Source organism: Vibrio sp. YQ_11 (assembly GCF_043103065.1).
GTDB lineage: Bacteria > Pseudomonadota > Gammaproteobacteria > Enterobacterales > Vibrionaceae > Vibrio > Vibrio parahaemolyticus.
Genome location: NZ_JBICJM010000013.1, coordinates 57,672 through 113,222 on the forward strand (window position 1 = coordinate 57,672; position 55,551 = coordinate 113,222).

The 55,551-nt window shown below is 44.8% G+C and carries 64 protein-coding genes (2 of these 64 running past the window's edge); 21 read left to right on the forward strand and 43 right to left on the reverse strand.

The genetic code is table 11. The features are described from left to right. On the reverse strand, positions 1 to 855 hold the 5' portion of the coding sequence (aroA, locus tag ACF8EG_RS10305; RefSeq protein ID WP_025524897.1) for a 3-phosphoshikimate 1-carboxyvinyltransferase. The gene continues 426 nt to the left of window position 1, outside the view; only the first 855 of its 1,281 coding nucleotides appear in the window; its start codon is at positions 853 to 855; its stop codon lies beyond the left edge, outside the window. Between the two features lie 161 nt (positions 856 to 1,016). Next, the gene (locus tag ACF8EG_RS10310) at positions 1,017 to 1,493 is read right to left on the reverse strand and encodes a glycine zipper 2TM domain-containing protein (protein WP_005495881.1); all 477 of its coding nucleotides are present in this window, start codon (positions 1,491 to 1,493) and stop codon (positions 1,017 to 1,019) included. A gap of 39 nt (positions 1,494 to 1,532) precedes the next feature. Between ACF8EG_RS10310 and aat the strand changes: the two genes are divergently transcribed. From aat to infA, 3 genes are all read left to right on the forward strand, one after another. Then, the gene (gene aat, locus ACF8EG_RS10315) at positions 1,533 to 2,243 is read left to right on the forward strand and encodes a leucyl/phenylalanyl-tRNA--protein transferase (protein WP_023585402.1); all 711 of its coding nucleotides are present in this window, start codon (positions 1,533 to 1,535) and stop codon (positions 2,241 to 2,243) included. Next, on the forward strand, positions 2,240 to 2,941 hold the full coding sequence (locus ACF8EG_RS10320; RefSeq protein ID WP_053805634.1) for an arginyltransferase: 702 nt from the start codon (positions 2,240 to 2,242) through the stop codon (positions 2,939 to 2,941). Before aat ends, ACF8EG_RS10320 begins: the two co-directional genes overlap by 4 nt. Before the next feature lie 81 nt (positions 2,942 to 3,022). Continuing rightward, positions 3,023 to 3,241 carry a translation initiation factor IF-1 gene (gene infA / locus ACF8EG_RS10325; RefSeq protein WP_001040192.1) on the forward strand — a complete coding sequence of 73 codons (219 nt, stop codon included), beginning with the start codon at positions 3,023 to 3,025 and terminating at the stop codon, positions 3,239 to 3,241. Positions 3,242 to 3,309: 68 nt separating this feature from the next. Here infA and ACF8EG_RS10330 read toward each other — a convergent pair whose 3' ends face one another. The 3 genes from ACF8EG_RS10330 to clpS form a co-directional block, all read right to left on the reverse strand. After that, positions 3,310 to 4,350 (reverse strand): serine hydrolase, encoded by a 1,041-nt coding sequence (locus ACF8EG_RS10330; protein WP_025794750.1) that lies wholly within the window; start codon positions 4,348 to 4,350, stop codon positions 3,310 to 3,312. Positions 4,351 to 4,483: 133 nt separating this feature from the next. Next, positions 4,484 to 6,754 carry an ATP-dependent Clp protease ATP-binding subunit ClpA gene (gene clpA, locus ACF8EG_RS10335; RefSeq protein ID WP_005495889.1) on the reverse strand — a complete coding sequence of 757 codons (2,271 nt, stop codon included), beginning with the start codon at positions 6,752 to 6,754 and terminating at the stop codon, positions 4,484 to 4,486. A gap of 47 nt (positions 6,755 to 6,801) precedes the next feature. Beyond that, on the reverse strand, positions 6,802 to 7,122 hold the full coding sequence (gene clpS / locus ACF8EG_RS10340; protein ID WP_005456259.1) for an ATP-dependent Clp protease adapter ClpS: 321 nt from the start codon (positions 7,120 to 7,122) through the stop codon (positions 6,802 to 6,804). A 699-nt stretch (positions 7,123 to 7,821) separates the two neighbouring features. Between clpS and cspD the strand changes: the two genes are divergently transcribed. Further along, positions 7,822 to 8,040: a cold shock domain-containing protein CspD gene (gene cspD / locus ACF8EG_RS10345; RefSeq protein ID WP_005456215.1), complete on the forward strand. Its 219-nt coding sequence runs from the start codon at positions 7,822 to 7,824 to the stop codon at positions 8,038 to 8,040. 130 nt (positions 8,041 to 8,170) lie between these two features. On the opposite strand, the gene ACF8EG_RS10350 is transcribed toward cspD, so the two are convergent. Next, positions 8,171 to 10,396 carry an NADP-dependent isocitrate dehydrogenase gene (locus tag ACF8EG_RS10350; RefSeq protein WP_020840329.1) on the reverse strand — a complete coding sequence of 742 codons (2,226 nt, stop codon included), beginning with the start codon at positions 10,394 to 10,396 and terminating at the stop codon, positions 8,171 to 8,173. Between the two features lie 311 nt (positions 10,397 to 10,707). Here ACF8EG_RS10350 and ACF8EG_RS10355 point away from each other — a divergent pair, with 311 nt between their 5' ends. Further along, the gene (locus ACF8EG_RS10355) at positions 10,708 to 11,406 is read left to right on the forward strand and encodes a pseudouridine synthase (RefSeq protein ID WP_020840328.1); all 699 of its coding nucleotides are present in this window, start codon (positions 10,708 to 10,710) and stop codon (positions 11,404 to 11,406) included. Positions 11,407 to 11,518: 112 nt separating this feature from the next. Here ACF8EG_RS10355 and ACF8EG_RS10360 read toward each other — a convergent pair whose 3' ends face one another. Continuing rightward, the gene (locus ACF8EG_RS10360) at positions 11,519 to 12,196 is read right to left on the reverse strand and encodes a DUF2057 family protein (RefSeq protein WP_025557381.1); all 678 of its coding nucleotides are present in this window, start codon (positions 12,194 to 12,196) and stop codon (positions 11,519 to 11,521) included. Between the two features lie 76 nt (positions 12,197 to 12,272). Continuing rightward, on the reverse strand, positions 12,273 to 13,298 hold the full coding sequence (locus ACF8EG_RS10365) for a porin (RefSeq protein WP_021449333.1): 1,026 nt from the start codon (positions 13,296 to 13,298) through the stop codon (positions 12,273 to 12,275). 514 nt (positions 13,299 to 13,812) lie between these two features. Between ACF8EG_RS10365 and dinG the strand changes: the two genes are divergently transcribed. The 4 genes from dinG to rsmS are packed head-to-tail and all read left to right on the forward strand — an operon-like array spanning position 13,813 to position 17,394. Next, the gene (gene dinG, locus ACF8EG_RS10370) at positions 13,813 to 15,888 is read left to right on the forward strand and encodes an ATP-dependent DNA helicase DinG (RefSeq protein ID WP_069505356.1); all 2,076 of its coding nucleotides are present in this window, start codon (positions 13,813 to 13,815) and stop codon (positions 15,886 to 15,888) included. A 14-nt stretch (positions 15,889 to 15,902) separates the two neighbouring features. Further along, positions 15,903 to 16,688, forward strand: a complete 786-nt coding sequence (locus ACF8EG_RS10375) for a TSUP family transporter (protein ID WP_025630840.1) — start codon at positions 15,903 to 15,905, stop codon at positions 16,686 to 16,688. Further along, positions 16,685 to 17,230: a primosomal replication protein gene (locus tag ACF8EG_RS10380; protein WP_005456195.1), complete on the forward strand. Its 546-nt coding sequence runs from the start codon at positions 16,685 to 16,687 to the stop codon at positions 17,228 to 17,230. The genes ACF8EG_RS10375 and ACF8EG_RS10380 overlap by 4 nt, the downstream gene beginning before the upstream one ends. Continuing rightward, positions 17,230 to 17,394, forward strand: coding sequence for a pleiotropic regulatory protein RsmS (gene rsmS / locus ACF8EG_RS10385; protein ID WP_005456217.1), 165 nt, complete (start codon positions 17,230 to 17,232; stop codon positions 17,392 to 17,394). The genes ACF8EG_RS10380 and rsmS overlap by 1 nt, the downstream gene beginning before the upstream one ends. Positions 17,395 to 18,324: 930 nt before the next feature. On the opposite strand, the gene ACF8EG_RS10390 is transcribed toward rsmS, so the two are convergent. From ACF8EG_RS10390 to ACF8EG_RS10500, 23 genes are all read right to left on the reverse strand, one after another. Then, complete coding sequence (locus ACF8EG_RS10390) at positions 18,325 to 18,522, reverse strand: hypothetical protein (protein WP_392419422.1); 198 nt, start codon at positions 18,520 to 18,522, stop codon at positions 18,325 to 18,327. A gap of 1 nt (position 18,523) precedes the next feature. Beyond that, on the reverse strand, positions 18,524 to 19,219 hold the full coding sequence (locus ACF8EG_RS10395) for a hypothetical protein (protein WP_392419424.1): 696 nt from the start codon (positions 19,217 to 19,219) through the stop codon (positions 18,524 to 18,526). Continuing rightward, a complete protein-coding gene (locus ACF8EG_RS10400; RefSeq protein ID WP_392419425.1) occupies positions 19,210 to 19,899 on the reverse strand; it encodes a hypothetical protein in 690 nt (229 codons plus the stop codon). Before ACF8EG_RS10400 ends, ACF8EG_RS10395 begins: the two co-directional genes overlap by 10 nt. A 9-nt stretch (positions 19,900 to 19,908) precedes the next feature. Further along, positions 19,909 to 20,445, reverse strand: a complete 537-nt coding sequence (locus tag ACF8EG_RS10405) for an adenine glycosylase (RefSeq protein ID WP_392419427.1) — start codon at positions 20,443 to 20,445, stop codon at positions 19,909 to 19,911. A 4-nt stretch (positions 20,446 to 20,449) separates the two neighbouring features. Next, on the reverse strand, positions 20,450 to 22,981 hold the full coding sequence (locus ACF8EG_RS10410; RefSeq protein ID WP_392419429.1) for a phage tail protein: 2,532 nt from the start codon (positions 22,979 to 22,981) through the stop codon (positions 20,450 to 20,452). 11 nt (positions 22,982 to 22,992) lie between these two features. Further along, a complete protein-coding gene (locus ACF8EG_RS10415) occupies positions 22,993 to 23,595 on the reverse strand; it encodes a phage tail protein (RefSeq protein WP_052719886.1) in 603 nt (200 codons plus the stop codon). Next, on the reverse strand, positions 23,582 to 24,769 hold the full coding sequence (locus ACF8EG_RS10420; RefSeq protein ID WP_392419431.1) for a baseplate J/gp47 family protein: 1,188 nt from the start codon (positions 24,767 to 24,769) through the stop codon (positions 23,582 to 23,584). The genes ACF8EG_RS10415 and ACF8EG_RS10420 overlap by 14 nt, the downstream gene beginning before the upstream one ends. Next, entirely contained in the window at positions 24,769 to 25,110 is a 342-nt protein-coding gene (locus ACF8EG_RS10425; protein ID WP_029559262.1) for a DUF2590 family protein, read from the reverse strand. Before ACF8EG_RS10425 ends, ACF8EG_RS10420 begins: the two co-directional genes overlap by 1 nt. Next, positions 25,110 to 26,993 carry a phage tail tape measure protein gene (locus ACF8EG_RS10430; RefSeq protein ID WP_392419432.1) on the reverse strand — a complete coding sequence of 628 codons (1,884 nt, stop codon included), beginning with the start codon at positions 26,991 to 26,993 and terminating at the stop codon, positions 25,110 to 25,112. Before ACF8EG_RS10430 ends, ACF8EG_RS10425 begins: the two co-directional genes overlap by 1 nt. Before the next feature lie 25 nt (positions 26,994 to 27,018). Next, positions 27,019 to 27,186 carry a DUF6890 family protein gene (locus ACF8EG_RS10435; RefSeq protein WP_392419434.1) on the reverse strand — a complete coding sequence of 56 codons (168 nt, stop codon included), beginning with the start codon at positions 27,184 to 27,186 and terminating at the stop codon, positions 27,019 to 27,021. 17 nt (positions 27,187 to 27,203) lie between these two features. Next, on the reverse strand, positions 27,204 to 27,467 hold the full coding sequence (locus ACF8EG_RS10440) for a putative phage tail assembly chaperone (RefSeq protein ID WP_029559264.1): 264 nt from the start codon (positions 27,465 to 27,467) through the stop codon (positions 27,204 to 27,206). Then, positions 27,464 to 27,751: a hypothetical protein gene (locus ACF8EG_RS10445; RefSeq protein WP_029559265.1), complete on the reverse strand. Its 288-nt coding sequence runs from the start codon at positions 27,749 to 27,751 to the stop codon at positions 27,464 to 27,466. The genes ACF8EG_RS10440 and ACF8EG_RS10445 overlap by 4 nt, the downstream gene beginning before the upstream one ends. 2 nt (positions 27,752 to 27,753) lie before the next feature. Then, the gene (locus ACF8EG_RS10450; protein WP_029559266.1) at positions 27,754 to 27,984 is read right to left on the reverse strand and encodes a hypothetical protein; all 231 of its coding nucleotides are present in this window, start codon (positions 27,982 to 27,984) and stop codon (positions 27,754 to 27,756) included. Next, on the reverse strand, positions 27,981 to 28,478 hold the full coding sequence (locus ACF8EG_RS10455; protein WP_064376252.1) for a hypothetical protein: 498 nt from the start codon (positions 28,476 to 28,478) through the stop codon (positions 27,981 to 27,983). The genes ACF8EG_RS10450 and ACF8EG_RS10455 overlap by 4 nt, the downstream gene beginning before the upstream one ends. After that, a complete protein-coding gene (locus ACF8EG_RS10460) occupies positions 28,475 to 28,693 on the reverse strand; it encodes a TraR/DksA C4-type zinc finger protein (RefSeq protein WP_064376253.1) in 219 nt (72 codons plus the stop codon). Before ACF8EG_RS10460 ends, ACF8EG_RS10455 begins: the two co-directional genes overlap by 4 nt. 12 nt (positions 28,694 to 28,705) lie before the next feature. Then, positions 28,706 to 29,161, reverse strand: coding sequence for a phage protein (locus ACF8EG_RS10465; protein ID WP_053349582.1), 456 nt, complete (start codon positions 29,159 to 29,161; stop codon positions 28,706 to 28,708). Between the two features lie 3 nt (positions 29,162 to 29,164). Next, a complete protein-coding gene (locus ACF8EG_RS10470) occupies positions 29,165 to 30,295 on the reverse strand; it encodes a DUF2586 domain-containing protein (protein WP_258508110.1) in 1,131 nt (376 codons plus the stop codon). A gap of 21 nt (positions 30,296 to 30,316) precedes the next feature. After that, positions 30,317 to 30,985, reverse strand: a complete 669-nt coding sequence (locus tag ACF8EG_RS10475; protein ID WP_140374168.1) for a hypothetical protein — start codon at positions 30,983 to 30,985, stop codon at positions 30,317 to 30,319. Continuing rightward, positions 30,975 to 31,460, reverse strand: a complete 486-nt coding sequence (locus ACF8EG_RS10480; RefSeq protein WP_140374169.1) for a phage tail protein — start codon at positions 31,458 to 31,460, stop codon at positions 30,975 to 30,977. Before ACF8EG_RS10480 ends, ACF8EG_RS10475 begins: the two co-directional genes overlap by 11 nt. Next, complete coding sequence (locus ACF8EG_RS10485) at positions 31,457 to 31,876, reverse strand: head completion/stabilization protein (protein ID WP_029822509.1); 420 nt, start codon at positions 31,874 to 31,876, stop codon at positions 31,457 to 31,459. The genes ACF8EG_RS10480 and ACF8EG_RS10485 overlap by 4 nt, the downstream gene beginning before the upstream one ends. A 132-nt stretch (positions 31,877 to 32,008) precedes the next feature. Further along, entirely contained in the window at positions 32,009 to 32,725 is a 717-nt protein-coding gene (locus ACF8EG_RS10490) for a terminase endonuclease subunit (protein WP_064376257.1), read from the reverse strand. 7 nt (positions 32,726 to 32,732) lie between these two features. After that, a complete protein-coding gene (locus ACF8EG_RS10495; RefSeq protein WP_371845235.1) occupies positions 32,733 to 33,749 on the reverse strand; it encodes a phage major capsid protein, P2 family in 1,017 nt (338 codons plus the stop codon). A gap of 38 nt (positions 33,750 to 33,787) precedes the next feature. After that, the gene (locus tag ACF8EG_RS10500) at positions 33,788 to 34,666 is read right to left on the reverse strand and encodes a GPO family capsid scaffolding protein (protein ID WP_392419437.1); all 879 of its coding nucleotides are present in this window, start codon (positions 34,664 to 34,666) and stop codon (positions 33,788 to 33,790) included. 174 nt (positions 34,667 to 34,840) lie between these two features. Here ACF8EG_RS10500 and ACF8EG_RS10505 point away from each other — a divergent pair, with 174 nt between their 5' ends. The 3 genes from ACF8EG_RS10505 (at position 34,841) to ACF8EG_RS10515 (ending at position 37,995) form a co-directional block, all read left to right on the forward strand. Beyond that, positions 34,841 to 36,637: a terminase large subunit domain-containing protein gene (locus tag ACF8EG_RS10505; RefSeq protein WP_318184639.1), complete on the forward strand. Its 1,797-nt coding sequence runs from the start codon at positions 34,841 to 34,843 to the stop codon at positions 36,635 to 36,637. Further along, positions 36,634 to 37,665 (forward strand): phage portal protein, encoded by a 1,032-nt coding sequence (locus ACF8EG_RS10510; protein ID WP_392419438.1) that lies wholly within the window; start codon positions 36,634 to 36,636, stop codon positions 37,663 to 37,665. The genes ACF8EG_RS10505 and ACF8EG_RS10510 overlap by 4 nt, the downstream gene beginning before the upstream one ends. 78 nt (positions 37,666 to 37,743) lie before the next feature. Continuing rightward, a complete protein-coding gene (locus ACF8EG_RS10515) occupies positions 37,744 to 37,995 on the forward strand; it encodes an ogr/Delta-like zinc finger family protein (RefSeq protein WP_079765352.1) in 252 nt (83 codons plus the stop codon). A gap of 1 nt (position 37,996) precedes the next feature. Here the strand turns inward: ACF8EG_RS10515 and ACF8EG_RS10520 are convergent, their stop codons facing one another. Next, on the reverse strand, positions 37,997 to 38,308 hold the full coding sequence (locus tag ACF8EG_RS10520) for a hypothetical protein (protein WP_392419439.1): 312 nt from the start codon (positions 38,306 to 38,308) through the stop codon (positions 37,997 to 37,999). A 661-nt stretch (positions 38,309 to 38,969) separates the two neighbouring features. Between ACF8EG_RS10520 and ACF8EG_RS10525 the strand changes: the two genes are divergently transcribed. Together ACF8EG_RS10525 and ACF8EG_RS10530 are read left to right on the forward strand one after the other, a co-directional pair. Continuing rightward, positions 38,970 to 39,224, forward strand: a complete 255-nt coding sequence (locus ACF8EG_RS10525) for a hypothetical protein (RefSeq protein ID WP_318114585.1) — start codon at positions 38,970 to 38,972, stop codon at positions 39,222 to 39,224. Then, entirely contained in the window at positions 39,202 to 39,750 is a 549-nt protein-coding gene (locus ACF8EG_RS10530; RefSeq protein WP_318114586.1) for a DUF2335 domain-containing protein, read from the forward strand. The genes ACF8EG_RS10525 and ACF8EG_RS10530 overlap by 23 nt, the downstream gene beginning before the upstream one ends. A gap of 67 nt (positions 39,751 to 39,817) precedes the next feature. Here the strand turns inward: ACF8EG_RS10530 and ACF8EG_RS10535 are convergent, their stop codons facing one another. Further along, positions 39,818 to 42,445, reverse strand: a complete 2,628-nt coding sequence (locus tag ACF8EG_RS10535) for a replication endonuclease (protein WP_392419441.1) — start codon at positions 42,443 to 42,445, stop codon at positions 39,818 to 39,820. 41 nt (positions 42,446 to 42,486) lie between these two features. Between ACF8EG_RS10535 and ACF8EG_RS10540 the strand changes: the two genes are divergently transcribed. Continuing rightward, on the forward strand, positions 42,487 to 42,867 hold the full coding sequence (locus ACF8EG_RS10540; protein ID WP_029559284.1) for a hypothetical protein: 381 nt from the start codon (positions 42,487 to 42,489) through the stop codon (positions 42,865 to 42,867). Between the two features lie 118 nt (positions 42,868 to 42,985). Here ACF8EG_RS10540 and ACF8EG_RS10545 read toward each other — a convergent pair whose 3' ends face one another. From ACF8EG_RS10545 to ACF8EG_RS10575, 7 genes are all read right to left on the reverse strand, one after another. Continuing rightward, positions 42,986 to 43,213 (reverse strand): hypothetical protein, encoded by a 228-nt coding sequence (locus ACF8EG_RS10545; protein ID WP_047508607.1) that lies wholly within the window; start codon positions 43,211 to 43,213, stop codon positions 42,986 to 42,988. A gap of 7 nt (positions 43,214 to 43,220) precedes the next feature. Further along, positions 43,221 to 43,586 carry a hypothetical protein gene (locus ACF8EG_RS10550; RefSeq protein WP_228777198.1) on the reverse strand — a complete coding sequence of 122 codons (366 nt, stop codon included), beginning with the start codon at positions 43,584 to 43,586 and terminating at the stop codon, positions 43,221 to 43,223. 1 nt (position 43,587) lies between these two features. Next, a complete protein-coding gene (locus tag ACF8EG_RS10555; RefSeq protein WP_029559286.1) occupies positions 43,588 to 43,989 on the reverse strand; it encodes a hypothetical protein in 402 nt (133 codons plus the stop codon). Then, a complete protein-coding gene (locus ACF8EG_RS10560) occupies positions 43,986 to 44,492 on the reverse strand; it encodes a hypothetical protein (protein WP_180944596.1) in 507 nt (168 codons plus the stop codon). Before ACF8EG_RS10560 ends, ACF8EG_RS10555 begins: the two co-directional genes overlap by 4 nt. Positions 44,493 to 44,559: 67 nt before the next feature. Beyond that, positions 44,560 to 44,895 carry a hypothetical protein gene (locus ACF8EG_RS10565; RefSeq protein ID WP_029559288.1) on the reverse strand — a complete coding sequence of 112 codons (336 nt, stop codon included), beginning with the start codon at positions 44,893 to 44,895 and terminating at the stop codon, positions 44,560 to 44,562. Between the two features lie 9 nt (positions 44,896 to 44,904). Then, positions 44,905 to 45,444 (reverse strand): phage regulatory CII family protein, encoded by a 540-nt coding sequence (locus tag ACF8EG_RS10570; protein WP_029559289.1) that lies wholly within the window; start codon positions 45,442 to 45,444, stop codon positions 44,905 to 44,907. A gap of 111 nt (positions 45,445 to 45,555) precedes the next feature. Next, on the reverse strand, positions 45,556 to 45,768 hold the full coding sequence (locus ACF8EG_RS10575; RefSeq protein WP_045588167.1) for a hypothetical protein: 213 nt from the start codon (positions 45,766 to 45,768) through the stop codon (positions 45,556 to 45,558). Positions 45,769 to 45,929: 161 nt separating this feature from the next. Here ACF8EG_RS10575 and ACF8EG_RS10580 point away from each other — a divergent pair, with 161 nt between their 5' ends. From ACF8EG_RS10580 to xthA, 6 genes are all read left to right on the forward strand, one after another. Next, positions 45,930 to 46,607: a phage repressor protein CI gene (locus tag ACF8EG_RS10580; protein ID WP_392419445.1), complete on the forward strand. Its 678-nt coding sequence runs from the start codon at positions 45,930 to 45,932 to the stop codon at positions 46,605 to 46,607. Between the two features lie 27 nt (positions 46,608 to 46,634). After that, positions 46,635 to 47,165 (forward strand): hypothetical protein, encoded by a 531-nt coding sequence (locus ACF8EG_RS10585; RefSeq protein ID WP_064376267.1) that lies wholly within the window; start codon positions 46,635 to 46,637, stop codon positions 47,163 to 47,165. 68 nt (positions 47,166 to 47,233) lie between these two features. After that, positions 47,234 to 47,737, forward strand: coding sequence for a PH domain-containing protein (locus ACF8EG_RS10590; RefSeq protein ID WP_060469884.1), 504 nt, complete (start codon positions 47,234 to 47,236; stop codon positions 47,735 to 47,737). Positions 47,738 to 47,782: 45 nt separating this feature from the next. Then, the gene (locus tag ACF8EG_RS10595; protein WP_060469885.1) at positions 47,783 to 49,369 is read left to right on the forward strand and encodes a DUF4041 domain-containing protein; all 1,587 of its coding nucleotides are present in this window, start codon (positions 47,783 to 47,785) and stop codon (positions 49,367 to 49,369) included. Positions 49,370 to 49,387: 18 nt separating this feature from the next. Beyond that, positions 49,388 to 50,410 (forward strand): tyrosine-type recombinase/integrase, encoded by a 1,023-nt coding sequence (locus tag ACF8EG_RS10600; RefSeq protein ID WP_060469886.1) that lies wholly within the window; start codon positions 49,388 to 49,390, stop codon positions 50,408 to 50,410. A gap of 133 nt (positions 50,411 to 50,543) precedes the next feature. Further along, positions 50,544 to 51,350 (forward strand): exodeoxyribonuclease III, encoded by an 807-nt coding sequence (xthA, locus tag ACF8EG_RS10605; protein ID WP_069505354.1) that lies wholly within the window; start codon positions 50,544 to 50,546, stop codon positions 51,348 to 51,350. 97 nt (positions 51,351 to 51,447) lie between these two features. Here the strand turns inward: xthA and ACF8EG_RS10610 are convergent, their stop codons facing one another. From ACF8EG_RS10610 to ACF8EG_RS10620, 3 genes are all read right to left on the reverse strand, one after another. Further along, the gene (locus tag ACF8EG_RS10610; RefSeq protein WP_025630839.1) at positions 51,448 to 54,168 is read right to left on the reverse strand and encodes an ImpA family metalloprotease; all 2,721 of its coding nucleotides are present in this window, start codon (positions 54,166 to 54,168) and stop codon (positions 51,448 to 51,450) included. 146 nt (positions 54,169 to 54,314) lie between these two features. Further along, positions 54,315 to 54,992 (reverse strand): ABC transporter permease, encoded by a 678-nt coding sequence (locus ACF8EG_RS10615; protein WP_005456275.1) that lies wholly within the window; start codon positions 54,990 to 54,992, stop codon positions 54,315 to 54,317. Between the two features lie 3 nt (positions 54,993 to 54,995). Next, positions 54,996 to 55,551: the 3' portion of an ABC transporter permease gene (locus ACF8EG_RS10620; protein WP_005456256.1), read on the reverse strand. 185 nt of this gene lie beyond the right edge of the window; 556 of the gene's 741 nt are visible here — the last part of the coding sequence; the start codon falls outside the window, past its right edge; the stop codon is at positions 54,996 to 54,998.

Genomic DNA, 55,551 nt, shown 5'->3' on the forward strand with positions numbered 1-55,551 from the left:
GCCCATTTTTTCTAGCGCATCAGCAAATTGAATATCACCTTGGATGCTATTTTTACCGATGCCAGTTACTTTGACTTCACCGCCTTTGATTGCTGCCGCAGCTAAAAAGTAAGAAGCCGACGAAGCATCCCCTTCCACAAGAAAATCACCAGGCGCAACATAGTGCTGACCAGCTGGAATCACAAACTCTTGATAGTCGTTGTTGATCACTTCGACACCGAACTGCTTCATGATATGCAGCGTAATATCAATGTAAGGCTTTGATACCAAATCACCTTCAATCTTAATACGCACTTCGCCTTCGGCAAGTGGTGCAGACATCAAAAAAGCCGTGAGAAACTGACTAGAAATAGAACCATCAATCGACACTGTGCCTGCTTTCAGACCAGTACCGACAATCTTTAGTGGTGGGTAGTTTATGTTTTCCAGATATTCAATATCTGCTCCCGCCTCTTGCAATGCAGTCACAAGATGACCAATTGGTCGTTCTTTCATACGAGGCTCGCCAGTAAGCACATATTCACCTTGACCAACACAAAGTGCGGCTGCTAAAGGTCGCATGGCTGTGCCCGCATTGCCCAGAAAGAGCTCGACAGGTTCTGATACTGAGAACGGACGACCAAGGCCTTCAACTACACATTCTGTTTTATCTGCAGATAATGTGTACTTCACGCCTAGTTTAGTGAGTGCGTTTAGCATGTGACGAATGTCGTCACTATCGAGAAGGTTGGTGAGACGAGTCGTCCCCTTTGCTAATGCAGCGAGTAAAAGTGCTCGATTAGAAACACTTTTGGAACCAGGAAGGTTCACTTCCCCTTGAATTTTATTGATCGGTTGTAACGTTAGGCTTTCCATTAAAAGTTGATAATCCTTTGTGCTCTCAATTCACGCTGTTGTGAGAGCTAAACAATTCTTCGTGGATTCAGACTAACGAAAAAACCAGCACAAAACCAGAGCAAATCTGCGCTAATTTCTGAATAATTAGTCAACGATAAAATTGACGCTAAAACACCCACTCAGTACGCTAAATCTACGCGCACTCCATCATCGAAATATAAGATACGAACTTCATCCCCTCGGCTAAACAGCATATTTTTATCAACATCCTGAATAACGTTGATCAGTTTATCGCCTTTAACTTTAATTAGCAGTTCAACCAACTTATATTCAACTGTGTATTGATAATTACTTTGGTTTTGAGCAACCGCAGCGCCAGCCAGTGCGCCAACTGCTGTGGCTACCTCTTTACCCGTGCCACCACCAAACTGGTTGCCAACTAAACCACCAATGGTTGCCCCTAATAGGGTTTTCCAACCGTTACTTTTCGATTGCACAACTTCTTGTTGAGTGATGTAACGCACTGAATCTATCTTCCCGTACACCACTTCATTCACTGGTTTTGCGACATTCCTTTGGTACGCTGCATTGGCGAAAAGGGGTAAAAACAGTATGATCCAAGGACATACTTTCAAAAATTTTCTAACTCGAGTCATCACAAGTTCCTTTGGTTCGATATTGGTCAGTACTTTTCTATGGCAATCTATTTAACTGAACTCGATTCAACGTTCAACTTCCCATCCCCTTACGAAGCTCTGTCAGATCCCAATGGTCTGTTGGCTTTTGGCGGAGACTTAGATCCACATAGAATTTTGAGTGGCTACTACCAAGGTATTTTCCCTTGGTATGGTCCAGGAGAACCCATTTTATGGTGGAGTCCTTCGCCACGTGCGGTGTTTGATCCTTTAACGTTTAAGCCATCAAAAAGTCTTAAAAAGTTTCAGCGCAAGCATCAATATAAAGTCACTATAAATCAAGCGACTGAGCGCGTCATTCAACTTTGCTCGTCTACCCGGCCAGCAGATGAAACATGGCTGAATGAAGAGATGCAAGCCGCTTATATTCAGCTATCCAACCTAGGGCATTGCCACTCAGTAGAAGTATGGCATGACAACACGCTTGTTGGCGGTTTATACGGCATTAGCGTGGGTCAACTTTTTTGTGGCGAGTCCATGTTCAGTTTGAAAGACAACGCATCAAAAATCGCATTGTGGTATTTGTGTTCGCATTTGGCGTCAAAGCATGGTCAATTAATAGATTGTCAGGTGATGAACCCGCACTTGGCATCCCTCGGCGCATTTGAACTTGACCGAGACGAGTTCATACAAAAGCTACTATCTTTAAGAGAAAAGCAAACGGCTTCTGACACCTTTACGCCCCAAGTTTTGCAGGATTCAGAATCATGAGCACAGATCTACAACACATTCGAATTGGGTTAACCAACAACCATCCTTGTAGCTATTTACCGGAGCGACAAGAGCGTGTTGCGGTGGCATTGGACGCTGAATTACATACTGAACAAAACTATCAACTATTGATGGCTAATGGCTTTCGTCGAAGCGGAGATACGATATACAAACCACATTGCGAGCGTTGCCATGCTTGCCAGCCTATTCGCATATCGATACCTGATTTCGTACTATCTAAGAGTCAAAAACGACTGCTCAGTAAAGCCAAAAATCTGCGTTGGGAGATGAAAACGGAGATGGACGCCGAGTGGTTTGAGCTCTACAGCCGTTACATTTGCAAGCGACACAAAAACGGTACCATGTACCCTCCAAAGCGAGATGAGTTCTCACGTTTTGCACAAACGAACTGGCTGACAACGTTGTTCTTGCACATCTATGATGAATCAAATCAACTACTTGGTGTAGCGGTGACTGATGTGATGGCACAATGTTCTAGCGCGTTTTATACGTTTTTTGAACCAGACTACCCACTTTCACTCGGTACACTAGCGGTGCTGTACCAAGTGAACTACTGCCAACAAAATAACGAGCAGTGGCTATATTTGGGTTATCAGATTGATGAATGTCCAGCAATGAACTACAAAACGCGTTTTCAACGCCACCAAAGGCTAGTAAATCAGCGTTGGCAAGGGTAGAATACGCCCCAACTTTACATAATTCCTATTTAGCGGCACAATAACGCTCGCTAATATTGCCTAATTTCTAAAGAGGATTAAATGGCTAAAGAAGACGTAATCGAGATGCAAGGTACTGTCCTTGACACTCTACCAAACACTATGTTCCGTGTTGAACTTGAAAACGGTCACGTTGTGACTGCTCACATCTCTGGCAAGATGCGCAAGAACTACATCCGTATCCTAACGGGTGACAAAGTAACTGTAGAGATGACTCCATACGACCTATCAAAAGGCCGCATCGTCTTCCGCGCTCGTTAATCTTTGATTTTCGGATGCAAATAAAAAACGGAGCATTTTTGCTCCGTTTTTTATTTGTAAACATTGAATTAAAGTAACTCGGCCAATTGCTGGATCAGAGTTAACACTGGTCTAGATCTTGTTTCGTAGTTCCCAGCGGTCGTGACAATCACTGCATTTTTGTTCGGAATGGCAACAATGTACTGCTCTCCTATCCCTACAGCCGCAACGCCATTCTCAACGTTAGAAACCTGCCAAAAATGTAACCCATACCCCATCTCATACGAATAGAACTTACTCTTTCTGAGTTCATTCAACCATTCTTCACCAACAATTTTCGTTCCGTTGTATTGTCCTTTGTTCAGCCACATCAAGCCAAACTTACCCATATCTCGCGATGTTAGACGTAAGCCCCAGTCTGCTCCTGCTTCGCCACTGCCAATGTTTGGCAGCCACTGATACTCTTCAATACCTAAAGGGGAAAAAATCTTCTCTTTCATTACTTTCGTAAATGATTGCCCATATACTTTTTCAATCACTTTAGAAAGACCAACTGTAGAAAGACCGCTGTACGCGAACTTTGTTCCTGGATCAAAAGCTAATTGAGTGGAAAGAAACTGCTGTTTTAAGTCCTTCGCATTGTAATGACGAAAAAAAATGTTGCCTTGTCCATATGGTACGAACAATTCGTCCAATGCGTAGCCTGTGGACATATTTAGAACATCTCGTAATGTTATCGCTAGCTTCGCCTTTCTATCTGGCTCGGTATACTCTGGAAAGAAATCAAATATTGGCGTATCTAACCCTTCGATTTTGCCTTCATCAATAGCGATGAAAATCAGCGTAGCCACAAAGGATTTCGTGACAGAATGCACATTATGCACAATCTCTTGCCCGACAGGCACATTTGGTGTTTGACGATTACCGTCAAGCCCACCACCTTGACGATACAGTTCCAACGTCAACTGGTTATCTTGCCACACTAGTAAGCTATGCAGGTTTGCTGCTTGTCCTTGTTCTACTCGTTGAATGATAGGATCAAACTCTGGCTTACTCGCCTCAACAACTACGGCGTGTTTATCACACCCTACGAGTAGGATAAGCAACCACGCTATAATGAAAGTTTTCATGCTTTCCTCTTTATCCCTCAATATGCACAACCATGAATAAAGCAGAAATAAAGAGATGAGTCTTCGTGCTAGACAGATATAAAAAAAGCGTGCGACCAATCGCACGCTTTTGATTTGAAATTAACGACAAACGTTAGTGCATTGCTGCTTCTTTCTCGCTCAAATATTCAAATTCAAGCGCATCATTTACTAACGAAACTTTCACCGTACCACCATCAACAAGTGATCCGAACAACAGTTCATTTGCCAATGGCTTCTTCAATTGCTCTTGGATTACACGGCCCATTGGACGTGCCCCCATCGCTTTGTCATAACCTTTATGTGCTAACCAATGGCGAGCATCTTGCGATACTTCCATGGATACTCCGCGAGCATCCAACTGGACTTGAAGCTCGACAATAAACTTATCAACCACTTGATGGATAACACTTTCATCTAGGCTATTAAACCAGATGATATTATCAAGACGGTTACGGAACTCCGGAGTGAACACCTTCTTAATTTCTGCCATGGCATCGTGACTATGATCTTGTTGGATTAAACCGATCGATTTCTTCTCAGTTTCAGCCACACCCGCGTTAGTGGTCATCACAAGGATCACGTTACGGAAGTCGGCCTTGCGACCATTGTTGTCCGTCAGCGTACCGTTATCCATCACTTGCAGTAACAAATTAAAGATATCTGGGTGCGCTTTCTCAATCTCATCCAACAGAACAACGGAATGAGGATGCTTAATAACGGCATCGGTTAACAAGCCACCTTGATCATAACCAACATAACCTGGAGGAGCACCAATTAAGCGGCTCACAGAGTGACGCTCACCATACTCAGACATATCAAAACGAAGCAGTTCAATACCCAGCAGTTTCGATAGCTGAACAGTTACTTCGGTTTTACCCACACCAGTAGGCCCTGCAAACAAGAACGAACCCACAGGCTTGTTATCTACGCCCAAACCAGCACGAGACAGTTTGATAGCCTCCGAAAGCGCATCAATAGCGTTGTCTTGACCAAAGACTAGCATCTTCATTTTGCCATCAAGATTCTTCAAGATGTCTTTGTCAGATGAAGACACCGACTTCTCTGGAATTCGAGCCATTTTTGCAACCATGGCTTCAATATCAGCCACGCCAACCGTCTTCTTACGACGACTTGCTGGAGCTAATCGACTACGAGCACCGGCTTCATCAATAACGTCAATCGCTTTGTCAGGTAGATGACGTTCGTTGATGTACTTCGCAGACAGCTCTACGGCTGCACGCAGTGCTTTGTTGGTGTAACGCACTTCGTGGTGAGCTTCGTACTTTGGTTTCAAGCCCATCAGGATCTTGGTTGTATCGTCCAGAGATGGTTCGACAACGTCGATTTTTTGGAAGCGACGAGATAGCGCACGCTCTTTTTCGAAAATATTGCTGTACTCTTGGTAGGTAGTTGAACCAATACAGCGCAACTTACCGCTACTTAGTAGAGGTTTAATCAAGTTTGCCGCATCGACTTGGCCACCAGACGCTGCACCAGCACCGATAATAGTATGGATCTCATCAATGAACAGGATGGCATCTTCTTCTTTTTCAAGCTGCTTCAAAATCGATTTGAAACGTTTCTCAAAATCACCACGATACTTAGTGCCTGCTAGCAGCGAACCGATATCAAGTGAGTAGATAACGCTATTTTGAATCACCTCAGGCACTTGGCCTTCAACAATTCTCCAAGCTAGGCCTTCTGCAATTGCCGTTTTACCCACACCAGCTTCACCAACGAGCAATGGGTTGTTCTTACGACGACGACATAGAACTTGGATCGTACGTTCTAGCTCTTTGTCACGGCCAATTAATGGATCAATATTACCGGCCTTCGCCACTTGGTTGAGGTTTGTTGCAAAGCTTTCTAAACGCTCATCGGAACCTGTTTCTTCGACACTATCCGAGCTAAACGAATCTGAAGAAGATGGATCTTCTCCGGCGCCAGAAGCTTTCGTAATACCGTGGGAGATAAAGTTGACAATATCTAAGCGAGAAATGTCGTTTTTCTTCAATAAATAAGCGGCGTGCGACTCTTGTTCGCTAAAGATTGCGACCAATACATTAGCACCCGTTACTTCGTTGCGACCAGACGACTGAACATGGAAAACCGCGCGTTGCAATACACGTTGAAAACTCAAAGTCGGCTGGGTTTCGCGCGTCTCATCACTTTCAGGGATAAGCGGCGTAGTTTGATCGATGAATATATCGAGCTCATTGCGCAAAGCATCGAGGTCTGCTTTGCAGGCTAAAAGGGCTTCCTTAGCTGCATCGTTTTCCAACAATGCAAGTAGGAGGTGTTCGACAGTCATAAACTCGTGACGTTTGTCTCTTGCACGAGCAAATGCACCGTTAAGGCTTGACTCTAGTTCTTTATTTAGCATAAGTACCTCCCGAAAAAACAACTTGGGTTGTTCGAGCAAGTCTTCTTCTACGCTTGCTCCATAGTACAAAGTAGCGGATGTTCATTTTCCCTTGCGTACATCGTAACTTGCGCTACTTTTGTTTCGGCAATTTCTGCGCTGTAAGTTCCACAGACTGCCTTTCCTTCATAGTGCACTTTGAGCATGATTTGTGTTGCTTTATCAATATCATGTGAAAAGAATCGCTCAAGTACCTCTATGACGAAATCCATAGGTGTATAGTCATCATTATTGAGTACAACGTTATACAGCTTAGGTGGCTGAACTTTTGTACTTTCTCGCTCCAGAAGATCAGAGTCCGGAGTGACCCATTCAAAATTTTTACTCATGGCAATTTAAAGATATCGTATCAAAGGGTTGATGTTTTCGACCTATAAAAACAATCTACCACAAGCATGCTGTGCGGTGTAGTGAGATGTGGCACCGATTTAGAACTTTGATAGATAAAAGTTGCTACCTAATATAGAGACTAATCCACGTCTCGCGGGCGCGCAAATAAAAGATGGTTATCGATAAGCCCTGAACTTTTACTCAAAAATCACTCTCTTTTCTAGCTAACGAACAGAATCTAACCAACGCTAATTTTTGTGTTAGATCACACTTCCTCACTGAGAAAAGGTTATTTATCACGAAAACTTCATTTTTTATTCAATCCGATGATTTCACTATCATAAGCAACACCAACAGTATGGATTTTTCGTAACCCGTCGCTTTTTGGTCTAAATATCTAAACTTCGGCGTACGTCCAAAAAACAGTTTGAAAAATTGTTAATCTCAAAAGTGATTTGTTTTCAATTATGTTTCCGTTTGTTGCTCGACACTATTGACTGTATGGATTCATTGACTACAGTGGAAAGTATTGATGCATAAATCCTCATTCTGGATCAGTTTGAATTTAAGCAACTTGGTGAATGTGATTCTGTATCAATGAGACGTTTGTTAGCGGTCGCTAACAGTAGTACCAAGTTAAAGGTATAACTTGGTTGTTGTAACAACATCAGTAAAAAATGCATGAGGGATGTATAAGCATGGCTACAGGTACAGTAAAGTGGTTTAACAATGCCAAAGGATTTGGGTTTATCTGTTCAGACGAAGAGGAAGGAGACATCTTTGCCCACTACTCAACTATCCAAATGGACGGTTATCGTACACTGAAAGCAGGCCAACAAGTCTCTTACGAGATTGAAAAAGGTCCAAAGGGTTGCCACGCAAGTAGCGTTGTGCCAATTGAAGCCCAAGCCAAGTAAATTGAGTGCTGTCGTAGAAACCATTGCTCTCACATAGCTTAAACCTTTGTGAAGAGAAAAATAAACCCGCCAATTAAGCGGGTTTCTTATTATCTGAAAAACACGCCGGTCACGACGTGTCATCCGCAGATTACTTGTCGATGATTGCGTTAAACGTTTCGCTTGGACGCATCAATTTAGAAACCAAAACATCGTCTAGTAAGTAGTAACCACCTAGCTCACCTTTCACGCCTTGAGCACTATTAAGTTCTGCAACAATCTTCTCTTCTTGCTCAGCAAGAGATTTTGCAATAGGTGCAAATTCAGTGGCTAAGTCTGCATCCACAGTTTGCTCTGCCAATGCTTTCGCCCAGTACAGTGCTAAGTAGAAGTGACTACCACGGTTATCCAACTCACCTACTTTACGTGATGGCGATTTATTTTTGTCTAGGAATTCACCCGTTGCTTTGTCTAGTGTATCGGCTAGAACTTGCGCTTTAGCATTGCCAGTTACTGAGCTTAAATGCTCTAGAGAAGCAGCTAATGCTAAGAACTCGCCTAGAGAATCCCAACGAAGGTGGTTTTCTTTCTCAACTTGTTGAACGTGTTTTGGAGCAGAACCACCAGCACCGGTTTCAAACAGGCCACCGCCGTTCATCAACGGAACGATTGAGAGCATTTTAGCGGATGTACCCAATTCCAAAATTGGGAACAAGTCTGTTAGGTAGTCACGAAGTACGTTACCCGTTACAGAAATAGTATCTAGACCAGCTTTCATTCGCTCTAATGAGTATTTACATGCTTCTACTGGAGCAAGAATCTTAATTTCTAGGCCTGTCGTATCGTGATCTGGCAGGTATGCATTGACCTTTTTAATAAGCTCTGCATCGTGTGCGCGGTTTTCATCTAGCCAAAATACAGCTGGAACGCCTGTCGCACGTGCGCGAGTTACTGCAAGTTTCACCCAATCTTGAATTGGCGCGTCTTTTACCTGACACATACGGAAGATGTCACCCTCTTCTACCGCCTGTTCAAGCAGCACTGCGCCAGAAGCATCAACAACACGTACTGTACCTGCTGCATCTAGGATAAACGTCTTATCGTGAGAACCGTACTCTTCTGCTTTTTGAGCCATCAAACCCACGTTTGGTACGCTGCCCATTGTTGTCGGGTCAAATGCGCCGTGCTCTTTACAGAAATCGATAACTGCTTGGTAGATACCTGCATAGCAGCGATCTGGGATCATCGCTTTAGTATCTTTTTGCTTGCCGTCAGGACCCCACATTTGGCCAGAAGAACGCAACATTGCTGGCATAGATGCATCGACAATGATGTCGCTTGGGACATGCAGGTTCGTGATGCCACGATCCGAATCAACCATCGCAAGTTCAGGCTGAGTTTGGTAAACCGCCTGAATTGCCGCTTCAATCTCTTCTTTCTGTGCTGCTGGTAGTGACTCGATTTTCGAGTAAACATCACCAAGACCATTATTTACATCAACGCCAAGCTCTTCGAATAACTTACCGTATTTAGCAAAAACGTCTTTGTAGTACACTTTTACAGCGTGACCGAAGATAACCGGGTCAGAAACCTTCATCATCGTCGCTTTCATGTGTAGAGAAAGCAGTACGTCTTGCTCTTTCGCATCTGCAATTTCTTTTTCGAAGAACTCAACCAATGCTTTTTTCTTCAGTACAGAGCTATCAATAACTTCTTTGTCTAACAGTGGGAAAGCAGATTTTAGCTCTTTTACAGAGCCATCTGCGCCAACAAACTCGATTTTTACTTCTGTTGCGCCAGAAATGGTTGTTGATTTCTCGCTACCAAAGAAATCGTCACCCGCCATGCTTGATACATGAGATTTAGAATCTGATGACCATGCGCCCATTGAGTGTGGGTTTTTCTTTGCATAGTTCTTAACAGAAAGTGGCGCACGACGGTCAGAGTTGCCTTCACGAAGTACTGGGTTTACCGCACTGCCCTTAATCTTATCGTAAGCCGATTTAATCGCTTTTTCTTCGTAAGTACTTGGCTCTTCTGGGTAGTTTGGTAGGTCGTAACCTTTAGCTTGAAGCTCTTTGATTGCGGCTTTTAGCTGAGGAATAGAAGCCGAAATGTTTGGCAACTTGATGATATTTGCTTCTGGTGTTTGTGCGAGTTCGCCCAGCTCAGTTAACGCGTCGCCAATGCGTTGCTCTTCTTTTAAGTGCTCTGGGAAGTTAGCGATAATTCGACCCGCTAGTGAAATATCACGAGTATCTACGTTGATGCCAGACGATGCAGTAAACGATTGAATGATTGGTAGTAATGAATAAGTTGCTAGCGCCGGTGCTTCATCAGTGATGGTGTAGATAATGGTAGGTTTTTCTGTAGGCATGAAATTTCCCTATTTTTGAATCAACTTGTTGGCTGATCAACTCAGCGTCTGAGTTGGTGTAATTGACGCATTGCTACACGTTAGTAGTGTGTATCTCCTCGCTAACGCCACATGCGGTTTGCACTCTTTCTTGTAGTTTGAAGCTCTTGGCTCTGAATCCATGAGTGCACTGATATAATTAAACAAATAACACGAAATAGTCTATTATTCTGTGCGCATTTGTTAGTTTTAGGCGCGCAAATGATAGCCGATCTTAAGAAAACTTAAAACTTTCAAACACAGTTCATTTACATTTTTGTAGGGTAGTTAACATGTCATCTCGCACAGGTCATGAAAAAGGGCGTCGTACCAGCCAATCTAAAACAGGCCATTTTAAACGTTCCGGTAAACCAAACCGTGTAGAGGATCAAACCACAAGACGCCACCCTACTCGCACAGCCAAAGCCAATAAACCTCGAGTCGACCTGCAAAATAGAAAAGTCATTATTTTCAATAAGCCTTACGATACGCTGAGCCAATTTACCGATGGTGACGGCCGTAAAACATTGGCTGACTACATTCCAGTAAAAGACGTATACGCAGCAGGTCGACTAGATAGAGACAGTGAAGGCCTAATGGTGTTAACCAATGATGGTATCCTACAAGCGAAGCTGACTCAGCCGAAATCAAAGTCGCCGAAAACGTATTGGGTACAGGTGGATGGAGCGCCACAAGAGCAAGATTTAGAGAAGTTGCGTAAAGGCGTTGAATTAAAAGATGGTATGACCTTACCCGCAAAAGTAGAAGTCATTGATGCTCCGACGATTTGGGAGAGAAACCCACCAGTTCGTTTTCGTGCAAATATTCCAACGACATGGCTAGCAATCACTATCGTTGAAGGTAGAAACCGCCAAGTAAGACGCATGACCGCTCATATCGGCTTCCCAACTTTACGCTTAGTACGCTATTCAATGGGCGACATTACCCTTGGAGACTTGCAGCCTGGCCAATGGAAAGAGATTCAGCTCTAGCCATCTTAAAACAGCACATTCCTTAAAGTAGTCAACATCAAAAAACATAAAAGCAGGCCATTGCCTGCTTTTTATATTTTTATCGTCACTAATAACAATTATTGTTGATGAATTATTGCTGTGAGATCCAGAGCTTGAATGCTTCTTGATCGGTCGGAGAAGCTTTTAGATACATAGTTTTTAGCAAGTCGACCATTTGCGTATCTTGTTGCCCAGAACCTTGAGTGCTTTCTACGGTTTTTGAAGCAGGCTCAATACCCGTTACAACTTGTTGATGCTGATTCACAGTAACATAAGTAACTGCAACACTAGCGACACCACCAGCAATATTATAACTGCGGGCTTCTTGTGGATAGTTTCGACCTATTTGAACACCCTCCGATTCGAGAGTATCTTCTACTAAATCGATTGTCTGGCCTTTAGAGTCCAACAGTTGCCACTCTAATGGAGAAATGCTCGTTTGAGCTTGGCGATACGTATTAAATTGAGGAAGCTGGAACTTAAGCTTTTCATTATTAACATCAAACTTAGCAATAATCACATCGCTATATACACTTTTAATATCGTCGCCAATTTCAAATTCAGGTTGATATTTGAAGACAATCTGATTCGTCCCATCAGGTATTTCTATTGTCTTTTCATCAGAAAAGATCCCACCTTCCAACTTAGGTTTTTCCATGTTGACAGCCAGAAGTTTAACATCTTCAGGAACCACCAGAGTTGTTGCAGCATATAGGTTTGAGCAGGCAAAAATAGACAGAGCCATCGCCACTTTAAATGATAACTGCATAGAATTTCTCATCCTTATCTTCATAGTAAAAGACCCAGCATAAAGCTGGGTCTTACAATATCAGACTGGGTTTTGATTACCAGTAGAAACGTGCACCAACACCGAAGTCAGTTTTGCTGTCAACTTTAGAGTTGTCTAGCTTAGTTTCTTCAAATACGTATGCACCTTCAGCGAATACGCGAGCCCATTTAGAGAACTTGTATTCAACACCAGCGTAGAAACGAGAGTCGTCTGCGTCAACAGTGCCAGCAACATCAGAAGAAGACATTACTAGTTCGTAACCAGAGTATAGAGTTGTCTTAGGTGCTACAGCGAACATACCCGCTAGAGAGATACCGTGAGAATCAACAGTTGAGTTAGCGTTTTTATCTTCGTTTTCGTTGTAGTAGTAAGTCGCGCCTAGAGTGTGCTCACCAAGTGCGTATTCACCAGTTACTTCAAAAGATAGGTTTTCAGTGTTGTGCGCAACATTCTTAACTGCAATCTTATTTACAGAAGAAAGTACACCAGCGTGAACAGATAGTTCACCGAAAGACTTACCTACGAATACTTCGCGAACTTCTTCGTTCTTGTCTTTCTCACCTAGCGCGTAACCAGCTTTTAGCCAGAATGCATCGTTTTCGAAAGAGTATTTGATTTGAGAGTCGTTGTTCCACTCGTGTCCGTAAAGAAGAGCAGAGCCACCAAAGAAGTAAGAGTAATCAGCACCGTAAACGTCATCCGCGAAAGTACCTTCTTTACCGAAACGAAGTGTACCCATATCGCCCATGTCGAAACCGAAGATGTGACGACGAACGAATACAGTGTCATCTGTACGCTCGCTTGAATCTGCGCCTGCACCGTAGTTGTCACCAAGTGCAACACCGATTTCAACTTCACCTAGAACTTTAAGGCTATCGTTTACAACGTAAACACCGTTTACACCCATACGTGAAGAGCTAGTGTTTAGCTCTGCAGTGTGGTCTGTGCTGTCTAGGAATAGAAGAGTTGGACGTAGTTGACCGTAGAAATCTACAGAACCTTCTTCAGATTTGAATACTTCCGCTGCGTTAACTGAAGTTGCAGACGCAACTACAGCTAGTGCTAATAGAGTCTTTTTCATAATTAATCCACTGCCTTTTCTTAGTTTGGGATATCCTTTCCGAATTCCCTTTTTTATATTTTTGAGGCCACTTGTTATCGATTCGTAACAATGCATGACCTACAAAATCTGGGCACTAGATTGCAAAAGATTATTCTGCCTGTCAAATTTTCTAAATATAAATATCAAAAAATAAAAATAACCAATAAAAACAATAACTTGATTTACTTTATTTAATTTATTCGATGAACATCTAAACTATCGGCTTGATTTTCCTCAATTTATCATCCCATTAATAATCAAAATTTAAATCTAAAAACAAACTTAAAAACACGCAAAACAGCATTAAAATCTAACAAATTTACATTTTTGAAGTTTTATATTTTTCACATAATGAAATTATTTGCATTGATATGGAGTTCAATATTTTTTTGTGAAGAAGATCTAGATTCCTTACAAAAGCATTCCGTTTTGTGAACTACTGTACAACTAGTGATGTGTGCTACTATTCGGCTCCAACGCATTTGAGGCCCGTATGCTGACCAGTAACATTCAAAAATCGATTCGCAATAGCTATCAAAACCTACAAGCCCAACTCGATAACTTTGTACCAAGACGAGCTCAAAACTATCTTGTAGCTGAAATCGCAAAGACGCTTTGTGGTCAATATCATAAGTCCAATCGAATACTGGTAGCAGAAGCAGGCACAGGGATCGGTAAATCACTTTCTTATTTGATGGCCGCTATACCAGTTGCCGTGCATAACAACCGCAAAGTCGTTATCTCAACGGCAACCGTCGCGCTTCAAGAACAGCTAGTGAATAAAGACCTTCCTCTATTCCGTCGTATTACAGACCGAGAATTCTCTTTCATTCTTGCCAAAGGTAGGCAACGCTACTGCTGCGCAGAAAAGCTCGCAACAGCCAGTGGTGTGGATGGCGGTCAACTAGCGATGTTTGAGACCAAGCCAAAGAAAAAAGACATTGAATTACTGGAAAACATGTATCGCTCACTCGCTCAAGGGAAATGGGATGGTGACCGCGACGCTTGGCCTAAACCTATAGACGACCGCATCTGGCAATTGATTGTCAGTGACAAGCACAGCTGCAATAACAGTTTGCCAGGTCACAGAGGGTGCCCGTTTCAAAAGGCGCGTTCTGAGTTAGATAAAAATGACGTGATCATCGCGAATCACTCTCTCGTTATGGCTGATGCTGACTTAGGTGGTGGCGTAATCTTACCAGAGCCAGAAAATACGATTTATGTCTTTGACGAAGCTCACCACCTGCCTCACGTCGCCCGTGATCACGCTTCAGCATCCGCGAGTTTAAAAGGCGCAGCAGCGTGGCTAGAGAAGCTGAATCAGTCAATCAGTAAATTTTCATCACTGGCTGATGAGAAACGTGTCGCTCGTTTCCGCAATGACTTGCAAGACTCCGTGCAAAACTTAATACCTGCGCTCACTCAATTGACTAAACAGTTCGACCCAGCTCAGTTTGAAGAAGGCATCTACCGCTTTGAACATGGCGAACTGCCAACTTGGCTAGAAAACCAATCTAAAGAGCTAAAGCAGTTCAGCAAGAAAGCAAACCAAAGCGTCGCGAAAATCGCCGATCTTATCGCAGAAAGAGTCAAAGATGGCGAACTCGCGGCAAGATTGGCCGAGCCTGCGCTCGCTGAACTAGGTTTCTATATTCAACGACTTGAGAACCTCGCTCAAGTTTGGCATTTGATGGCAGAGCCAACACGAGAAAAAGGAGCGCCTTTAGCGAGATGGCTAGAAACTCACCCCGATCGTGAAGGCGATTTTATTGTGAGCGTCTCCCCTCTTGAGATCGGATGGCAGCTAGACCAACAGATTTGGAGTCGTTGTATTGGTGCCGTATTAGTTTCAGCAACAATGCGAGCGTTGAACTCTTTCCACTATTTTTGCCATCAAGTAGGCATTGATGGAAAGCCAGAATCTGGGACTCAGTTTTTGGCACTCGCTTCGCCTTTTGATTATCAAAACCAAGCTGAGTTACTCATACCTGCAATGAAGTACGAACCATCTGCACCTCAGTTTACTGAATATCTTATTGAGATCTTGCCTAAGTACTTAGAAGACAAAAAGGCCAACTTGGTATTATTCTCTTCTTACTGGCAGATGAACCAAGTCGCAGAAGCGCTGTCTTCAGAGTTCATAAAACGAGGCTGGGCTTTGCAAGTACAAGGCGAAAGTTCTCGTCAAGAAATTCTAAAAAAACATAAAAAGCTTGTAGAAACAAACAAAACCAGCGTTCTCTTTGGTACAGGAAGCTTTTCGGAAGGACTCGATTTGCCAGGAGAGTTACTGGAAAACTTAGTGATTACCAAAATTCCATTTGGTGTTCCTACCTCTCCAGTAGAACAAGCGCATTCAGAATACATAGAAAAGAAAGGCGGCAACCCGTTTATGCAAATCACTGTACCTGATGCGAGCAAAAAGCTGATCCAGAGCGTGGGCCGCCTACTGCGTAAAGAACGAGATTCTGGTAGAGTGACCATTCTGGATCGACGCCTCGTAACCAAACGCTACGGGCAAGCACTTATCGACTCACTGCCGCCATTTAAACGAAAAATAGAATATTAGAAGAATAAGAATTTATGGAAATGATAGAGCCGACAATGCTGTTGGTGTTGGCGCTAGTCGCTTTTGTTGCTGGATTTATTGACGCAGTCGCAGGTGGTGGAGGGATGCTAACCGTCCCTGCTTTGCTGTCTTTGGGGCTTCCTCCTCACATTGCTTTGGGGACGAACAAGTTGGCTGCTACCTTTGCATCGTCAACTGCCGCATTCACTTACTACAAAAAACGCTTGTTCAAACCTCAGTGTTGGGGGCGCGCGTTTGCAGCAACGCTTGTCGGCGCAGCATTGGGCACGCTCTTTGTCGATGCCATCAGTACGGATTGGCTAGAAAAAGTCTTGCCTCTTATTATATTAGCCGCTGCGCTGTATACTGTATTCCACAAAACGCCACATTCCCCTCATCAAAGCCCAATACCAGAGCCTTGCCCAAAGCTGCATAAAAAACAGTACCTGCAAGGTTTGTCGATTGGTTTTTACGATGGATTAGCCGGTCCAGGAACAGGCGCGTTTTGGACTGTAAGTTCTATGGCGCTGTACCGTCTCAATATATTGCTCGCCTCTGGTTTAGCCAAAGCAATGAACTTCACCAGTAATTTTACCTCACTTATTACTTTCGCTATTTTAGGTCATATTAACTGGGTGCTAGGCTTAACAATGGGTGTGTGTTTAATGGCTGGGGCATTTGTTGGTGCGCATTCTGCAATTCGATTCGGCTCTAAGTTCATTCGTCCCGTTTTTGTCACGGTCGTGAGCGTATTGGCGATTAAGCTGGCTTATGACGCTTGGTTTGTAGGTTTATCATGAACATCGAACAACTTTCGCAAAGTTTAGAACACATGGCGAATCAAGCCGCGACATTGGATCGCCAACGAGGAGAGCATCACGTTCCGTTGTTTGATGAACGTTTATTTAGCTGCCGTTCTCGCTTACTGACCCCTTGCGTAAAAGAAGCGAAATCGACACTGGACGCAATTATCCGAGAGCAAAACGAAAATAAGCTCACCGCTTTGCGCGCGGAGTACCTCACCGAACGACTCGTAGCGCAAATTGGCGCAATTCAGCGAGAGATTTCTACCACCAAAATTCGTAAGAATGAAATCAAGCATAGCAGCCACTTTCGCAAACCAATTAACGTGCTTTATCAAGAGCTCGCGCAGCACCAAGAATGGGCAAGACGCTTGCGAGAAATGGTGTTAGAAAAGGAACGCGCAGTGGAAACTGCACCTAGTTTTATGCGAGCTGAAGCTCAGAAAGTATTACTGGCGACAGAGCAACGTTTAGCTCGTTGTGAGGCAGCGCTTCTTAAACTAGAAAATCAAATTACACATAGGGAAAAGCACCAATAATGGCAGACCAACCAACCTCTCCTCTTGATGACGCGCCAGAAGAGATCAAGCTGGCCGTTGATTTGATCTACTTGCTTGAAACCAACGAGATTGATCCAGAAGTTGCGATTAAAGCATTGAAGATCGTACAAACAGATTTAGAAAACAAATTGAAAGCGCAGTAAAACGCGCTTTTTTCTTTTGTTGAGATTCATTTTCACTACGCTTTCAGAATGATACCATTCTAGAAAAATACGCCCTCAAAAGGATAAATAATGAAAGTAATCAGCTTTAATATTGCTTTTATACTTTATCCTTTAATTTTCATTAACTTAAGATAAAGTTAAATTAATAATGGCGGCAAAATGGCGACACATTGAAAGTTAATTGCTTGGTTTGTGCTTCGAAGTTAACGAGTTATCCGGTAAAGGGCTTTGCCTCGGACAGATGAACTCTACCAACTCCGCCTGTACTGGTATGTATTTATGAGCCTTAGTTCTTCCCATGCAACCTCCACGAAAACGGGGATTTTTTGCGTTAGTTTTGACTGATTTGCTGTCTTTTCGTCAAATTATATTGTCTAGAAAATTGAAAAACTGTTTTATCTTCAAAAAACTCTTTCACGCCTTATGGCAAAAGGCTTCTTCGCCTTTCTTTCTGATCTTCAATTTCAACAACAGATCATCACAAACCATCACGAAACCTATAAGAAACCTATATATTTCAACAACTTACAAACAGACAAAAGATCTTTTCAGATCGTCCAAATCTCAATTCTCTGAAATTTTTTTCAAATTTTGAAATTTTTAAAAACACTCTATAAGCGATTCTCAGAGGTCTTTTATTTTCTCGAAGCGCGCTATTGCTAAGGCTTTAGCGTGTACACTGTGCTTTTCTCTGGTGTCTTAATTTCGACATTTAAAAACTGTAAAAAACGCGATCCGAAAACGTCGCAGGTGGGGAGGAGGAGTGCGGATTACGTCACCGAAAGGTTCGTTTACGTGGCTCAGCGTTTCTGGTTGTCTCTCAGGCGTTAGGTGCTTGGGATTGCGCTCGATGTTCAGACAAAAAGAAAAGCGCCCGTTATGGGCGCTTTGGTGTGGTTAGAATGTTTTCTAGATGATTGAGTACTGTCCTTTTGAACTACCACTTGTTACATCTGCCTTGGCATTCTGTGTGATTTCGTCATAAACAGCATTGGCAATCGCCTCTGCCATCTTGCCTGCCATTGCGAAATCACCAGTAAGGACGAAGCCTTGTGCTTGCAATTCATTTTCTAACTTTTGTTTGAGTGACTCTTTACCCATTGCCATGTTACTTACCTGCCTTAACTGTTTTAGATACATCCACATGATTCTTACCAGAGAACGGGCAAATGGTTTGCCCAGTGCAAACACCAGTGCCGCCGTTCATGGTGATGAGATCAGCCACTTCAATGATTTTCTTTGCAGACGTGGACTTTAGGTTTTTGATGACTTCCGTGTGGTTGTTGTTGATTTTTACAATCTGGTCTTCCAATACTTGCACCCGTTTATTCAAGCACTCGATGATTTCGTCTTTGTCGGTCTTACGTTCAAAGTTGCCTTCTTTATCGACTAACTGATAAACACCTTGGCGTTGTTGGTATCGGCTTTCACCTTCTTTGATACCAGGTAACTTGAACCCAAGCGGAAGAACACAACGGATAAAAGGTTTGTCTGGCTGTCCGAACATAAAACCGATTTCTACAACGCTACCGATCGCAGGTGGTTCCAGTCTTCCTGCATACTCACCGACACCTGGTATCGGTAATGGCACCGCTTGAAGTGGTGCTTTGTTCTTGAACTCCACGCCCCTTTCATCCAACAGTTGAACATCCACTGCGTAGTGAGGATAAAAGCGGTCAGATATGTCACCCTCTTCTGGCAGCTCTGATAATGCAACCACCTTTCCCCATCGTGGCAAATGCCATCGTCCGGTTAATTCTGGGAACAAACGAAAAATGATGCGCTGAATCGCTTTTACATCCATGTTAGTTTTACCTCTGTTCCTTGAAAATCAACACCAACTAAACGATGACCATTAACTATCGCACCGGGTCTTAGTTTTGGAATGGCAGGGACTTTCACTGACTTTGACGCTGTTCGGTTGGTCATTAAATTATCAGGGATGTTAACCGGCTTATCTGCCCAATATGAATCTTTCCAACTTCCCACGTAAATCTGACCATTGCCTTGTTGCTGCCAAAACAAGTCATCAATACCAAAAGCTTGGGCTAACTCATCCATGACACGGTAACCATTGCCGTCACTGTAAAAACAAGGGATTGACGTTTTGCTGTAAGCTGCTTCTGGTACCACAAACTGCAACCCCGTTTTGTTGGTCACATCACTGAGCAATTGCATCAAGGTTGGGTGTCTCAGCGTGACATCAAGTGGCTTGAAAAGTAATGCCGCTAGTTCGCGGCAAAACAATTCTGACCATCCTTTTTCTGCAGGTTGGACTCTCTCAACATACCCTAGAAACACACGTGATATGCTGTCACCCCAGCCGATGTCTACCGCAACGATAGTATTCACTTTCGGTGAACCTTCCACCTTGATGGAGCAACGAGCTGGCGTGTTCACATCAAAAAGAACACGGTGGTCTTTCGTCTTTACCTTTTGGCTACCGAGATAAGCACGACACGTGAATTTGTTGGTTATCGTCATGAGTCACCTTTAAGCCAAAGCATCATCAATTGACTTGAGCACTTTCATTACACCTGTTAACTCAATGCTTGTGTCCGGTGGTATGTCTTCATTCTGTCCAGCTTCAACCGGAGTGGTTACCCCTTGGACTTGCTGCTGTGTTGCAGGTTGGTCTTGTTGACGTTGTTCAACTCGTTCCGGTACCGAAAGATGCTCAACCAACTCAAACGCAACGCTCCATTGTCTTAGGCTTTCTTGTTCATCTGCTCGGATTGTGCCCTGAAACTTGACCTCTCGAACTTTGAGCGTCGACGCGGTTTTGTTACTAATGCGATAGATTTGGCGGGCGCTTTCTTGCTGCCCACCTGCCATGTTGAAAAGGTTGCTCAAGATCTCAGGTTTACTGAAAGGGATGATGCCACTCACCGCTAACACTTTGCCCTTGTTACCTGTTTCCGCTTGGTCGGTTGCCGAGGACTGACCGGACATATCCTGCCCAGCGAGTTGTTGGCGAACGCTAATGCGTAGGTTCTTGAGTGAGATTTGAATACCGTTTAGGGTTAGCATATGCCTAATTCCATTTGCTCTCTAGAGCTTCGATACGTATTTGTTGCGCTTGTACAACATTGATTAACATATAAATAAGCGGCGTGGATTTATCTGCTAAACAGTCCTCTACTACGGATCCGTCAGGCAACGTTAGATCACCAATATGGTCAACAAGCGATGGAAAAACTTCTTGTAGTTGTTGAGCTAACAGTCCTATTTGTTTAGTACCTGTAACTTTGGAAGTGTACGTACCAACAACTAACTTCATTAAGTCTTCGGTATAGTCTCGACATGCAACAAATTCTTCCTTTGTTCGCTTGTCAGATATTTTCCCGAATGTTCCTGTTGCATTTAATACATTACCACTACCAAGAACCATGTAAATGTTAGCTCCTGAATTCGAAACTAAAGTATCGTAGGTATAACCTGTTTGTGGTTCTCCTTGTAACTGGGTCATTGATGATACGCCACTCAAACCAGCGCCTGAAACATAAGTTAAGTCACCGTAATTGCCTGTATGGCTTAGAATTTGCCCATCACAGTTTGGATTATTTACCGTTAACTTATTAAACTTTTGCTTAGCGTTATGCGTCACCAAGTCCACATTGGTACAAAAAATATCTAATTGTCGATTTGATGCTGACAGTACTTGTGATACTTGAATACCATCTCCACTTTCTGTCGTTACAGCTTGCTCTATAACGTGCTGACGTACTTCTGTTTGACCATACGAACCATAACGTTGTTTACCCGTCTGTGTACTCGCCGTTCGCACTTCATTTATTACAGCAGGATTAGCGGGATTGTTGATGAAATAGACTTCACTTCCTAAAATGACACCCCACTTATCAACATGGGTTGCTGCACCGAAAACTTCAAAGACGGTATCTGATATCTTAACTAGATTTGCCAATGTTGAGTTCTCAGCACGCTCTTTAAATTCAAACACCTCTCCGGTCATGCCTTCAAAGCGGCAGTTATTCATTTTGAAATCGCCTGCATCACACTTAAATGATGATATACAGTGGTTTCCTTTCACGTTTGCAACATTCACTGTCGTGGTCAGGTTATTGCGAGCAAATGGTGGTTCTTTGAACCATAAAGGATAATCTACATTGTAGAAATTGAAGCCAACATCATGATAATAACTACCTGACGTCGAACCTAGATAATCATCACCCTCACTAGCTCCCGGTTGGTAAACAACTCCAAACCTCGAATGGGCTAATGAAATCGTCGGTTCTACTGTACAAAACTGCTGGGAGACTTTTTGCTTTGTGTTCATGTCTTCTGGTACAAACGCAACGTCAATGACATTGCTATTTCCAGCACCGTTAAATGAACCATTGCCTTTGACTTTTACAAAGTTTTGCGAACCTCTCAACATGATCATGTTGGAATTCATCGCATGTAATCGAGTACCACCAGTGGTAATGAATGATATGCTCTCTGATTGACCTTGCCCTATGTCTTTGAACGGCACTTGCCAACCGGTGCCATAACCATCAGTTGTAACCAAGTCGCTGTCAATATCAATGCCATAATTGAAATCGCCAAGAACGATGTCCCCCCCTCCTTCGGCTTGCACTCGTCGAATCAGTGCGTTCATATCTTTAGATGAATGCCACATGTCCTTGATATAAGCCGGTGCGAAATATTGTCTTCTATTGAATTCATCAGTGACCCAAGCTCTTGTCGCACTCTCCCCCTCAGGCCGCAAATCACTCACCGAGCCATCAGCATGCACCTGCGCAATCTTACAAACGAAGTGCTTCACATCCTTACCCGTTGACGAGTCGATGTAGTCATCTTTTTCTTCTGCGGTTACAACAAAGTTAAATAGCGTGACTTGCTCACCTGTTGGTGTACCTTCACGGTGTGCATCGATGTAAATAAACGATGGCTTGTTTGGTACCTGAACACTGCGGTCAAATTCCATAGCGACACGGTTACCAGAAACATAACCCGCACCCGCTTTGATGCTGTATGCGCTGCCCGATGGCGTTACTAAGAAACCGTCTTCGATAAACCAGTCTTTACCATTCTGGTCGATGATGGATTGCGCGACATCGCTGTCCATCTTCTTCATGCGTTCTGTAGCGTTGTACTGCCAACTTGATGCATCCACGGTGATATTGGTGATTTCGGCAATGTCCTTGTATTCAAGAACAACCGAACGCACTAGTGTATTACCTGCAACACCTGGTTCATCTGCTGTTTTTGGTGTTAGTGCATGATGGTCAATGGTCACCAACACGCCATATTCTGAGCAGTATGCACCTGTCCAGTTGAAATCGAACGGACCAACATCACTGGTCAACGTTGAGCTATAAATTACCGAGTCTGCAGAAAGGCGACCGCGCTGCTCTACTTGTTCTTGGTGAACGATATGCTCAGTTGGTACCACATCATCTGGTTGTGGGTACTCAGGACGATTCGGCACATTGGCGAAAATCATCTTGTCGATCACAAGAGCTTTTTCTTCTGCGTTGAGCTGTGCCAACAGTGCTTTACCTGCGGCGGTTAAAATTGACTTATCGGTGCTGTTTGCCATTTTAAAATTCCTTACCCTTTCACTGTGGCTTGGTAATATTCGCAATCAACGTTGAGCACATTTGGAAGCATGCCAACGTTTAGTCGAGTTTTGATGTGTGATGTTGAATACTGCGCTTCTACGTTCTTGCTTCGCGCGGCCAAAGGCATTTCTACATAACTGGTGTATTGATAACGACGGCAGGTTCTGCCGTACTGTCTGATTACTGTATCTAGCAGCTTAGGAACGTTGGTTAAATCGCCGTCTCTGATTTTTAGGCTGATTACATCCCAAGGCACATTGGCTAAACGTTCGTCTTGTCCAATATGCGGATAACCCAACTTGGCGAACATATCTTCCCAACCTGCAATCGAACCCGCATCACGTGCAAAGCCGTAGGCATGCGCCACACGGATTCGAAATAACTCTTCCGGCTCTTGCCCTAGTCGTTCTATTTCACGTTGCCAAGCAAGGATATTCACTAGTGCCATTGGTGCGGTGAGTGGGTCATGCTGTTGCAATGGCATTTCAAATGCTGCCTTTACATGTCCCCAATAGTTGCGCATAGCTCGGGCGAACTTTGCCAGCTCGCCTCTACCCATCCAGTAACGCAGCTTTATCTCAGGAATGTTCAATCGACACCTCCAACGTATTAATGCGCGGCACGGTCAGATTGTTGATGATGTCAGCGTTATCAAATTCGAGTGATTCAATCTCTGAGAACTGGGCGTGTAGCTCTTTTCCTAAGCGAGAGAAACTGAATCGAAGCACCGGATTGGTCACCGTTGGCGAGTAGTCCGTGTTTTGTCGGAATGCTGCTCCGATGAATTGCTCCACCTTCACTCGTAACGCTTCGCGGTCTTCCATCGTCAAAGAACGCTGCGGCCAAACTCGGCAGGTAATATCGTGAGTGGTTTCTGGCATCGCTAAAACTTGCAGATCATCACCGTGACCGTGTTGCCCTTCAATGCGAATGTACTCATTCAAATCGGCAAGCATGTCGGATGAAGGCTCACCCGTATCGAGAAGAATTAACGCGTTGGCGGTACCTGGACCACGCGGGGCGTTATGCTCAAAATACACGTTGTCGTCATTGATGCCTGCGCGACTGGTAAGCAGCGAGCGATAAGCCGCATCAATATGCCATCGTGCAACCGCGCTCCATTGGTTACGAACACGTAAACGAAGTTCATCATTGCTTTCTTTATCCGAACCCGCCTCGTTCAACCATTCTGCAGGGTTGGTCACCGCACCAATGCCCGGTATCGCCGTTGGCAAAATGTGGTAGTAACCTTCGCCTAGGTTGTAGCCTGCGCCTTCGTTTTCGGCTTCCACCTCTGCCATCACCATGGTTTCGTTTTCTGGCATCGTGGTATCAGCAAGCACTCTCACACGGTAGATGGTGCCGTTAATTGGTTCGGTCTGAATCCAAGTATCTTTCGGAATAACCAGAGCAGGGCCTTTCGACGCAGAGCGCTGAAACGCGATCATGCCTTTGGCTTTCGTCGCGCCTTTTCGAGTGAGTTTGCATTGCCATGCCAGCAGGTCGAGCCATTGGTCAACCGCCGTTGCAACAAACATGTTTGGTAAAACATAGCCAACCAACAGAGTGTTAATCAGCCACAAAGTCACGCTAACCACGGTTGATTCTATGAGGCGCCAGAAAGGAGAAAACGGTGAGTCGTTAGAAATGATGCATTCTTCTTTGTTCATCTCTTCCTTGAGCACTTTCTTCCAACCGGCTTGATCGGTTGGAATACCGGATTGCTTCACCAGTTCGGAATAATCTGGTTTTGGAATATCAGTCATTAACGCTCTCCGTTGTTCACTATTTCAAATTGCATGTCACCAAAATCAATGGTGGTTGCGAACACGTAAATCGTGCCTTCGGTTGGTTCTTCCAAACGCACGGTACCTGGTACCAGTCGAACGTCCTCTTCAACGAGCAATTCCAACTTGGTGCGAATATCTGCTTTCTTTGATGGGCTTCGCTCAGCGATTAAATCCACCGCTAAGTTGCTCTCAATAATGGCGTGTTTGATGTCTTGGGCGATCACTGCTCGGTCTTGAATCAAGATAGGGTTTCGACCTGCATCGAGCACCACATCACCGTTCTCAATCAAAATATCTTGGTACTTGTATTCCGCCATTAGCCTGCCGCCATCTCTAATTCAGTCGCCATGTCTTGTGGGCTACTCATGTACGTTGGATAAATCGACACACCGCCGTAGTTGGTTGAGCTCGTCTGGTAATTGGCGATGTTCTTCGCCGCGCCACCTGGTTGAACTTGAAGACGGGGCGAAGCGTTATTCATTGATGATGATTTCACTTGTAGGTCTTCGTCACTGCCAATACCTGGTATCCAATCAACAAGCCCTTTTACGGACTCCCAAATACCCGCAAGGCTTTCGGTAATCCAATTGAACACACCTGCAAACATGTCTTTCATTGAGTTCGCCATATCACCGATGAAGGCAAAACCGCTCGTGTCGGTAAAACCGCTCATTACCCATTGCCAACCAGCTTTCAGGAACTGGAATAGGGTTTGGAATGGCAGCATGATAAGAGCAAGCGCACTTTCGATGATTTGGAACCATGTTGTGTCGCCGAACGATGCTTTCAGATCATCCCAGTAGTAAATCAGTGCGCCCACTGCGGCGATGGCTGCGACAACGGCACCAACCACTAAACCGATTGGGTTCGCCATCATTGCGATGTTTGCTGCCAACATTGCCACTTTGAACGCTTTCAAAATGCTGTTCACACCCGCGACCGCCAAGCCGTAACCTTTAGTGACTAGGATGTACGAAGCCATAGCTTGCTTACCGATACCCACTGCCATCGTGAGCAGGCCGTTAATCGCAACAAAGCTAAGAAGCGTGATTCCGGCATAGCCAATCCATTTGGTGATATTTGGGAACAGTTGAGTCCACTCAACAATTTCTTGAGCACCGTCAGCAAGGGAAGATAGCAACGGCACTAGTGATGGTAATAACGCACTACCAATTGCGGCACGAATAGCAAACATACCTTGCTCCATCCGTTGCCATTGGTCTGTCATAGTAGCTGCCATATCTGACGCAGCATCTAATCCTTTGACTTGTTTAAGTGCATCTAGACTACTGCCGAATTCATCAGCTCGATTGACGAGGTTGGTTAACATCAATGCTCCGTCACCCAATCCCGCTTCATCGAGTAAAGTTCGAGCCTCTGTGCCAGAAAGTCCCTCAAGCAATGGCGCTAAGTTTTTTAAAACCTGCTGCATTGGCAGTAATTGCCCGTTTGATCCGACTAGCGAAACGCCCAACTTATCTTGCGCAGACACTGCATTTTCAAGGAAGTTGGTGTATTGAGTGACCGCATCACCATCAGACATTTGCCCTTTCAGCATGCCAAACACAGCGAACTGTTCTTCAAGGCTAACGCCCAAGGTTGATGTCAAAGAGTGCATACCATCAACCATGCCTTCTATGGCATCCATTTCGACACCATAAAGCTGTTTTGCTGTTGCTGTCATACCTGCAACTTTTGCAGCCCAAACATCAACACCCATCGCATCTGCTTGGGTTTTATAGTTGCCGTAAAGGTTTTTGAGGAATCGGGTTGTGGTTTCCGCATCCGATTTCATCGCGACCGCCAGTGTTGCACTGGAACGAGTAACGCTTGCCATCACATCGGCTGGCATTTCGCCCATGGCATTCTTGATGCCCTCTGAATGTCGGATCACTTCAATGGCACTTTGACCATACTCAGCACTGAAATTTAGCGCGGTTTTAGCAATTGCCTTTAATGCATCATCAGCCACACCGAGTGATTTCACTTCACCAAGTGCGCGGTCCATTTCAATGGCAGGCATCAATGCACTTTGTAGGGCAAAACCTGCACCTGCTACCCCTGCCGCACCTGCAACCATGGTATGAGTGCCATCACGATACGTGTTAGCCACATCGGTCAAGTTGCGTTGAATGTTGCCCAGAGGTTTAGAAATCTGGTCAACAAGTCCAACTGTGAATCTGAGTGCTTCTGGTAGCATTGATGTTTCCTTTTGCCCAATAAAGCTAACCGCTAAATGCTTTTGCTACGCCATTTGCTGTGGCGATTTGCATGCCTTTCCAATACTGCTGTTCTAACCAAATCGCCCTTGCTAGGTTCTCTTCGCTGTCTGTCTCGCCTGGCAACCACTTGCGTCGCAAAGCAAGCATTTGTTCGAGCTCGTTGGAATCCATAGCCCGAACAAGGGCGTCTATTTTTTTACTTTAATTTGCAGCTTCGGCGTGTATTCCTTCAGAACTTCCCCAACGATTTGAAGTGCTGCGCCTGGGTTACCTTTGGTTAGGTCACGGAAGTCGTCTTTGCTTTCGTCCGTTACCGTATTCATCAGGAAGTTGTGAGCAGAGTTAACGATTTCGCCTTTAGCAACTTCACTCATGTAGTCGCTGTATTCCGCTTCTGTTGGTGCAAAGTGAAGTTCTAGATCATCACCGATGGTTAAAACGATTGTTTTCATGCTGCTTCTCGCTCTTTCTTATCTAACTTGGCTTCTAGGCGGTCGAATCGACCGTCCATAGATTCTTTAATGTCGTCTACGGCTTCGCGTAGTTCGTGCTTTGTGGCGTACTTTTCTGCGACATCGCCACGCAGTCGCTCAGTGGCTAGCTCATTGGCATGGATACGACGGTCATGGTCTTGTGAGGTGCTTTGCCCTTTATCCGTTCTGCCGAAAACCACATTGATGATGGCGATAAACAATGCAACGGTTGCCACAATCGCCGATACCCATGATGAATCCATTGCTATTCCTTCTGAGGGACTTCTTTCAAGCGCTTGCCTTGTAGCGCCGCGATAATGTCGTCAACCGTGTCTTGAAGAACATCGTTCGTGCTTAGACCTTTCAAGGTTTCCAAGCCCCACACCACAAGTCGAGTTGCGAAGCGTTCAAGGATGATTGTCCAACTGATTTGAAAGACGAGGCCTTTCAACACTTCGAGTAGGGTTTTGCCCACAATGCCAACAAGGAAATTCATGCTGCTTCTCCGATCAAGGATTGATATGCCAACAGGTAATCTTGTTCCGTTGCTTTACCTGCACTTGTGTTCCAGTACTTCTTCGCGTACCGCGCTAAACCTTCTAGGTCATCGGCATCGGGTAGCACTTCTGGGAATCGAATCAAGTTAAGCCGCGCCGCCGCTACCGCAAACTGAGGTGAGATCACCATGTAACGCGCATCTAAGCCGTCAATTGGTGCAAACATCTCCAATGCATCGAGCAAATGCGGTCGACCTTTTCCGAGCCACTCAATAAGCCAATTGAACGTTGCTGGCTCCATTTGGGTGAAACCTAACGCTGGACCACGGACTTGTTTTGAGTAAGTAAACTTTCCAGACTCATGAGCAATAATCATCAAGATCAGATTGATTGCTGCTTGAGTGTTGAGTTTGCCTTTACCACCGGATGCCATATCCAGATGGTCAAGGACTGGTTTGATGATGTGCTCAATAAAGAGCTTCGCTAAGTTCATCGTTTCATTCGCTCCAATTCGCTTTGACACTGGGTGCAGTACTTGCAACCTGGTACTTTTTGGCGGCGTTCTTCTGGGATTGGGTCGCCACATTCGCCGCATTCATGTGCGCTTTCCCGTTGTTCAATTCGCTTCGCCCCTGCCAATTGGTTGGCAAGCGCCATTTCAGTGAATTTGGCTTCAACACCGCAGGCATGGTCGATAACATCTGCCATCGTTCCCCCTGCTTAGTTCGTTAGGTCTTCGGTTTCGTCTTCTCGTAGGTAAGGAGTACCGTTGATGTTGACAAAATCAGGACTGGTCACGTCAAAAGGCAGTTTGTGAAGCAATGCGCTGCCACCGTTGGTGTCGATATCAAGCAGGTCAGAAATCTTGATGCGACAGCCGAACGCTTCCACCTTCAATTCGTCTTTATCAATTTTTCCGTAGAACAGAGCATCAAAGGCAGGAAGACCGCGCCAAGAACCGGCTTGTTTTGCTGCTTTGCTCAACTGGTTGAACTGCTGCGTTGTCAGCTCCATTTCGCCACTGGCTTCTACATCCCCATCGACATAGCCATCAGGCACACCGCCCGTTTTGTTTACCGCTGAGTTGTCCGTGATGGACAACGTCACCTTGTTTGCTTTGAGCTTGTAATCACCCAAAGAGAAATGCATGTTCTTGCCAGAAATACGCATGCTCATGGATTACGCCTCCGTATCTGCTGCGTTGCTTAGGTCTAACGCGATGTTGACGACAATGTGTTTCGGGCAGTTGTGAGGGCGAACCATCAAACCGATCACCACTTTGGTTTTGGTCATCCACTGGATGGTGACGTCTTCGTCTCGTGGCTTCATGATTTCACCAGGGAAGGTGATACCCGCGATCTCTGTACCTTTGGACATTTCACGCATATCCGTGCGGAAATAGGTGCGGTTCAACTCAATGCTTGCAGGCGTCGAGTTAAGGATTCGGTCAGCAATACGACGAATCGCCTTAATGCGCACACGACGGTTGAGTTTGTGAACTGGGCGAACGTATTCGAGGTATTGATAATCGCCGCCTTTTGCTTCTAGCGTGGTGGCGTCTGTCCAATAAATACCTTCTAGATCGGCATACCATTGCGGCAGTGAGTAACGTGCTTCGGCTAACGTGCCAATAGTGCTCATTTCTAGGGCTTTGCCTGCGCTGTCCGTGGGCATGCCACCCAAATCAAGCACACTGCCAGTCGCCACACGCATTGGGCTATCAGCAACCGTTACGCTGCGGTCACAAAGTCGACCAGCAAGCACACCAACGTTGTTACCGTTGAGTTGAGGAACCGGAGTCACCAAGTTTGCAGCAACATCTTTCACCAAGGTGATCATGGTGGTTTCATACTCTGCCCACGTTTGCGCGCCTTCACCTTCTGCAACAATGCCCGGACACGCAGCAAGGAAGAACACCCAACGACCTAGTTTGCTTGTCAGCTCTGTGGCTTTGGATTGCATATCAGTGAACTGAGTTTTATCCGTAACTGGGTCACAGATGGCAATACCTTCGAACGAATCGGTCAGGTTTGCTAAGTCCACGGCAGCTTGCCAAGTATCGTCAGCCGCTAAACCAACAATCGCACCTGTCCAGTTTTGCTTACCGTTGATTTGGGCCGCTTTCACGTTTTGACCAAGTGCATCGTCCGCAACGACTTCGTCAAGGTTGGTCATGTTATTGATGCGGGTCACTTTGCCTTGCAGTTCGGCTTTATCAGTGCGCCCAATGAAAAGCACATGGCGTTCAATCTCTGGGATGCCGCCTTGTCCTAAATTGAGGTTGTTAACCTCTACCTTTCCGGTTGCCATTGGTTATGTCCTCTGTCGTGGTTATTTCTTCACACGCGCTTTTTCGATGTTTTTGATAAGCTTTTCTCGCACTTTGACGGCTTTAGTTCCCAACATTTGACGCTGAGGAGTTTTCACCTTCCAAGACTGCTTACCTTTACTCTTACCCGTTCTCATCATTCGAATAATGAGTCCTGCTTGCCCCAACGTAAGACGCTTCTCAAGGTTTCTAACACTCGGTTTATTCCACCCTTTACCGTCTTTACGCCTCACTCGATAACCAAGACGCCTTAGCGCAATTGCTTGCTTTTTCGTGCAAGGCGCACCGTAATCAGGCTCACCTCGGCGCTTAGTCTGTTCTTTGATGTGTTCTCTTGCGGTAACGGTCTGTGTCATACCTTGTTGATGAACACTGGCTTTTCTCGCTTTTTTCTTTATGTCCCAAGTCAAATCGAGCACGGTCGAATCATGCAGAACATAAGGCTCCATCCCGTTTTGAAACGAAGTAAGAACCGCACCTTCACCTTTTTTCCGCTGCTCAAATTTGATGTTGTCGATGTCTTTTTGGCGACGAAGGCGACTTCTCGTCATTCTTCGTTCCCAACGCCCCAAGTCTTTGAGTATCCAAGTGCGTTTTTTCTTTGATAGCATCAGCGCTTCAAGTGCTTTCGAAGCGTTGATTGCATCTTCACCGACAACTTCAATTCTCATTGCTCAGCTCGTACTCTTCAGCCACATCAATTGGCACAGCTTGAACTCGATACTTTTTGTTGCGCCAAGTAATCAAACCTTGCTCATCAGGAATCATTTCGATGGGTTCCATCATTTCGATTTCGATCAGAACATCTGCGCTTTCTTCGTTAATCACATCTACTGTGATTTCAGGATCATCCAGTTCGTGAATATCCCTTTCTCTGTCATAGTCAGCGAGCCAACACGCAAGCAACGCGAACACGTTTCGAGGGTCTAACAAGCGGTGAGGAAACTCTTCAATCGAGATGATTGCTTCATATCGCCAATAAGCGGCGATGTGACCGCCATTGCCTCGGTCTTCACCATCTACAACAATTGCTGCCCTCTCTTGCCAAGCTTCTATCTTGTTATCAAGTACGCTTGAATTGAGGTGGCTAACGATGTAATCCGTTAGGTGTTCAAGCTTGGTTTTGTTGTAAGTGGTATCGCTCATAGTGATTCAATCCCGTTAGAACTCAGCCCAAGTAATTCACGCACATCACGAGTGCTTTGTGCGAGAAAACGTGCCTCTTGTTCCGGTTCATCCGTTGCCACGCTTTCGCCTTCTTTGCGGCGGTCTTGCGTGGCGAACTCTTTAATCAACTCAGCGTGTGCACGACCGTAAACCGCTCGCTTGTACAACAGGGCTTTAGCGCCACTGAATGTCGGTATTTCGCCGTTTTCGATCAGGCTATCCAATCGACCTTGGATGTTTAGCGCGGCGATGGACACCGCATAAGCCAGTGAATCGTTATCGAACGTATGAGGAATGCGGCGCAGCTTGCGGAACTCATCGGTGGATAAATCCACCCAACCTTCACCTGGTATGGTGGTATTTGGTGCGCTGTTAACTTTGCCGCCAAAACTCATAACGTTTCCTTAGCTCTTTCTGAATTAGGGCACCTCTAGCCACTGGGTCGACGGTTTAGAATGAACCACGCAGGTTATTCCAACCTCGCCAGCCGAGGTGCGGTGGCGTAGGAGTCTGTCTATAGACAAACGCTATAAATTTTTGCCTTCTGCGAGTGCATTAAGTCGCATCTCGATTTGCTTGATTTTGGTTTGAACACCAATTTTGTCGTGCTTTTCATGGGCAATTTCGAGCAGCTTTTTCGCCTTCTCTAATTGCTCTGAGTCACCGATTTGGCTTGGTTGTGGATCACCTTTTTCATTAAGTAGCAACCCGTAACCCGCAAACTTGTACCATTTGGCTTCAAGCTTCTCTGGCAACTTCCACTCTTTGTCGATTTTCTCGAACACTTGAGAGAAGTACGGCTCAATCGAGTGTCCATTAGGTAGTTGGCTTTCTGCCCATTCGAGGACAAAGTCACCACATACCACCGCCCAACTCGAACGTTTGAAGTTCTCCGGCGTTGGTAAGTCCAACTCGATGGCTTTGAATAGCCAATCAATCGCGGTTTCAAGGTCTTTGGTATCAAACAACCAAATAATCAAATCCGTGAAAATTGGGTTTTGATAACTTTCCCCTGCCGCCAAGTACTTCTCTGCGACTTCTTTGTATTTCGGGATCAATACGTCACGCTTGTAGTTGACCTTTTCCGAAATCTGAACGAAGTCTTTCAACTTAAGTTTGTCTTGCTCAAACTCGATTAAGCGCAAGTGCAAACTGTCTGGGCTTGGCACAGTGGCAGCGATTGCCACTGTGTTTTGCTTTTCAGCCATCGCCAACTTATGGCGCATTGCAGGGGATAAGTTCATGCTTTACCTACTCAACTACAGGCTTCGGACCAATATGGACTTTTTCTGGGTTGTAAGCGGCGAACGCTTCCAACACACCCACTGCGTAACCTTCCATTCGCCAGTATGAGTTCTCGTACTGCTTACGGTCTTCTTCGTGCTTCGCTTTACGCTGCGCGGTACCGTGCTGCGTTAGCACTTGAAGGTTTGCAGGAATCGTCACAACCATTGCGTTGTCTGGCATAAATGGCGGAACGTAGGCCGGGCGACCAGCGATCGTTTTATCCACTTTTTGCGCCGCGATTTGCTCACTTGGTTTATCAGCAGCGTCATACAGTTTGTATTGCGCAGCAGAAATCAAACCAGAGCCAACGAATACCGTTAAGCGAGGGTCATTGCGATACATTGGGTGAATCTGGTTGTTGATGATGTCAGACGCCATCGCATCCAGTGTTTTGTAATCGCCGTTTGCATCGAAATACACATCAACATCAACGATTTGAGCTGCTTTGCGAGTCTTCACAAAGTGATACCAACCTTCGTTAACATCTTGGCCTAGTGGGTTAGCTTCTGGGTCAGTTGTTGCTTCGGCAGACACACCGTTCCAACCAATACGCATAATGTCTAGCGCATACATTTGGTTAGAGAACTGCGATACCAGCTTCATAAACAGATCACGACCGCCTTGGTTTGCCCACTGACATAGCATTGCCCACGTGATAGCTGCACATGAGTCGGTTTCTGCTAGTTTGAACTTGTGACCGCCAACACCGATTTGTTTTTGGAAGCGACCGCCAGCCTTACGACCCGTATACAAGCCGCTCACACCCACATCAACCACTTGACCTTCGATTTGGTCAACGGTGGTAACAGTGATCATTTTTAGAAACTCGGCAGACTCGGAAATCGCTGCACGGAGTTTGGTTTCTAGCTGTGGCGAGACGTTGAACAACTGCTCGACGCTTGTAACGCCATAGCTTTTCGCTAATTTCTGAGCGAAGTGGTCCATATTCTCGCGAGCTGATTGAGTAAGAATCTGCGACATTACGCGATGCTCCTGGTTAGTTTTTCAAGCGCCTGTGGTTAAACAGGCATGTAATCGTCACCCGCAGGCGCAGGATCAGGACGTTGGTCTGGTACTTCCTGGCTCAGTTGGTTGAACTTCTCTTCCAACTCACCTTGCTTAGTCGCAATGCCTTCAAGTTGCTCACTTAGTGTCGAAAACTGCTCCGGTGTTAAACCTTCCGGCTTTGGGTTGCTTTCGTCATCTTCTGGCGCTTCGGGCGTATTTTTACCAAACGTGTTGAACTTCTCTTCAAGTTCATTTTGCTTGCTGCCGATGCCTTCAATTGCCGACATCACTTTGGCGAACTGCTCTTTGTTCATTGGTTCTTCATCCTCTGGTTGAGGTGTTACTGATTGTTCTGGCTCATGCTCAGAACTAAAGATGTGGTTACAAAACGAGTAGAAACGCTCGAAACGTGTTAAGCACTGAGAAAAATCGACCTCTTCTAATGCGTCAGATTCCAAAGTCGTTTCTTGCCCATTACTAGAGCGTGAGAATTTGAGTAGCGTTGTACCTGTAGAGGCTGGGGAGTCAGTCACAGCTAGACCTTCAAGATAACAACGCCCCTCACCCTTGTAGTCGGGATTTGGTTCGATAGAAGTGAATAGCTTCTGACCTTCCTTGTTTGCTTCTAGCAAAAATTGGTTAGGTGTTAGCTTGGCGAACAAACGAAGTTTGCCGTCTTTCTCTTCTGCTTTTAGCTCTTCAACAATGCCCCAGTTTTTGCCTTTGTATTGCGTCCAATCACTGCGGTAGTGTTCCGGCCAAATTAAAGCTGTGTATTCTTCTTTCGAATACTGCTCCGCCATATCTTCAATCCAAGATGCGGCGATTTTTCTTCCGTCTACTGTGTTGCCTTCTGTGGCAACCACTACCCAATCACTGGTTTTTGGCATGTGGTAACACTCTTACTGGTTAATGCGAAATTGCCTTTAGATGCCGCAACAATACGCCCAAGTTTTTAGGCTTTCAGCAACTTGTGTTCGGGTGAATTCGGATATTTGAAAAACTGGAAAAGGAAGGAATTTTTGTAGGCGAATCAAGGTGTTTTCGGGGCGTATCATTCGCTTATGGCATATTCTCCCGAAATCAGACAAGCCGCCCGCGCCCTCTATTTGAAGGCATGGACGCCACGTGAAATCGCCGACGAACTGAACCTCAATAACGATCGCATCATCTACTATTGGGCGGATAAGTTTGGTTGGCGTGATATGTTGCGTGAACAAACGATTGATGAAGCTATCGCGAATCGTATCCAAACCTTGCTTGAGATTGAAAACCCAAGCAAACCACAATTGGATATGCTCGATCGGCTGATTGACCATCACGTCAAACTTAAGAAACTCCGCGCCTCTGAAACGCCAAAACCTGCCGCCAATCCGTCTGAAAAAGGCAACAACGCCAAACAAGCTAAAGACGATTCAAACAGCAATAGCAGCTCTGGTAAGTCGAAGAAGAAAGGAAAGAATGATGTCAGCGAGATCACCGAAGAGTGTTTCAAGCTTTGGCATGACTCTTTGTTTAAATACCAGGTGGTTATGCGTAACAACCTGCATCAGCGTATTCGTAACATTCTTAAATCTCGCCAAGTTGGTGCTACTTACTATTTCAGTGGTGAAGCGCTAGAAAACGCCATCCTTACTGGTGACAACCAAATCTTCTTATCCGCTTCTCGCGCACAAGCAGAGGTATTTCGTCGTTACATCATCTCGCTAGCCAAGGAGTTCTTAAACCTTGAACTGCAAGGCAACCCGATCACCTTATCGAACGGGGCTGAACTTCACTTCCTTTCTACCAACGGCAAAACGGCGCAGAGTTACCACGGTCACGTTTATGTCGATGAATACTTTTGGATTGGTAAGTTTGACGAGCTGAACAAAGTTGCATCGGCAATGGCGACACATAAGAAGTGGCGCAAAACCTACTTCTCTACACCATCCACCAAAATGCACCCCGCTTATCCATTCTGGACGGGTGACAAATGGCGTGAGGGTAAAGACACACGCAAGAATATCGAGTTCCCGACATTCGAAGATTACCGCAAGGGCGGTCGTTTATGTCCCGATAAACAATGGCGTTACGTAGTCACCATTGAAGATGCCGCCGCAGGTGGTTGTGACTTGTTTGATATTGACGAACTGCGCGAAGAGTACAGTGAAACCGACTTCAACAACCTCTTCATGTGTATTTTCGTTGACGGTGCCAGCTCCATCTTTGAATTCAACAAGATTCAAAAGTGCATGGTGGATTCCTCTATTTGGCAAGACTACGACGTCAAGAAAGCGCGACCATTTGGTAGCCGAGAGGTATGGCTAGGTTATGACCCATCACGGACCCGAGACAATGCCGTGTTGATGGTCGTCGCTCCTCCAATAGTTGCCGTGGAGAAATTCCGCATACTGGAAAAACACAATTGGCGTGGTTTGAGCTTCCAACATCAAGCCAATGAGATCAGCAAAGTCTTCAAACGCTTCAATGTGACTTACCTCGGGATTGATATCACAGGCATTGGTGCAGGTGTTTACGACCTACTGTACAACAAGCACCCACGCGAAACCGTGGCCATTCATTATTCCAACGAAAACAAAAACCGCTTGGTGATGAAGATGATTGATGTGATTGACGGTAACCGTTTGCAGTTTGACGCAAACATGAAAGAAACCGCCATGTCATTTATGGCAATCAAACGCACATCGACCAACAGCGGCAACATGATGACGTTCAAAGCAGACCGAAGCGAGTTGGTTGGTCATGCCGATGACTTCTGGGCATTGTCTCACGCACTCATTAACGAACCTCTCGACCACAGTACTAAACGCAAATCGCGTTGGTCATTCTCCGCAGAACAAGGGCAATTAGCAGCATGACAGAGCAAATGATTCAAACCGAAACGGCAGATACGCCAACCGAACCAAAATCGGTATATAGTTTCGACCCGACTCCCGAACCTGTTGATACCAACAGTTGGATGACCCGCTACTGTGAGTTGGTCTACAACGATATGGAAGACTACTGGGAAACACCAATCTCACTCAAAGGCTTGGCTGATATTGCCAATGCCAATGGCTATCACGGCTCATTGCTCAAAGCACGAGCAAACTATGTCGCCGGACGTTTCTCGCAAGGTGGGGCGATGTCCATGTTCTTAATGAATAACGCTACGTGGGATTACTTCGGTTTAGGGATGGCGGCGTTTGTTAAACTGCGAAATCACTTTAAGAAGGTGATTGGTTTACACCCATTGCCAATGGTACACATGCGAAAGCGCAGAAACGGTGATTTTGTCCAGCTCCTTAGCAATAACAAGCAAAAGGTATTCAAAGCAAAGGATGTGGTTTTCATCCCTCAGTATGACCCACAACAACAGGTGTATGGTTTACCCGATTACTTGGGCAGCATTCAAAGCAGCTTGTTAAACCGCGATGCTACACTATTTCGCCGCCGTTATTACCTGAACGGTGCGCACATGGGTTTCATTTTCTACGCAACGGACCCGAACCTGGATGAAAAAGACGAAGAAGCGTTGCGCCAAAAAATCCAGAGCTCTAAGGGCGTGGGTAATTTTCGCAGTATGTTTGTAAACATTCCAAACGGCAAAGAGAAAGGCATTCAACTGATTCCGGTTGGTGATATCGCCACAAAAGATGAGTTTGAGCGAATCAAAAACATCACAGCTCAGGATGTGTTTGTCGGCCACCGTTTCCCAACCGGTATGGGTGGCATGTTCTCCCAAACGGGCGGCACCATCCCCGACCCAATCAAGGTGAGCAATGTGTACGATAAGTATGAAGTGATTCCGGTATGTAAGCGTTTTATGGATGCAGTAAACAATGACCCAGAGATTCCACCGAACCTTCACTTGCAGTTTGATTTGACTGTTGGAGATGCTGCGTAAACTTTCGTTTTAGACTGTACAAATACACAGCTTATTGGCGTATGATTATTAGGTCAGTCAATAAGCTAGGTGTTTACTATGAGAGTGTTGTGCCCAGAGTGTGGAAGCAAAAGCCGTATCCAAAAATCCAACCGCCTAACCAATAGTCATTCAGATTTGTATTGCAGTTGCAGTGACCCCGAATGTGGGCACACGTTTGTGATGAATTTGTCTTATAGCCATACGTTGAGCCCATCGGCAAAAACGACAAGCCAACTGGCATTCAACTTGTGTAAGGCGTTGCCGCCAGAGGCACGGCAACAGCTCAAACACCAACTATCTATGCTGTAAATCAATTCGACATAAAAGCAGTACTCTCCGTTTCGCAAGCCATCTCGATAATACTCAAGATGGCTTTTTGTTTTTTCGTGTCTAATTGCCCCTTTGCATCCGCAAGTATCAAGCCTGCGATATACGCACCAGCTGCTCGAGTTCGCTCCGTCGCCTCACTATTTGCTACACCATCAATGACGATCTCTAAAGCAGACAACATGATATCGTTTTGATTTTTATCCGACATATCAACACCCTTACTAATCACACGGGAAATATACTGTATATTTATACAGGTTTCTATAGTGGTTTTCAGACATAATTCACTCATTAAGAAATTCCTTTGTTGCTTCGAGTTCGTAGAAATCACGCAGTCACATCATTAAAACAGGAGGTAATACACTTCCTAACTGCGTAAATGCGTTGTTTACTAAACCAAGCTAACTTAGGTTCCTGAACGCGCAAGGCCTTAGAAAGTTGATGTAACTCACAAAAAAATCCAGAAATCGAGCTTGCGGTATTGGAAGCCCGTGTTAATGGCGCAGCTATGCTTAATTTAAAAATTCAGATGAGGGATTTTGGAAGGAGTGTGTATTTATAGTTACGACATAGTAGTTTGGTATCAATAGCCATCGCTTTGACGACGCTATTTTGTTCAGTATTGCTCAACTTTTGTCTAAGTTTTTTATCATATTGATGTACATCATTGCTCTGGATTGCTGTGAAAATGCAACTTGACGAATAAATATAGATTCCTAACCCTGACTCTAGATTTTACCAGTGACGCAGATTAGCAGATGTGAACTATACTAGTGAACGGTGTATGTTGATGAACGCTGTCGCATATTGATAACGATTTGCCCTAAAGGTCATTGCTCAATTTACTAGTCTCTAGTAGCATGCACATAGAGATAATTATTTACAATGCTCGCTATATGCGCAGCGTGTTTCTGGCTGAAAGGCCTTTTAATGGAAGAACATGAGGTGTTTCTATGAATGCGTTTTTAGCAGGAATAGGTAAAGCTTTAGCTATATGGCCTCGCACTGATTATGAACAATTTATCCCTCAAGTGAGACCAACTACTGAAGCTTGGTATAAAACTCAAGCGATGGTGCATGAAAACTGGGTAAAGATAGAAACTAATCACCCAGAGATTAAGAGAGTTAAGTTATATAGACGTTCAATATCGCGAGAACCAATAAACAGCGAAGGTAATATAGAATATGCCGAAAAACCACAAAGATAATACACCTTCCAACGATAATGAACAGGAAAACCAAGAGGTTGAACAAAATGATGTTCAACCTCTTGAAGTTCTATTAAGTGAAAACCCTGAACTTGCAAAAGTAGCAAGTCAAGACCCAAAAGTAGGCGAGTTTTTACAGAGGTCTCCTAAGTTACAACAAGCTTTACTGCAAATCACCCACCACCAACAGCACTTTTCTGGACCTATGCCTCCCCCAGAATACCTGTCAGAATACGAAAAAATAGTACCCGGTATTGCTAAGGAACTCTTCGATGGCGTAAAAGAGGACTCTGCGCATATAAGAGAAATGCAAAGAGAAGCACTTAAAGCCCAAAAAAGAGATAACTTACTAGGTCAGATATTTGGCTTTCTGATTGGAATATTTGCTATTGGATGTGGTACCTATGCTGCTGTAAATGGCTCACCATTAGCGGGAGGCTTTATTGGTGGCGGTGGCGTTGCAGCTTTAGTTGCAGTATTCGTTATAGGGAAAAAGCCTAACTCACAACCACCACCAGAAAAATAAGGCATTTATATTTACATGAAGCCCACCAAAATTTGGTGGGCTTTGTCTTTTCTAACATACTTATCTACTATGCTAGCGGCCAGTCATCCCCAACAGGGAAGAACGACAGGTCTGGTTGTTGATACTCTTGTTGTTCTGGCTGGGTCAATGCCTTATCCCAACTTTCGAAATCCATCCATTTAAGATCATCTGCAGGTGCTCGGCTTACTTCGACCAGCTGCGCCGGACGTTTATTGCCGTGTTCGTCTACCTCCGCAGGGCGGATTTGAATACTGGTTGCATCGTCGATGCGAATTGAGCTGCCTTTTAGCAGTGCGGCCAGTGCCGTTTCATCAATATTTGGCGGATTATTCGCCCGACTATTCACTGGGTCTAAAATTCGGGTTAGCTGATCGCTGACCTGTACCTCGCGATGCTGCGTACAGTTATTGACAGAACTCCGAGAGGAGCCAGAGGCTCCAATAGCGGTCGCTGCGCTCCCTTGGGTGATCGCTTCAGCTTCTTCGATAACCTTTGATTTCTTCTGAATCGTCCAGACCTTAGTGCGAGTTTTCACGACCGCTTCTGGTGTTTGGAAACCTTCCACCTTGCGTACGTCTTCACCGTGAGGTGATGCGAACGGAAGTACTTGATATGAATTGGTGATCAGCAAATCTTCGCGTTTAACGAATGGTCCACCCTGCCCCATGATGTAACCTTGCCAGTTGCCATGGTCTGCCGCTTTCATCGTGTCGACGATGCAAGCCTCATCAGATTGGATTCGTGCCTGGTAGTTTTTACCGATCACTTCTACCAACTCTTTGTTGGTTAGCAGACGATCAGGTTTTACCGGGCCAACGACATGGCGGTGCAACATGTGGTACATATCCAACAGGTCAGCGCGTTCTTGCATGAACACGTATTCCATAAAGGCTTTTTTGTTTTGGCTAGCAAAACGGCGCAGCTCTCGGTAGGTCGTCACCGGCGCACCACCAAAGAATTGAAACTGGCGAATCGCCCAACGGCTTTTCCAAGCACTGACGTTCTTCGCCATGTCTTTTACTGATTTGCCTGCTTCGTCGGAGACTTCATCGTCCATAGCAAAGCCGTCGATGTTCTTAGAAATGTATTTCGCGATGTAGCCCGTTGCTGTGCCTTTCTCTGGGTCGATGTAACCGAAGTCACAACGTGGACGGTAATCCATAGGACCAACATAAGCGCACTTGCGAAATGGCTTTTGCTTTTCCTTTTCGTATTGCGGGTGCAGTTCTGCACGGTCTTCTTGGGTCGCGTATGAAATAAAGATGTCACGCACTTGCGCCACTTCTTCCGGTTTTACCCAAATCAGCAAATGCCAGTGTGGTGTGCCATCGTGATGAGGCTCCGCAACACGGACACCAAACCAACGGATTTCTTCACGACCTAACTTGGCGCGGATACGCTGCCAAGCATTGTTTAAGTACGCTTGCGCCTCTCGTGGGCTTGCACCATTCCAATGGTCGATGAAACCGCCTTTCTTGTAGGAGTTATGGTATTTCGACGGCGTAGTCAGAGTCAGGAACAAACCTTGTAAACCAAGCTCATTGCCGATGTCTTCACAACCACGACAACGCACCATCAATTCATGACGGCGAATCGCAGGGTTAGACACACTTTTCAAAACCATTTCGGACAGGTCTGCTTTTTCTTCGGTTTCTTCGTCGAAGAGTTCACACTGCTTGATGTATTCCCAGTTGCGCTTTTGTTGCTCTTGGTGCTCACGAACACAATCCCAAGAAGCATAAGCAGAGGCTTTTGAAGATACTTGCCCCATTGCAATGGCTAGGTGCTCACGCATAATTTTTCGCGCCTTCACCAAACGACCAAGCCACCACTTCTCGCTAATCATGCGAGAGATATCTTGCAGAGCAGACAACTCATTTTGCTTTTTGTATTTACATGGTGGCTTAATGCCGAATTCGGAAGTGAAAGCAGCTAGCTGATGATAACCCTCAACAATAGGGCAGAACGTTTTGTCCTTTTCCAGTTCAGCTTCGGTAATACTTGCCAACTTAGAAGAGATAATTTGGAAACGAGCATTCATGATTTTGCCAATCTTGAACGCCATTTCTTTGAGTTCGTCTTGTTCTAGTTCTGCCAAGATACGGCTTTTTACTGGCTTGCGGTTTTTCTCCGCCTTGTCGAAATCAAAGCGAAGTTGCGGTTTAGCAATCTCTGGGTGTGCAGATGTAAAGTCGCTTTGGTCAGTGTTATCTAATTCTTCACTGAGCAAAGAAACCTTTTGGGTTGTTGGTAGCTTTTTGTATTTGCGTAAAACTATAACGGCGCGATCAGCAGCTGGCCCCATTCGTTCACGCAAAAAGATGTTTGCTTCTCTGCGACCTTTCTTTTCGAAAACAGAAATGTAGCGAGTCACAAAGTACTTAGTTAAGTAATCTGGCAGACCTTGGATTTTGCCTTTCGTCCACTCAAAATCATCTGGGTTTGCTTCAAACAGTTTACGTTCGAGCACGCTCAGGTCGTCAGGTTCTTGCGACTCATCAAAACGTCTTGCACCAAAGCAAGCATCCGCTAGTGTTTTTGGCACTTGCGGAAAAACGTGCAAGCTTCCCCAACTTTGACAAGCCAGAGAAGCAGCACGTTTGTAGTCATGGTCAAAACCGAACTTATCCAAGTCTAATAGTTCGATTTCAGTGGGTTCGGTTAGCGATTTCAATGTGTTAATCTCAAAAAATACAATTACAAAGGCTGGAATATATGAAAACTACACTTCTGAACGACTCATTTAATCTCAACTACTTTGATGGACTAGTTGAAGATTTCATCGAAGACAACTCAGATTCGGTTGGCGGTAAAGAAATGACAATCGCTATCCTCCCGCCAATAGAACCAAAGAAATATCTCAATCCTATTCGCCCATATAGAACGATTACTACTACCGGATTAAATGAATTCGTATCAATAACCAACTTCCTCGAAGAGCTAGAGCTGCTTTGCATCAATAAAAACTCTGACTCAGTTGATGGATTCGATTGCGTATTCATAATTCCCGAAGAAGAGTTCTATGATTTATATCCAGAAAATGATCCTGACTATGAACAAAAAATAGAAGCAGTTAGAGCTATGTTCAGGAAGTAGATTTACTTCTTTGCCTTCTTGACTGCTGCAATTTGTTGTTTAACAGCAGTGATAGAAGGCAAATCCCCTTCTTTGATTTGTTTTCGGATATATTTTTTTGCATAAGACGTTAACTTCTTCATACCGCCTCCAGTTCCTGAGTGGTCACCAACATAAAGCCGCCTTTACCGTTGCCCTTGCTCAACACGCCTTTGGTTAGGTGAGTACAACTAAGGGAAACACATGCCTGTTCGATCGCTTGGTCTAGTGAGTCGAAGTCGCCAACCATTACATTGGCAACTTCTTGAGTGTCTTCATGGCGAACAACGCCACCATCTGGACAAAGCATGATTGCTGCATATTCCATTTGCTCTTTACTCCTTAACCAAAATAATGCAATCGTCTGTTTCAATAGCTCCGGTGATAACCGTGCCATCTTCAGTTCTGAGTAAACCTAATTCTTCGGCCTGTTGGATAGCGTCACGTAGTGATTCAACAACGCTCGGTTTCTTCGTTGCTTTGGCGTTGGCCAGTGCATTGTTGTATTGAGCTGTATCAACCCAAACGATAAGAGCGGTCTTTTTGCCGTCCGCTAGTTCGGTGGCACCAAGACCATCGGTTTTGAATTTGATTGTGGTGCGTCCTTTGTTGTATTGGGCGGAGTCCATACACTGGTGAAGTGCTTGAACCGCTACGTTCTCGTCACCGATTTCATTAAGTAATTGAGTAAGTGATGCCATATCAAATTGCCTCCAACGTTGCGTAGCCATGCAGAGGTTCACAGTCGCGCCACCACGTTTGCATGGTTGTGTTTTGGCTTGTGCTTTTCGTGCATGCAGAGATAAAGAAAAGAGCGCGGATTGCACCAATGGCCTGATGGTGTGTTGCGTTGTCTGTGGATTGGTTGAATACAACAACCCAGTAAACCCACCATGCAGTGATAAAGTCTTCAAGGCACAAACCTTGTTCTGTGCCGTTTACGTTCACCAACATTGCACGAGTAGAATCAAGCTCTAACATCACGCCTTGGCTTGATTCAACTGGGTTGAAAACACGGATAAATTGCTCGATTTTGCGAGAAGTAAAACCTTCGCAACGAAGGCCAAACTCTAGGTCTTTACGATAGATAGTCAGGATGCTCATGCTTCACCTGCCTTTTCTTCTTCCAGACACTGCTTACATTCCCCATAGAGAATCGTGCCATGAGCACATTGGTTTGAGTTTGATTCCGGCGCTTTCGCTTCGGCAGTTTCACGAGCCTCAATAACAAGTTCTGTTATCTCGCTTTCGATTGCTAATAGCTGAACGTCTGCATCTTCTTCATCGAGTCGAACTCGTGAGTCAAATAACGGCAGATCACTGTGGTCGTACTTACAGCCTTTAACAAAAACTCTTGCCTCAAACCAATTGACGCTAGCTACATACCCAGCGTGAATTTCAATCACATCGCAATTGCTTATCGCCAGCGCATTAATGGCGTTCACAATGTCTAACACCTCACGGTTGGTATTCAGGCCGCTAAATAGCTTTTGCTTTTGCGCCAATGCCTCCGCTGGTAAATCCGCATGCCCAATAGTGCCGATATTACGGTTGATAACTTGGTCTATGAGGTTTCTTGCTTCGGTTAACTTTTGATTGGTATTCATCTTCTATGCTCCTACGCTAAGACGAAAAAAAAGCCCCCTGTTACAGGGGCAAAGGCTGGCTTGGTGATTAATGGGTGTTACTGAATTGATAGTGCTTGAGGCGACGAACATCGCCGACATTGCGATCAAATAACGTCGCGATTTCTTTAATTTGTTGCATGCCGTTGCGGATTTTGTGTAGTTCCAAATCGTTAAAGCTATCGAACTCACGGACGTGCTCCGAAGCTTTAAGATCTCCGGCAATCAATACCATGCCACGAAAACGAGGTGGCATACCGTCCCACAATTCTTTTAACTTACTGCGTGTAGCGGAACCGTTGAAAAGCGCTTTGCAAGCGGCAATGCTCTCGTTTGCGTTTGGTGCTTGTTGCAATTGTTCTTGTTGAATAGCTAACTGACTCATTGGTTCTCCTTAGGCTAAACCCGGAAGTGGTGCACCGTTGGCTAGGAAATCTGTGCCCATTTGCATGAGTGGCTGTAAGCCCGTAGTGCGGTTCTCTAGATCGGAAATCATCAAAACAAGGTTGCCAAGTGCAGCGTGCGCTTTGGCTAAGGTCTTGTTTTTGGTTGAACGCGGCAGGCGCTCTGCGGTGCACATTTGCATTGCATCGCCAGAAAGCTCGCCGCTTAGCGCGTTATTGAGTAGCGTGCGCTCTATGAAGTTTTTCTGTTCTGATTCCTGTGGCAGCGCCACGGTCACGGTGCCTAAGTTGCTATAAAGAACGTTATGGATTGAGTAGTCGCCGGAGTGATAACACAACCAGGCTAACTCGATGGCGTATAGCTTGTGCGGCTGCTCTGGGTTGAGCTTGTTGCGCAGCATGGTTTCGCCCATGTCCATCTTTCTGGCTAATCCTGCCATGTTGTGATTGGTTGCAAATGCGCAGCACGCCTCGTCAAACGCGTTTTGTTTGGCCTCACGTAATCTGCACATGGCGATGTTTGCGTCCATGTTTGACAATCCTTATAGCAACGTTGGAATGCAAATGACTGCCCAGGCGAATAAATGAAGCCAAAGCGGGCAGTAAGTTTTGGTTGGAATCAGAGAGGAAACGCGCATGACTTATCCTAACTTTGCAAGCGCTTCGCGGGCGGCTATCTCATTCATTGCAATGAGGTTTACCAGCGGCTTTTCTTTTGGGGCTCTTTTTTCCTGGATGATGATGCGGCCTTTACGGACGTAGTCTCGAATCGTTTCAAGCTTTAGGCCAGTGATGCGTGAGTATTCTTCAAACGTCACAAATGGCACGGGTAATACTGGGTTGTATGACAACATGGTGGTATCCTACTTAGTTGATTTAACGACATTTCACTGTACTCACGATTATTCGCACTAATCGAGTACGCAGAAATTATTGATCGCATTTGAGTTCATTGCAAACTCAAATGGACGCAAATTAAATTTATTTGTGATCGATAACCATAAAAAAGGGTCATATGGACGCTAAAAAACCTATTCTTCCATACGAATACCTTAAGGGTAACGAGTTCGTAGAAAAGCTTAAGGAAGTTCTAAACTGCAAGTCACATCAAGAACTTGCAGATTTACTTCGTATACCTAAGTCTACATTCAGCACATGGAGCAAGCACGAAAGGACTTCGCATGAGCTCACAATTAGACTTCATTTGGCCTTAGGAATACCAATCGCAGAACTCGCTTTGTCAAAAGACGACAAAAACCGCATTGCACAAGGAGGAGCTGAAGTGGCTAAACCTTCTTTGGATTACATGTCTAGAATGCTTGGTGAACAATCCACTCAGCTACAACAAGCTCAAAACGATGTTGTATCTATATCAAGCTTTTGCCTGACTAACGGGCAACTTCTCGACACTGGAAAAATTCCTTATGCAATTCGCATTTTTAACAGTTGGAATTTGGATAAAAACAACTCAATAGAGATCGAGACTAACGACGGGCGCTTCATCGTTGATAAAACCCAGAACGATGCGATGAGTGGCGATTACTTGATTGATATAAACGGTCGAATGTCAATCAACCATATTCAACGGTTGCCGAATAAACTTGCAGTTGTATTTGGAAACAGCACTGTTGAGGTAGCAGAAGAAGACATCAAAGTAATTGGCCGTGTAGCTGTGACTTTGAAGAAAGATTAATTAATAAAAATTGGCTAGGAAATAAATATGGATATTACCAGTGACTTAATTTGCACTTATTTTAGTCAACGTCACGTATTGTCTATTCAGCAGTTGGTTAACGCTAAATTAATTGTTAACGCAGAAGATGAACCAACACACGTGCAAGGTTGGTGTGCTATCACATCTTCTCCTCGAACCCTGCGTGTAGATCACGTGCTCGACATTCACGATTCTCTTAGTGAAGCAGAAACTTTTTTCAAAGAAGCTCAAGCGAAACTAGAACAAAGTGGCTTTGAATTCGATGTTCCAAAACCAAATCGCTTATCCAGCCCAGACACTATGGATGTTTGCTTTACTGGTTTCGCCAAAGGGGACAAAGCAGATCTTATGTCATTAGCCGAATCAAAGGACATGATGGTTCGACAAAGTGTAACGAGACACCTAGACATTCTTTGCTACGGCTACAACGCGGGTCCTAAGAAACTCGAAAAAGCCTTGGAGCAAGGCGTCATGATTTTAAACCGTCACCAATTTGAAAACCTGTTGGAAACGGGTGAAGTGCCAGAAGATATTTAGGTCATTGGGCGAGTGGCGGTGACTTTGAAGAATGATTAATTAATAAAAATTGGCTAGGGAGAACCAAAATGGCTAAAGAATGTAAGCACGTGAAAGCTTTTCGCGAAAAACACCTAAAACCAAGTGAAACGATTATCGCCACTGGTGAAGGTTACATCGGTGAAATGATGGGCTCAGGTGACAAGACCCAACATAATGGTGCGTTGATCGTCACTAATGAGAAAGCGTATTTCTATCGCAAAGGATTTTTTGGCGAAGTGCTAGAAAACATCCCGCTTAAAAGCATTACCTCTATTGAGCGCAAATCTACGCTTGGTCACTATACGGTTAGTCTTCACACGAGCCATGACGACCTTACATTCAAATGCATGCAAGAAAAGGAAATAGTCCAAGCTCTTGTTGATGCTATCGAAGACGGGCGCTCAAGCACATCTAGCCAACCGAATGTACCTCCATTCCCCTCAGAATCAGCGATTGATAAGCTAAAAAAACTGGGTGAACTCAAAGATGCTGGCGTTCTTACTGAAGAAGAATTCCAACAACAGAAAGCCAAGTTGCTAGCTGAAATCTAAGTTCAAGAAAAACAAAAATAATTGGTTGTCTAGGAGCAAAAACATATGGATAAAGGTGCATTAACTGCCCTCATTATTTTCTTTTTACCTTTATTGTTACTCGTCATCAGCTGGATGAGAGGTAAAAAGAACAAGAAGGCTTATGAAGAAAAACTCGCAGACTCTAACAAACAACTCGAGTATGTATATGGCAAAGTAGCTCGCCTTGAAGAAGAGCGAAGAGACTTGAAAACTAAGTATGGCCCGATCATAGATATAGAAGGCCATGCCGCCAAATTACTCGATGAAGCAGAAGAAGATGCAGCATCTAAACGTGATCAGTCTTTAAAGTTGTTAGCTGAAGCCGAAGCAAATGCGGACGAAATTCGCCAGGAAGCTAAGTCCCTTAGGTCAGAAGCGACTCAAAGATTGAAAGATTCGAAAGAAAAAGCCGAATTAATTAAGAGTGAAGCCAGAGTCGAAGCTGAGAAGGTTATCAGCTTTGCAGAGGCTCAAGCTAAGGAAATTGCAGGTGACGCTTACGAAGCCAAAGCGAAAGCAGACTCGTATGATAAAGCTATTCGCGCAATGAGAAACACCATTGAAGGCTACAAAGATGACTACATCATCCCGAACCACTCTGTGTTAGACGATCTAGCTGATGAGTTTGGTCATAAGGAAGCTGGTGAAGAACTCAAAGCGGCAAGAAAGAGAGTTCGTGATATGGTTAAGGATGGTTATGCCGGTGCATGTGATTATGCAGAAGTTCACCGTAAAACCTATGCCATTCATTTTGCTGTCGACGCTTTTAACGGAAAAGTAGATAGCGCACTATCGAAAGTTAAACATGATAATTACGGGAAAATTAAGCAAGAAATCATCGATGCTTTTGCTCTCGTTAATCATAACGGCGCCCCCTTCAGAAATGCACGTATCAACCAAGAGTATCTAGACGCGAGACTCAATGAGCTTAAGTGGGCAGTAGCTACTTTTGAACTCAAAAAAATCGAAAGAGAAGAGCAAGCCGAAATCAAAGCGCAAATTCGAGAAGAAGAGCGAGCTATTCGAGAAATGGAAAAGGCTCGTAAAGAGGCAGAGAAAGAAGAACGCCTACTTCAAAAAGCGCTTGAGAAAGCTCGCGCTGAACTTGCAGCCGCGAATGATGAGCAAAGAGCTCAGTATGAATCACAGCTTGCTGAACTCGAAGGCAAACTTAAAGAAGCAGAAGAGAAAGGCCAACGCGCCCTATCTATGGCCCAACAAACTCGCAGAGGCCACGTTTACGTTATTAGTAACATCGGCAGCTTTGGTGAAGAAGTCTTTAAGATTGGTATGACTCGAAGGTTAGAGCCAATGGATCGAGTCAAAGAACTAGGAGACGCTTCCGTTCCGTTCTCATTTGATGTCCATGCAATGATTTACAGTGAAGACGCCCCTGCTCTAGAAAAAGAACTTCATAGAAGGTTTGATTTGGACTCTGTGAACAAGGTTAATCCACGCAAAGAGTTTTTCAGAACATCGGTTGCGGAAATCAAACAAGCTGTAGAACAAAATGGGGTTACGGATGTTCATTGGACTCTTAAAGCAGAAGCAGCTGAGTACCGAGAAAGTCTTGCTATCGCTAAAGAGCAGCTAGCGGAAGCAGTCGCATAACGATGCGTCGTATAGAAAATGACAGTTCGCAACCTTAAAGACGCCAGCAAAAAACCTTGGCTCTGTGAGTGCTACCCACAGGGCCGAACTGGTAAGCGCATTCGCAAACGCTTTGCTACTAAAGGTGAAGCGGTTTCCTTTGAACAGTTCACCATGCGCGAAGTTAACGACAAGCCCTGGCTTGGCGATAAGCCCGATCACCGCCGCTTAACAGATGTGATTGAACTGTGGTACCAACTGCACGGTAAGAACCTGAAATCTGGTGAGCGTTCAAGATACCGCATGATGCTTACGGCCAAAGAACTAAATAACCCGATTGCGTCTTTACTGACTTCTAATGACCTCGCCCATTACCGGGCTGCTCGTGTAAATAAAGGTCGCGGCCGTGAAAACAGGGAAATGGCGATCAGCTCTAACAACGGTGACATTGCGCTGTTGAAATCAATGTTCAATCGCTTGATAGCACTCAATGAGTGGCGAAACCCAAATCCCGTGACAGGCATCGAGCCAGTCAAGAAGGCTCAATCTGAATTAACGTTTTTGAGAGAAGAGCAAATCATCCGTCTTTTCGAAACGATTAAGAAAAGCTGGCTACATGACGAACTGCGTTTGATTTATAAAATCTGCTTAGCCACTGGTGCTCGCATCAATGAAGCGGTTCTACTCCGAGGTGAGCATGTATTCGGTAATAAGATAACGTTTGTAAATACCAAGGGTAAGCGAAACCGAACTATCCCAATCTCTGAAGAGTTGTTTGCAGAGCTTAACCCCACATCGAGTGGCCGATTATTCACATGTGGTTATGGTGTCGCGCATAAGTGGATTGATAAAGCGTTACCTGAATTACCTAAGGGACAAGCTACTCACGTTTTGCGCCATACTTTCGCCACGGCTTTCATGCGTAATGGCGGTAACATCCTCGATTTGAAAGCGGCACTAGGCCATGTCAAAATTGAACAAACGATGGTTTACGCCCATTTTTCGCCAGATCACCTTTCATCGGTAGTCAATTTCAACCCTATCAACGGCCTTAAAGTATAACGATAAAAGTGGCGACAAAGTGGCGGCATTGCTCAACAAACCTCGCCATTATCCATCAACATACATTTTATTAGTTTTTAAAAACCCTTTAGCTACATGGCATTGCAAGGGATAACAATAGGTTTAAAAGTATATGAAAGTAATCAGCTTTAACATCAATGGACTACGTGCTCGACTGCACCAACTCCAAGCGCTCATCGATAAACACCAGCCTGACGTTATTGGTCTTCAAGAGATTAAAGTGCATGATGAAGCGTTCCCGATTGAAGATGTCGAAGCCATGGGTTACAAAGTGTATTTTAATGGCCAGAAGGCGCATTACGGCGTAGCGATGCTTTGTAAGCAAGAGCCAATCCGCGTACAAAAAGGTTTTCCAACGGATAACGAAGAACACCAAAAGCGCATGATCATGGCGACGTTTGAAGACGAAAATGGTGAAAAAGTAACGGTGCTTAATGGCTACTTCCCTCAAGGGGACAACATTAGCCACGAAACGAAATTCCCATACAAGCGCCAGTTCTACAAAGATCTAATGACGTATCTAAACGATCATCACAGCAACGATGAACAGTTGATTGTTATGGGTGATATCAACATCAGCCCTATCGATTCAGATATCGGTATCGGAGAACCAAACCGTAAGCGTTGGTTGAAAACGGGTAAATGCTCTTTCCAACCAGAAGAACGTGAATGGCTACAAACGTTGTTAAATTGGGGATTTGAAGATACTTTCCGTAAGCTTTACCCAGAAGTGAACGATCGCTTCTCGTGGTTTGACTACCGCTCTCGCGGCTTTGATGACAACCGAGGTCTACGAATTGATGTGATTTTGGCGACCCCTTCTCTCGCGCAAAAATGTATTGAGTCGGGTATCGATTATGAATTACGCGGTATTGAAAAGCCTTCAGACCACGCGCCAATCTGGTCGACATTCAAGTAATACATTGCAAAGCAATAACCGTGACTCAACGCTAAGGTAAATCTAGTAAAAAGGGAGACTCAGTCTCCCTTTTTCATGCACGTTATTTTCTACTCAGCTAGTTCAGTGGCCAAACCGTTTGACCATCAATACTTACTGGCGTTTGAGCGAATTCGTTCAGACAGTAGCCGGTATTGCTACTTGCAAAGTAAGTGAGAGGCATCGGCGTCAGATTCAACGCAACAACTTGTTGCTCCGCTTTTTCTGAGAACGAGAATCCCCACATGTCGAGATAGTTAGTCATATCTCGCTGAGCCACGTAACTTAGGGCAATGAGCAACCAGTCGTTGTTTGAGATGCTGTTTGCTTCATCTTTGGTATACATCGAGAAGCCAATGCTTGATTGTTTCGCATTCCACAGTGCCTCATCTGCTTTCAAACGATTAAACTCACGCTCAATAAGATGAAGTCGTGCCAGTAAATGCCAACCATTTTTAAGCACACCTTCGTGCTGAGTTGCCATCATCATTTGAATGTAAACGCGAGCACCCCAGCTCCAACCCGTTTGGTTTTGCTCCGCCATATAAGCATTTGGATCGCTTTGTGTTCGACTGGTTTGCAACAGTTCAAACTGACCTTTGAAATCCAAGCTTTGGCAGGTTGATTCCTTACCCGTATTTTGGAAGAAACGAGACTTGCTGTAGTAGGAGTAGTAGTTGGTCGTCGAATGCCCTTCCCAACCAGCGAATCGGAATCGTCCTTTCTCTAAACCGTGGCCTAGCTCATGCAAATCACCGTGACCTAAAGGACTGAAGGCCCAATAAGCATCGTACGGGTTACCAGAGCAGCCATAGCCACAAGTGGCTTGGTCAGCGTTCATGTGCTTAACCATATCAATATTGGCAATTTCCCAGCCTTGGTTTTGAGCGTATTGAATAATTTCAGGTACTTCGTCTATACCCGGCCCTTGAAAACCAGCCAGAACATGCGGGTAATTATGAACATATTCTTCTGTTGCCAGCGCCATTTCCGCAGGGGTAGACCACATTTCATCGTTGACCGACTCTAACATCTTGTCACGCTTTGAGTGCACTTCAAACCCAGGGGTGATCAGCTCGGCCCAATCAAACAAATTGGCTTCTAGCTGCTGGATAAAGGTGTCGTTGTCCTTCTCACTTCTCCATACAGGATGCTGTGCCACATGGTTAAATCTCAGTTCAACCGGAATATCATTTTTGTCAAAGTGAACCTGTACTGGGCCGCCATAAGGAGAAGTCAGCGTGATGGTTTCACCCGCTTTGACTTCGTAAGCAAATGAAGTCAGCAGTTTAGGTCGAGTATAACCGTCTTTACTGAACTCATGAGTCGCTCCACTTCTTAAGCTATTGATGACAATTTTTGTGGCCACATCATTGTTGTCTTTACGCGTTACCGTGAAAGTCTCACCTGGCAGCGCATACACTCCTGCCGAACGGAAGTTACGTTTAGACTCCATATTCACCGTAGTATCAGTTCTCTTTACATCGGCCCCAAATTCACTGCGACTGAAGTTTCCCATATTTGGTTGTTTTGGGTTGATGCGACGACTGTTGTATTGAACGTAGTCCGCGAAGTACGATTTCAAAAACTCAGTCGTCCCCGTAGACTGCTTATCCATTGGAAAAGAGGCCGTTTGACGATAATGATCCGCCAATAACACCATAAGCTTTTCGTATTGATAACCATCTTGTTCAAACAACGAGATTTTTTGCTCATCAAGTAATTTCAGCCATTGGCGAATGCTGTTGGCAGCGTCGTAAAATTGACTGTCCATGTTCGCTGCTTCTGGACATGATTTGTCATCACATTGGGACAAATCAACATTGAAGTTTTGAGTTTCGAAACGGGATAACAACGCTTGTTGCGTGATGACAGAATCTGGCACAAAGTTCATCAGTGATGAAGGTGCCCAATCGACCAAACCTAACTTACGCCAATAGTTGTCCCCCACGTAGTCAACATGGAATTTTGCCAAAATGTCTCGGCCAAGATCGGTCAGCCCACCGTCCCAATGCAGATATAGAACCGGAATTTTAGCTTGCTCGGCATAAGCCAGCGCATCTATTACCTGTTGGTTGGTATCTCCTGACAGCAAATGTTGTGACAGAATCAACAGGTTTGGCTTATCGGCTTTCAAGCAGCTAAGTAATTTTGAACCGTCGCACAGGTTAGCTTCATTAAATGTCAGGTCTGGTGAAATATTGTTGTTTAACCAACTGCGCGTCGCTTGCTCATCAGGAAAGTAATAAGACTGATCCATTTGCGCGATGACGACGTTTGAAGTAGCTCCACCTGACAACCAAGTAACGAGGTTATTTAGCCATTGAGTCATTGCCGCATTAGAAGAGTCAGGAAAACGTTGTGCGGTTCGAAATGGGTTACTGCCTAAAACAGCATAACGCTGGCCATTAGTTTGCTCACCAGCAATACCAATCGACAACGCTTGGTCTTTGTAGCCACTCGCCATCGCTTTATTGGTCATCAAGATGGTGTCGTTGAATCCATAGGTAGGAGCAAAAATCGCGGCATAATGCGTCGGATCCCAGTAAAGACCCGAAAGATTTTTTGCTATCGCAGATTTGATCGCATTCGACTGTTTCTTGTGCGCCTCAACAACTTGACGGCTTTCGCGAATGAAGTCATTTGGGTCAGAAACTAACAGGGCATTGCCTGTTTCTAGCGCTTGTTGAACAGGAACTGGAGTTGGTGTGACTTGACTGTTTGATTGTGACTTGCTCTCTCCACCACCGCATCCGGTGGCAACAGCGGCAAGACCCAACGATATAATTGTTTTTTTCATATTTCACTTATTAAACAAGGGTTTTGCCGAAGTGTAATGTAAGCGAACGAGGGAACGAAATAGTCTTGTTGATAAATAAGAAAAGTATGAATGAAGGTATCAAAAATAGAATGGTACCCGTAGGTACCATTACTTAAGTACATGATTTAGCTCAGAGGACGCAGGTACGCTAAGAAACGTTTTTCCGCGCGTTTAAAGCACCAAAGAATGATAAACGTAAGCGACATATAGAAAAGTCCAGCCGTCAAGAACGACTCAAATGGTGCGTAATAACGAGAGTTAACTAAGCGCGCTGCACCAGTTAAGTCCACGATGGTTACGATCCCTGCAACCGCACTGCCATGAAGCATGAAAATCACTTCATTAGAATAAGCAGGTAGTGCTCGGCGTAACGCACTTGGCAAGATGATGCGTTTGTAAGTCATAAATTTACTCATGCCATACGCTTTTGCGGCTTCCACTTCGCCTTTCGGCAAACCGTTAATCGCACCACGAATGATCTCTGCCGTATACGCTGATGTGTTTAGTACAAACGCAACAAGAGCACAAAACCACGCGTGTTCCCATAAGGTATCTTTCACTGGGAAAAACTGATCCATGCCATAGTAAATCAGATACAACTGAACAAGCAGTGGCGTTCCTCGGAAAAAGTAAATGAATCCCCAAGAAGGAAGGCTCAAAGCGTAGTTGGTACTGTTTCTCGCAATGGCGAGTGGAACTGAGACGCACAAGCCAATCACCAATGAAATGCCCACCAGCCAAACGGTCGTCCAAAGCCCTTGAAAGTAAACAGGGAAGCTTTCAATAATCAACGAAAAATCCATTACTTACCTCGCATGAATACTGAATTTGCGTTCAACGAGTTTTAATAACCCCGTCGAAATACTGGTGAAGAAAAGGAAAATCAGTGCAACAGCCATGTAGAACGTGAACGGCATTTTTGTTGTACCAGCCGCCAGAGAGCTCATTCTCACCATATCTTCAAGCCCGATGATGGAGACAAGCGCGGTGGTTTTTAACAATACCAGCCAGTTGTTACCAAATCCCGGTAGTGCATGGCGAATCATCTGAGGAAGAAGGATTCTTCTGAACGACAACACTGGGCTCATGCCATAAGCTTTTGCTGCTTCCAACTCACCTTTATCGACGGCCATGATCGCACCACGGAAAGTTTCCGCCATGTAAGCTCCAAAGATAAAACCAATTGTCAGCACACCGGCAATAAACGGGCTCACATCAATGTAGTCAGGTAAGTAAGAAGTCCACTCATGATTTGGGTCGCTAGATGCAAACCATTCATTGAGCGTTTCGTTGATGGAATAGAGGCTATTGTTTAAAAGTATTTGCCCACCAAAGAAAATCAACATCATCAGAACTAAGTCT

Coding starts and splice junctions, on each gene's coding strand:
- ACF8EG_RS10375 (WP_025630840.1), top strand. CDS start 15,903: ATGGAAATGATAGAGCCGACAATGCTGTTGGTGTTGGCGCTAGTCGCT.
- ACF8EG_RS10530 (WP_318114586.1), top strand. CDS start 39,202: ATGCCGAAAAACCACAAAGATAATACACCTTCCAACGATAATGAACAG.
- ACF8EG_RS10480 (WP_140374169.1), bottom strand. CDS start 31,460: ATGAGCGATACCACTTACAACAAAACCAAGCTTGAACACCTAACGGAT.
- clpA (WP_005495889.1), bottom strand. CDS start 6,754: ATGCTAAATAAAGAACTAGAGTCAAGCCTTAACGGTGCATTTGCTCGT.
- ACF8EG_RS10455 (WP_064376252.1), bottom strand. CDS start 28,478: ATGAACTTAGCGAAGCTCTTTATTGAGCACATCATCAAACCAGTCCTT.
- cspD (WP_005456215.1), top strand. CDS start 7,822: ATGGCTACAGGTACAGTAAAGTGGTTTAACAATGCCAAAGGATTTGGG.
- ACF8EG_RS10505 (WP_318184639.1), top strand. CDS start 34,841: ATGGCATATTCTCCCGAAATCAGACAAGCCGCCCGCGCCCTCTATTTG.
- ACF8EG_RS10540 (WP_029559284.1), top strand. CDS start 42,487: ATGAAAACTACACTTCTGAACGACTCATTTAATCTCAACTACTTTGAT.
- ACF8EG_RS10485 (WP_029822509.1), bottom strand. CDS start 31,876: ATGAGTTTTGGCGGCAAAGTTAACAGCGCACCAAATACCACCATACCA.
- ACF8EG_RS10585 (WP_064376267.1), top strand. CDS start 46,635: ATGGATATTACCAGTGACTTAATTTGCACTTATTTTAGTCAACGTCAC.
- ACF8EG_RS10405 (WP_392419427.1), bottom strand. CDS start 20,445: ATGCTAACCCTAAACGGTATTCAAATCTCACTCAAGAACCTACGCATT.
- ACF8EG_RS10510 (WP_392419438.1), top strand. CDS start 36,634: ATGACAGAGCAAATGATTCAAACCGAAACGGCAGATACGCCAACCGAA.
- ACF8EG_RS10525 (WP_318114585.1), top strand. CDS start 38,970: ATGAATGCGTTTTTAGCAGGAATAGGTAAAGCTTTAGCTATATGGCCT.
- ACF8EG_RS10560 (WP_180944596.1), bottom strand. CDS start 44,492: ATGAATACCAATCAAAAGTTAACCGAAGCAAGAAACCTCATAGACCAA.
- clpS (WP_005456259.1), bottom strand. CDS start 7,122: ATGAGTAAAAATTTTGAATGGGTCACTCCGGACTCTGATCTTCTGGAG.
- ACF8EG_RS10545 (WP_047508607.1), bottom strand. CDS start 43,213: ATGGAATATGCAGCAATCATGCTTTGTCCAGATGGTGGCGTTGTTCGC.
- ACF8EG_RS10440 (WP_029559264.1), bottom strand. CDS start 27,467: ATGAAAACAATCGTTTTAACCATCGGTGATGATCTAGAACTTCACTTT.
- ACF8EG_RS10450 (WP_029559266.1), bottom strand. CDS start 27,984: ATGAATTTCCTTGTTGGCATTGTGGGCAAAACCCTACTCGAAGTGTTG.
- ACF8EG_RS10380 (WP_005456195.1), top strand. CDS start 16,685: ATGAACATCGAACAACTTTCGCAAAGTTTAGAACACATGGCGAATCAA.
- ACF8EG_RS10615 (WP_005456275.1), bottom strand. CDS start 54,992: ATGGATTTTTCGTTGATTATTGAAAGCTTCCCTGTTTACTTTCAAGGG.
- infA (WP_001040192.1), top strand. CDS start 3,023: ATGGCTAAAGAAGACGTAATCGAGATGCAAGGTACTGTCCTTGACACT.
- ACF8EG_RS10410 (WP_392419429.1), bottom strand. CDS start 22,981: ATGGCAAACAGCACCGATAAGTCAATTTTAACCGCCGCAGGTAAAGCA.
- ACF8EG_RS10320 (WP_053805634.1), top strand. CDS start 2,240: ATGAGCACAGATCTACAACACATTCGAATTGGGTTAACCAACAACCAT.
- ACF8EG_RS10395 (WP_392419424.1), bottom strand. CDS start 19,219: ATGGATGTAAAAGCGATTCAGCGCATCATTTTTCGTTTGTTCCCAGAA.
- ACF8EG_RS10355 (WP_020840328.1), top strand. CDS start 10,708: ATGTCATCTCGCACAGGTCATGAAAAAGGGCGTCGTACCAGCCAATCT.
- ACF8EG_RS10475 (WP_140374168.1), bottom strand. CDS start 30,985: ATGAGAATTGAAGTTGTCGGTGAAGATGCAATCAACGCTTCGAAAGCA.
- ACF8EG_RS10420 (WP_392419431.1), bottom strand. CDS start 24,769: ATGACTGATATTCCAAAACCAGATTATTCCGAACTGGTGAAGCAATCC.
- ACF8EG_RS10310 (WP_005495881.1), bottom strand. CDS start 1,493: ATGACTCGAGTTAGAAAATTTTTGAAAGTATGTCCTTGGATCATACTG.
- xthA (WP_069505354.1), top strand. CDS start 50,544: ATGAAAGTAATCAGCTTTAACATCAATGGACTACGTGCTCGACTGCAC.
- ACF8EG_RS10460 (WP_064376253.1), bottom strand. CDS start 28,693: ATGGCAGATGTTATCGACCATGCCTGCGGTGTTGAAGCCAAATTCACT.
- ACF8EG_RS10400 (WP_392419425.1), bottom strand. CDS start 19,899: ATGACGATAACCAACAAATTCACGTGTCGTGCTTATCTCGGTAGCCAA.
- ACF8EG_RS10445 (WP_029559265.1), bottom strand. CDS start 27,751: ATGGATTCATCATGGGTATCGGCGATTGTGGCAACCGTTGCATTGTTT.
- ACF8EG_RS10490 (WP_064376257.1), bottom strand. CDS start 32,725: ATGAACTTATCCCCTGCAATGCGCCATAAGTTGGCGATGGCTGAAAAG.
- ACF8EG_RS10515 (WP_079765352.1), top strand. CDS start 37,744: ATGAGAGTGTTGTGCCCAGAGTGTGGAAGCAAAAGCCGTATCCAAAAA.
- ACF8EG_RS10495 (WP_371845235.1), bottom strand. CDS start 33,749: ATGTCGCAGATTCTTACTCAATCAGCTCGCGAGAATATGGACCACTTC.
- ACF8EG_RS10590 (WP_060469884.1), top strand. CDS start 47,234: ATGGCTAAAGAATGTAAGCACGTGAAAGCTTTTCGCGAAAAACACCTA.
- ACF8EG_RS10575 (WP_045588167.1), bottom strand. CDS start 45,768: ATGTTGTCATACAACCCAGTATTACCCGTGCCATTTGTGACGTTTGAA.
- dinG (WP_069505356.1), top strand. CDS start 13,813: ATGCTGACCAGTAACATTCAAAAATCGATTCGCAATAGCTATCAAAAC.
- ACF8EG_RS10330 (WP_025794750.1), bottom strand. CDS start 4,350: ATGAAAACTTTCATTATAGCGTGGTTGCTTATCCTACTCGTAGGGTGT.
- ACF8EG_RS10350 (WP_020840329.1), bottom strand. CDS start 10,396: ATGCCTACAGAAAAACCTACCATTATCTACACCATCACTGATGAAGCA.
- ACF8EG_RS10365 (WP_021449333.1), bottom strand. CDS start 13,298: ATGAAAAAGACTCTATTAGCACTAGCTGTAGTTGCGTCTGCAACTTCA.
- ACF8EG_RS10390 (WP_392419422.1), bottom strand. CDS start 18,522: ATGGCAATGGGTAAAGAGTCACTCAAACAAAAGTTAGAAAATGAATTG.
- ACF8EG_RS10610 (WP_025630839.1), bottom strand. CDS start 54,168: ATGAAAAAAACAATTATATCGTTGGGTCTTGCCGCTGTTGCCACCGGA.
- ACF8EG_RS10565 (WP_029559288.1), bottom strand. CDS start 44,895: ATGAGTCAGTTAGCTATTCAACAAGAACAATTGCAACAAGCACCAAAC.
- ACF8EG_RS10360 (WP_025557381.1), bottom strand. CDS start 12,196: ATGCAGTTATCATTTAAAGTGGCGATGGCTCTGTCTATTTTTGCCTGC.
- ACF8EG_RS10520 (WP_392419439.1), bottom strand. CDS start 38,308: ATGAGTGAATTATGTCTGAAAACCACTATAGAAACCTGTATAAATATA.
- ACF8EG_RS10425 (WP_029559262.1), bottom strand. CDS start 25,110: ATGGCGGAATACAAGTACCAAGATATTTTGATTGAGAACGGTGATGTG.
- ACF8EG_RS10500 (WP_392419437.1), bottom strand. CDS start 34,666: ATGCCAAAAACCAGTGATTGGGTAGTGGTTGCCACAGAAGGCAACACA.
- ACF8EG_RS10555 (WP_029559286.1), bottom strand. CDS start 43,989: ATGAGCATCCTGACTATCTATCGTAAAGACCTAGAGTTTGGCCTTCGT.
- ACF8EG_RS10580 (WP_392419445.1), top strand. CDS start 45,930: ATGGACGCTAAAAAACCTATTCTTCCATACGAATACCTTAAGGGTAAC.
- aat (WP_023585402.1), top strand. CDS start 1,533: ATGGCAATCTATTTAACTGAACTCGATTCAACGTTCAACTTCCCATCC.
- ACF8EG_RS10435 (WP_392419434.1), bottom strand. CDS start 27,186: ATGGATTCCAACGAGCTCGAACAAATGCTTGCTTTGCGACGCAAGTGG.
- rsmS (WP_005456217.1), top strand. CDS start 17,230: ATGGCAGACCAACCAACCTCTCCTCTTGATGACGCGCCAGAAGAGATC.
- ACF8EG_RS10470 (WP_258508110.1), bottom strand. CDS start 30,295: ATGGCAACCGGAAAGGTAGAGGTTAACAACCTCAATTTAGGACAAGGC.
- ACF8EG_RS10430 (WP_392419432.1), bottom strand. CDS start 26,993: ATGCTACCAGAAGCACTCAGATTCACAGTTGGACTTGTTGACCAGATT.
- ACF8EG_RS10465 (WP_053349582.1), bottom strand. CDS start 29,161: ATGAGCATGCGTATTTCTGGCAAGAACATGCATTTCTCTTTGGGTGAT.
- ACF8EG_RS10550 (WP_228777198.1), bottom strand. CDS start 43,586: ATGGCATCACTTACTCAATTACTTAATGAAATCGGTGACGAGAACGTA.
- ACF8EG_RS10595 (WP_060469885.1), top strand. CDS start 47,783: ATGGATAAAGGTGCATTAACTGCCCTCATTATTTTCTTTTTACCTTTA.
- ACF8EG_RS10570 (WP_029559289.1), bottom strand. CDS start 45,444: ATGGACGCAAACATCGCCATGTGCAGATTACGTGAGGCCAAACAAAAC.
- ACF8EG_RS10600 (WP_060469886.1), top strand. CDS start 49,388: ATGACAGTTCGCAACCTTAAAGACGCCAGCAAAAAACCTTGGCTCTGT.